The 57,671-nt window shown below is 65.9% G+C and carries 49 protein-coding genes (2 of these 49 only partly in view); 17 read left to right on the top strand and 32 right to left on the bottom strand.

The window, feature by feature from the left end:
• The 5 genes from AC1RQP_RS31580 to garD all read left to right on the top strand — a co-directional run.
• Positions 1–671, top strand: partial view of a LysR family transcriptional regulator gene (locus tag AC1RQP_RS31580; protein WP_239625159.1) — the 3' portion only. It extends 235 nt beyond the left edge of the window; only the last 671 of its 906 coding nucleotides appear in the window; its start codon lies off the left edge, out of view; the stop codon is at positions 669–671.
• 124 nt (positions 672–795) lie between these two features.
• Complete coding sequence (kdgD, locus tag AC1RQP_RS31575; RefSeq protein WP_492940774.1) at positions 796–1,740, top strand: 5-dehydro-4-deoxyglucarate dehydratase; 945 nt, start codon at positions 796–798, stop codon at positions 1,738–1,740.
• A 24-nt stretch (positions 1,741–1,764) separates the two neighbouring features.
• A complete protein-coding gene (gudD, locus tag AC1RQP_RS31570) occupies positions 1,765–3,108 on the top strand; it encodes a glucarate dehydratase (RefSeq protein WP_492940772.1) in 1,344 nt (447 codons plus the stop codon).
• A 77-nt stretch (positions 3,109–3,185) separates the two neighbouring features.
• Positions 3,186–4,634 (top strand): aldehyde dehydrogenase family protein, encoded by a 1,449-nt coding sequence (locus tag AC1RQP_RS31565; RefSeq protein WP_492940770.1) that lies wholly within the window; start codon positions 3,186–3,188, stop codon positions 4,632–4,634.
• A 158-nt stretch (positions 4,635–4,792) separates the two neighbouring features.
• On the top strand, positions 4,793–6,334 hold the full coding sequence (gene garD / locus AC1RQP_RS31560; protein WP_492940768.1) for a galactarate dehydratase: 1,542 nt from the start codon (positions 4,793–4,795) through the stop codon (positions 6,332–6,334).
• Positions 6,335–6,337: 3 nt separating this feature from the next.
• On the opposite strand, the gene AC1RQP_RS31555 is transcribed toward garD, so the two are convergent.
• Both AC1RQP_RS31555 and AC1RQP_RS31550 read right to left on the bottom strand, forming a co-directional pair.
• Entirely contained in the window at positions 6,338–7,078 is a 741-nt protein-coding gene (locus AC1RQP_RS31555; RefSeq protein WP_492940766.1) for a hypothetical protein, read from the bottom strand.
• 6 nt (positions 7,079–7,084) lie between these two features.
• Complete coding sequence (locus AC1RQP_RS31550) at positions 7,085–7,972, bottom strand: MipA/OmpV family protein (protein ID WP_492940764.1); 888 nt, start codon at positions 7,970–7,972, stop codon at positions 7,085–7,087.
• Positions 7,973–8,315: 343 nt separating this feature from the next.
• Here AC1RQP_RS31550 and AC1RQP_RS31545 point away from each other — a divergent pair, with 343 nt between their 5' ends.
• Complete coding sequence (locus tag AC1RQP_RS31545) at positions 8,316–8,996, top strand: response regulator transcription factor (RefSeq protein ID WP_492940762.1); 681 nt, start codon at positions 8,316–8,318, stop codon at positions 8,994–8,996.
• Positions 8,993–10,357: a sensor histidine kinase gene (locus AC1RQP_RS31540; protein ID WP_492940760.1), complete on the top strand. Its 1,365-nt coding sequence runs from the start codon at positions 8,993–8,995 to the stop codon at positions 10,355–10,357. Before AC1RQP_RS31545 ends, AC1RQP_RS31540 begins: the two co-directional genes overlap by 4 nt.
• Positions 10,358–10,498: 141 nt before the next feature.
• On the opposite strand, the gene AC1RQP_RS31535 is transcribed toward AC1RQP_RS31540, so the two are convergent.
• The 3 genes from AC1RQP_RS31535 to AC1RQP_RS31525 form a co-directional block, all read right to left on the bottom strand.
• On the bottom strand, positions 10,499–10,855 hold the full coding sequence (locus AC1RQP_RS31535; protein ID WP_028177426.1) for a hypothetical protein: 357 nt from the start codon (positions 10,853–10,855) through the stop codon (positions 10,499–10,501).
• 352 nt (positions 10,856–11,207) lie between these two features.
• Positions 11,208–11,798 (bottom strand): DUF2147 domain-containing protein, encoded by a 591-nt coding sequence (locus AC1RQP_RS31530; protein ID WP_239625173.1) that lies wholly within the window; start codon positions 11,796–11,798, stop codon positions 11,208–11,210.
• A gap of 105 nt (positions 11,799–11,903) precedes the next feature.
• Positions 11,904–12,932 (bottom strand): NAD(P)/FAD-dependent oxidoreductase, encoded by a 1,029-nt coding sequence (locus AC1RQP_RS31525; RefSeq protein WP_239625175.1) that lies wholly within the window; start codon positions 12,930–12,932, stop codon positions 11,904–11,906.
• 182 nt (positions 12,933–13,114) lie between these two features.
• Between AC1RQP_RS31525 and AC1RQP_RS31520 the strand changes: the two genes are divergently transcribed.
• Positions 13,115–13,582, top strand: a complete 468-nt coding sequence (locus AC1RQP_RS31520) for an acyl-CoA thioesterase (protein ID WP_492940757.1) — start codon at positions 13,115–13,117, stop codon at positions 13,580–13,582.
• A gap of 15 nt (positions 13,583–13,597) precedes the next feature.
• On the opposite strand, the gene AC1RQP_RS31515 is transcribed toward AC1RQP_RS31520, so the two are convergent.
• Together AC1RQP_RS31515 and AC1RQP_RS31510 are read right to left on the bottom strand one after the other, a co-directional pair.
• Positions 13,598–13,918: a 2Fe-2S iron-sulfur cluster-binding protein gene (locus tag AC1RQP_RS31515; RefSeq protein ID WP_018642875.1), complete on the bottom strand. Its 321-nt coding sequence runs from the start codon at positions 13,916–13,918 to the stop codon at positions 13,598–13,600.
• A 168-nt stretch (positions 13,919–14,086) separates the two neighbouring features.
• On the bottom strand, positions 14,087–14,461 hold the full coding sequence (locus AC1RQP_RS31510) for an Hpt domain-containing protein (RefSeq protein ID WP_492940755.1): 375 nt from the start codon (positions 14,459–14,461) through the stop codon (positions 14,087–14,089).
• A 395-nt stretch (positions 14,462–14,856) separates the two neighbouring features.
• Between AC1RQP_RS31510 and AC1RQP_RS31505 the strand changes: the two genes are divergently transcribed.
• Entirely contained in the window at positions 14,857–20,496 is a 5,640-nt protein-coding gene (locus AC1RQP_RS31505; RefSeq protein WP_492940753.1) for an apolipoprotein A-IV repeat region-like domain-containing protein, read from the top strand.
• Positions 20,497–20,744: 248 nt separating this feature from the next.
• On the opposite strand, the gene AC1RQP_RS31500 is transcribed toward AC1RQP_RS31505, so the two are convergent.
• The 3 genes from AC1RQP_RS31500 to AC1RQP_RS31490 are packed head-to-tail and all read right to left on the bottom strand — an operon-like array spanning position 20,745 to position 23,556.
• Positions 20,745–21,620 (bottom strand): MlaD family protein, encoded by an 876-nt coding sequence (locus AC1RQP_RS31500; protein ID WP_492940751.1) that lies wholly within the window; start codon positions 21,618–21,620, stop codon positions 20,745–20,747.
• 29 nt (positions 21,621–21,649) lie between these two features.
• Positions 21,650–22,420, bottom strand: a complete 771-nt coding sequence (locus AC1RQP_RS31495) for an ABC transporter ATP-binding protein (RefSeq protein WP_239625183.1) — start codon at positions 22,418–22,420, stop codon at positions 21,650–21,652.
• 2 nt (positions 22,421–22,422) lie between these two features.
• On the bottom strand, positions 22,423–23,556 hold the full coding sequence (locus AC1RQP_RS31490; protein ID WP_492940749.1) for an MlaE family ABC transporter permease: 1,134 nt from the start codon (positions 23,554–23,556) through the stop codon (positions 22,423–22,425).
• A gap of 134 nt (positions 23,557–23,690) precedes the next feature.
• Between AC1RQP_RS31490 and dgcA the strand changes: the two genes are divergently transcribed.
• On the top strand, positions 23,691–24,686 hold the full coding sequence (gene dgcA / locus AC1RQP_RS31485; RefSeq protein WP_492940747.1) for an N-acetyl-D-Glu racemase DgcA: 996 nt from the start codon (positions 23,691–23,693) through the stop codon (positions 24,684–24,686).
• On the opposite strand, the gene AC1RQP_RS31480 is transcribed toward dgcA, so the two are convergent.
• Complete coding sequence (locus tag AC1RQP_RS31480) at positions 24,656–25,852, bottom strand: MFS transporter (protein WP_492940745.1); 1,197 nt, start codon at positions 25,850–25,852, stop codon at positions 24,656–24,658. The two genes, dgcA and AC1RQP_RS31480, sit on opposite strands and share 31 nt — an antisense overlap.
• A gap of 75 nt (positions 25,853–25,927) precedes the next feature.
• Between AC1RQP_RS31480 and AC1RQP_RS31475 the strand changes: the two genes are divergently transcribed.
• Both AC1RQP_RS31475 and AC1RQP_RS31470 read left to right on the top strand, forming a co-directional pair.
• The gene (locus tag AC1RQP_RS31475; protein ID WP_492940743.1) at positions 25,928–27,259 is read left to right on the top strand and encodes a hypothetical protein; all 1,332 of its coding nucleotides are present in this window, start codon (positions 25,928–25,930) and stop codon (positions 27,257–27,259) included.
• Between the two features lie 455 nt (positions 27,260–27,714).
• Positions 27,715–28,068 carry an ADP-ribosylation/crystallin J1 gene (locus tag AC1RQP_RS31470; RefSeq protein WP_492940741.1) on the top strand — a complete coding sequence of 118 codons (354 nt, stop codon included), beginning with the start codon at positions 27,715–27,717 and terminating at the stop codon, positions 28,066–28,068.
• 21 nt (positions 28,069–28,089) lie between these two features.
• On the opposite strand, the gene AC1RQP_RS31465 is transcribed toward AC1RQP_RS31470, so the two are convergent.
• The gene (locus tag AC1RQP_RS31465) at positions 28,090–28,449 is read right to left on the bottom strand and encodes a hypothetical protein (RefSeq protein ID WP_492940739.1); all 360 of its coding nucleotides are present in this window, start codon (positions 28,447–28,449) and stop codon (positions 28,090–28,092) included.
• A 138-nt stretch (positions 28,450–28,587) separates the two neighbouring features.
• Positions 28,588–29,031: an RbsD/FucU family protein gene (locus AC1RQP_RS31460; RefSeq protein WP_492940737.1), complete on the bottom strand. Its 444-nt coding sequence runs from the start codon at positions 29,029–29,031 to the stop codon at positions 28,588–28,590.
• 165 nt (positions 29,032–29,196) lie between these two features.
• Here AC1RQP_RS31460 and AC1RQP_RS31455 point away from each other — a divergent pair, with 165 nt between their 5' ends.
• Positions 29,197–30,990, top strand: a complete 1,794-nt coding sequence (locus AC1RQP_RS31455) for a caspase family protein (protein ID WP_492940735.1) — start codon at positions 29,197–29,199, stop codon at positions 30,988–30,990.
• Between the two features lie 566 nt (positions 30,991–31,556).
• Here the strand turns inward: AC1RQP_RS31455 and AC1RQP_RS31450 are convergent.
• The 4 genes from AC1RQP_RS31450 to thiD form a co-directional block, all read right to left on the bottom strand.
• Entirely contained in the window at positions 31,557–32,540 is a 984-nt protein-coding gene (locus AC1RQP_RS31450; protein WP_239625195.1) for a threonine/serine dehydratase family protein, read from the bottom strand.
• Between the two features lie 87 nt (positions 32,541–32,627).
• Positions 32,628–33,671, bottom strand: a complete 1,044-nt coding sequence (locus AC1RQP_RS31445; protein ID WP_239625197.1) for a glycosyltransferase family 4 protein — start codon at positions 33,669–33,671, stop codon at positions 32,628–32,630.
• 13 nt (positions 33,672–33,684) lie between these two features.
• The gene (locus AC1RQP_RS31440; protein ID WP_028182133.1) at positions 33,685–34,497 is read right to left on the bottom strand and encodes a UDP-2,3-diacylglucosamine diphosphatase; all 813 of its coding nucleotides are present in this window, start codon (positions 34,495–34,497) and stop codon (positions 33,685–33,687) included.
• Positions 34,498–34,789: 292 nt separating this feature from the next.
• Positions 34,790–35,590, bottom strand: a complete 801-nt coding sequence (gene thiD, locus AC1RQP_RS31435) for a bifunctional hydroxymethylpyrimidine kinase/phosphomethylpyrimidine kinase (protein WP_492940732.1) — start codon at positions 35,588–35,590, stop codon at positions 34,790–34,792.
• A gap of 128 nt (positions 35,591–35,718) precedes the next feature.
• On the opposite strand from thiD, the gene AC1RQP_RS31430 reads away from it, so the two are divergent.
• Positions 35,719–35,964: an Lrp/AsnC ligand binding domain-containing protein gene (locus tag AC1RQP_RS31430; protein WP_008554991.1), complete on the top strand. Its 246-nt coding sequence runs from the start codon at positions 35,719–35,721 to the stop codon at positions 35,962–35,964.
• 111 nt (positions 35,965–36,075) lie between these two features.
• Here the strand turns inward: AC1RQP_RS31430 and AC1RQP_RS31425 are convergent, their stop codons facing one another.
• Complete coding sequence (locus AC1RQP_RS31425) at positions 36,076–37,002, bottom strand: c-type cytochrome (RefSeq protein ID WP_492940729.1); 927 nt, start codon at positions 37,000–37,002, stop codon at positions 36,076–36,078.
• A gap of 154 nt (positions 37,003–37,156) precedes the next feature.
• On the opposite strand from AC1RQP_RS31425, the gene AC1RQP_RS31420 reads away from it, so the two are divergent.
• Positions 37,157–37,573: a CHRD domain-containing protein gene (locus tag AC1RQP_RS31420; RefSeq protein WP_028182282.1), complete on the top strand. Its 417-nt coding sequence runs from the start codon at positions 37,157–37,159 to the stop codon at positions 37,571–37,573.
• 71 nt (positions 37,574–37,644) lie between these two features.
• Here AC1RQP_RS31420 and AC1RQP_RS31415 read toward each other — a convergent pair whose 3' ends face one another.
• The 9 genes from AC1RQP_RS31415 to AC1RQP_RS31375 all read right to left on the bottom strand — a co-directional run bounded on the left by AC1RQP_RS31415 (position 37,645) and on the right by AC1RQP_RS31375 (position 49,485).
• Complete coding sequence (locus AC1RQP_RS31415; protein ID WP_492940727.1) at positions 37,645–38,928, bottom strand: cystathionine gamma-synthase family protein; 1,284 nt, start codon at positions 38,926–38,928, stop codon at positions 37,645–37,647.
• Between the two features lie 343 nt (positions 38,929–39,271).
• The gene (locus tag AC1RQP_RS31410; protein WP_239625203.1) at positions 39,272–39,721 is read right to left on the bottom strand and encodes a cytochrome c; all 450 of its coding nucleotides are present in this window, start codon (positions 39,719–39,721) and stop codon (positions 39,272–39,274) included.
• Positions 39,722–39,820: 99 nt separating this feature from the next.
• Positions 39,821–42,130: a xanthine dehydrogenase family protein molybdopterin-binding subunit gene (locus tag AC1RQP_RS31405; protein ID WP_492940725.1), complete on the bottom strand. Its 2,310-nt coding sequence runs from the start codon at positions 42,128–42,130 to the stop codon at positions 39,821–39,823.
• Positions 42,131–42,304: 174 nt separating this feature from the next.
• Complete coding sequence (locus AC1RQP_RS31400) at positions 42,305–42,694, bottom strand: VOC family protein (protein WP_492940821.1); 390 nt, start codon at positions 42,692–42,694, stop codon at positions 42,305–42,307.
• Positions 42,695–42,772: 78 nt separating this feature from the next.
• Positions 42,773–44,299: a murein biosynthesis integral membrane protein MurJ gene (gene murJ, locus AC1RQP_RS31395; RefSeq protein ID WP_492940819.1), complete on the bottom strand. Its 1,527-nt coding sequence runs from the start codon at positions 44,297–44,299 to the stop codon at positions 42,773–42,775.
• A gap of 384 nt (positions 44,300–44,683) precedes the next feature.
• Complete coding sequence (locus AC1RQP_RS31390; protein WP_492940817.1) at positions 44,684–45,835, bottom strand: DegT/DnrJ/EryC1/StrS family aminotransferase; 1,152 nt, start codon at positions 45,833–45,835, stop codon at positions 44,684–44,686.
• A gap of 51 nt (positions 45,836–45,886) precedes the next feature.
• On the bottom strand, positions 45,887–46,891 hold the full coding sequence (locus tag AC1RQP_RS31385; protein ID WP_239625210.1) for a Gfo/Idh/MocA family protein: 1,005 nt from the start codon (positions 46,889–46,891) through the stop codon (positions 45,887–45,889).
• A gap of 184 nt (positions 46,892–47,075) precedes the next feature.
• Positions 47,076–48,488: a mannose-1-phosphate guanylyltransferase/mannose-6-phosphate isomerase gene (locus AC1RQP_RS31380; RefSeq protein ID WP_239625212.1), complete on the bottom strand. Its 1,413-nt coding sequence runs from the start codon at positions 48,486–48,488 to the stop codon at positions 47,076–47,078.
• A 7-nt stretch (positions 48,489–48,495) separates the two neighbouring features.
• Complete coding sequence (locus AC1RQP_RS31375) at positions 48,496–49,485, bottom strand: NAD-dependent epimerase (RefSeq protein WP_492940723.1); 990 nt, start codon at positions 49,483–49,485, stop codon at positions 48,496–48,498.
• Positions 49,486–49,683: 198 nt separating this feature from the next.
• On the opposite strand from AC1RQP_RS31375, the gene AC1RQP_RS31370 reads away from it, so the two are divergent.
• Positions 49,684–50,643 (top strand): lysylphosphatidylglycerol synthase transmembrane domain-containing protein, encoded by a 960-nt coding sequence (locus tag AC1RQP_RS31370; protein ID WP_492940721.1) that lies wholly within the window; start codon positions 49,684–49,686, stop codon positions 50,641–50,643.
• On the top strand, positions 50,640–51,659 hold the full coding sequence (locus tag AC1RQP_RS31365; protein ID WP_492940719.1) for an MraY family glycosyltransferase: 1,020 nt from the start codon (positions 50,640–50,642) through the stop codon (positions 51,657–51,659). Before AC1RQP_RS31370 ends, AC1RQP_RS31365 begins: the two co-directional genes overlap by 4 nt.
• On the opposite strand, the gene AC1RQP_RS31360 is transcribed toward AC1RQP_RS31365, so the two are convergent.
• The 5 genes from AC1RQP_RS31360 to rfaD all read right to left on the bottom strand — a co-directional run.
• Positions 51,647–52,594: an NAD-dependent epimerase/dehydratase family protein gene (locus tag AC1RQP_RS31360; protein WP_492940717.1), complete on the bottom strand. Its 948-nt coding sequence runs from the start codon at positions 52,592–52,594 to the stop codon at positions 51,647–51,649. The two genes, AC1RQP_RS31365 and AC1RQP_RS31360, sit on opposite strands and share 13 nt — an antisense overlap.
• A gap of 43 nt (positions 52,595–52,637) precedes the next feature.
• The gene (locus AC1RQP_RS31355; protein ID WP_492940715.1) at positions 52,638–54,551 is read right to left on the bottom strand and encodes an SDR family NAD(P)-dependent oxidoreductase; all 1,914 of its coding nucleotides are present in this window, start codon (positions 54,549–54,551) and stop codon (positions 52,638–52,640) included.
• Between the two features lie 84 nt (positions 54,552–54,635).
• Entirely contained in the window at positions 54,636–55,922 is a 1,287-nt protein-coding gene (locus AC1RQP_RS31350) for an O-antigen ligase family protein (RefSeq protein WP_492940713.1), read from the bottom strand.
• Positions 55,919–57,403: a D-glycero-beta-D-manno-heptose-7-phosphate kinase gene (gene rfaE1 / locus AC1RQP_RS31345; RefSeq protein WP_492940711.1), complete on the bottom strand. Its 1,485-nt coding sequence runs from the start codon at positions 57,401–57,403 to the stop codon at positions 55,919–55,921. The genes AC1RQP_RS31350 and rfaE1 overlap by 4 nt, the downstream gene beginning before the upstream one ends.
• 11 nt (positions 57,404–57,414) lie before the next feature.
• On the bottom strand, positions 57,415–57,671 hold the 3' end of the coding sequence (gene rfaD, locus AC1RQP_RS31340) for an ADP-glyceromanno-heptose 6-epimerase (protein WP_492940709.1). The gene runs 724 nt beyond the window's last position; only the last 257 of its 981 coding nucleotides appear in the window; the start codon falls outside the window, past its right edge — the gene reads right to left on this strand; the stop codon is at positions 57,415–57,417.

The following is a 57,671-nucleotide window of genomic DNA, read 5'->3' as shown; positions in this document are numbered from 1 at the left end:
CCTCGCAGGTCGCCCGCCGCATCGCGCTCGGCAAGATCGGCTCGCTGAAGATCGGATTTACGGCGGCCGCCGCCTACGGCTTCCTGCCCGAGCTCGTCGCCGCCTGCCGCGCCAAGCTTCCCGAGGTCGATTTCTCGCTGAAGGAGATGGTGTCCGGCGACCAGTTCGAGGCGCTGACCTCCGGCCAGATCGATGCCGGCCTGCTGAGGCCGCCGATCGCGCGTCCCGAGCTTGCCAGCCGCCGCGTCGTCGCCGAGCCTCTGCTCGCGGCGATCCCGAGGAAGCATCCGCTGGCGAACGCCGACACCATCGCCATCAAGGACTTCGACGACCAGCCCTTCGTGATGTACTCGCCCTATGAGAGCCGCTACTTCCACGACCTCCTGGTCGCGCTGTTCACCCGCGCCGACGTGCTGCCGCGCTACGTCCAGCATCTCAGCCAGATCCACTCGATCCTCGCGATGGTGCGCGCCGGCCTCGGCCTTGCCATCGTGCCGGCCGCAGCCGCGAACCTGAAGATCTCCGACGTGCGGCTGCGGCCGCTGAAGCTGCGCAACCGCGTGCCCGTCGAGCTGTTCATGGTCTGGCGGCGCGAGGACGAGAATCCGCTGTTGTCGGCGCTGATCAAAACCGCCGGCGAACTGTCCTCCGCGGAGCTGCCAGAGGATTGATGCTCAATCCGCATCGGTCGATATAGGCTTTGGCTTGGACGCGCATCGAACGGTCTCCTAAACCACGGCGCATGGACGCGCAGGCTTTGCGTCCTCCGCAACACGCACGAAGGGAGCAGCGCCCGTGAGCAAGATGACCCCGCAGGACATGGCCCGAAAGATCGGATCCGGCCTCCTGTCCTTCCCCGTCACGCCGTTCAGGGCTGACTACTCCTTCGACGAGGCGACCTACCGCGCCAACATGGACTGGCTGTGCGGCTACGACGTTGCCGGCCTGTTCGCCGCCGGCGGCACCGGCGAGTTCTTCTCGCTGACCCCGGCAGAGGTTCCGCAGATCGTCAGGGTCGCCGTCGAGGAGACCAAGGGCCGCGTGCCCGTGCTTGCCGGCACCGGCTACGGCACCGCAATCGCGCGCGAGATCGCCATCGGTGCCGAGAAGGCGGGTGCCGACGGCCTGCTGCTGCTGCCGCCCTATCTCACCCATTCCGAGCAGGACGGCCTCGCCGCCCATGTCGAGGCCGTCTGTGCCTCCGTGAAAATCGGCGTCATCGTCTACAACCGCGACAACGCCATCCTCCAGCCCGACACGCTCGCGCGCCTGGCCGAGCGCTGCCCGAACCTCGTCGGTTACAAGGACGGCATCGGCGACATCGAGCTGATGACCCGCGTCTACACCAAGCTCGGCGATCGCCTCACCTATATCGGCGGCCTGCCGACTGCGGAGACCTTCGCGCTGCCGTATCTCGACATGGGCGTTACGACCTATTCCTCGGCCGTGTTCAACTTCGTGCCGGAGTTCGCCACCAGCTTCTATGCCGCGGTGCGCAAGCGCGACCATGAGACCATCCATGCCGGCCTGAAGAACTTCATCCTGCCGCTGATCGCGATCCGCAACCGCAGAAAAGGCTATGCGGTCTCGATCATCAAGGCCGGCATGAAGGTGATCGGCCGCGACTCCGGCCCGGTCCGCCCGCCGCTGACCGATCTCACCGAGCAGGAGATGGCGGAGCTGACGGCGCTGGTGAAGAATCTGCCCGCCATCCGATCGACACAACAGGCGGCAGAATAATCAGACAACGGGGAGGAGCGCGCGATGGCCCGAATTGAGATCTCTGGCGCACCTGTTGTCACGGCGATGCAGGTGATCCCGGTCGCGGGCCGCGACAGCATGCTCCTCAACCTCAGCGGCGCGCATGCGCCGTTCTTCACCCGCAACATCGTCATCCTCACCGACAATTCCGGCCACACCGGCGTCGGCGAGGTGCCGGGCGGGCAGAGGATCTGGCAGACACTTCAGGATGCCCGCGATCTCGTCATCGGCAAGACCGTCGGCGCGATGAACAACATCCTGGCCGACGTCCGCACCGCCTTCGCCGACCGCGACGCCGGCGGCCGCGGCAAGCAGACCTTCGACCTGCGCGTGATGATCCACGCGGTCACGGCGATCGAATCCGCACTGCTTGATTTGCTGGGCCAGCATCTCGGCCTGCCCGTCGCAGCCCTGCTCGGCGAGGGCCAGCAGCGCAAGAGCGTCGAGACGCTCGGCTATCTCTTCTTCGTCGGCGATCGGCGCAAGTCGAAGCTCGACTATGTCGCGGGCGAGAGCGGCAAGGCGGAATGGTTCAACCTCCGCCATCAGGAAGCGATGACGCCCGAGACCGTGGTGCGGCTCGCGGAGGCGACCCACGACCATTACGGCTTCGCCGACTTCAAGCTCAAGGGCGGCGTGCTCCGCGGCGAACAGGAGATCGAGGCCGTCACGGCCATCGCAAGGCGCTTCCCGAACGCGCGCGTCACACTGGACCCGAACGGCGCCTGGTCGCTGGACGAGGCCGTCAGGCTCTGCAAGGGCATGCACGGCATCCTCGCCTATGCCGAGGATCCCTGCGGCGCCGAGGCCGGCTTCTCCGGCCGCGAGATCATGGCCGAGTTCCGCCGCGCAACGGGGCTGCCGACGGCGACCAACATGATCGCCACCGATTGGCGGCAGCTCTCCCACGCGCTGCGTTTGGGCTCCGTGGACATTCCCCTCGCCGATCCCCATTTCTGGACCATGCAAGGCTCCGTGCGCGTGGCCCAGACCTGCCGTGACAACGGCCTGACCTGGGGCTCGCACTCCAACAACCACTTTGACATCTCGCTCGCCATGTTCACCCATGTCGGCGCCGCCGCCCCCGGCAAGGTCACCGCGATCGATACCCACTGGATCTGGCAGGACGGCCAGGCGCTGACGAAGGAGCCGCTCCAGATCAGGGGCGGCAAGATCGCAGTGCCCGATCGCCCCGGCCTCGGCATCGAGATCGACCGCGCCGCCATCGAGGCCGCGCATCAGCTCTACAAGAAGCATGGACTCGGCGCCCGGGATGACGCTATGGCCATGCAGGACCTGATCCCCGGCTGGACCTTCGACGACAAGCGTCCGTGCCTCGTGCGATAAGAAAAGTCAGTCATGATCCCGGGAAAGTGGACACCGGTTTTCCGATAGGATCATGTCCCTTGAACAAGGAGGAAAAGATGACAGCGATCCTGAAGAACTTCATCGGCGGCGAATGGGTCGACGGCTCGGGCGTCACCAGGAACATCAACCCCTCCAACACCAACGACGTCGTCGGCGAATATGCCAAGGCCGACAAGGCGCAGACCGAGAAGGCGATCGCCGCCGCCAAGGCCGCCTTCCCCGCCTGGGCGCGCTCGACGCCGCAGGAGCGCTATGACGCACTGAACAAGATCTCCGCCGAGATCCTCGCCCGCAAGGAAGAGCTCGGCCGCCTGCTCGCCCGCGAGGAAGGCAAGACGCTCCCTGAGGGCATCGGCGAGGTCGCGCGCGCCGGCCAGATCTTCGCGTTCTTCGCCGGCGAAGCGCTGCGCCTGATCGGCGAGAAGGGCGCCTCGGTGCGTCCCGGCCTCGATGTCGAGCTCACGCGCGAGCCGGTCGGCATCGTCGGCATGATCACGCCCTGGAATTTCCCGATCGCGATTCCCGCCTGGAAGATCGCGCCCGCGCTCTGCTACGGCAACACCGTGGTGTTCAAGCCGGCCGAGCTGGTGCCGGGCTCGGCGCATGCGCTGTCCGAGATCATCACCCGCTCCGGGATTCCGGCCGGCGTATTCAACCTCGTGGTCGGCTCCGGCTCCGTGGTCGGCCAGACGCTGCTCGAGCATCCCGATGTCGCCGCGATCTCCTTCACCGGCTCGGTGCAGACCGGCCGCAAGATCGCGCAGGCCTGCGTGCTGTCGAACCCCATGAAGAAATTCCAGCTCGAGATGGGCGGCAAGAATCCGCTGGTCGTGCTCGACGACGCCGACCTCAAGACCGCCGTCGAGGTCGCCGTCAACGGCTCCTATTTCTCGACCGGCCAGCGCTGCACCGCCTCCTCCCGTCTCATCGTCACCGAAGGCATCCACGACCGCTTCGTCGCTGCGATGGCCGAGCGGCTGAAGGGCCTGTCGGTGGACGACGCGCTCAAGGCCGGCGTGCATATCGGCCCCGTGGTCGACCAGAGCCAGCTCGACCAGGACCTGCGCTACATCAAGATCGGCCAGGACGAGGGCGCCAAGCTCGCCTTCGGCGGCGAGCTGCTCAAGCGCGAGAACCCCGGTCACTATCTCCAGCCGGCGCTGTTCACCGAAGCCAGCAACAACATGCGCATCGCGCGTGAGGAGATTTTCGGCCCCGTCGCCGCCGTCATCCGCGCCAAGAACTACGAGGAGGCGCTCGCGATCTCCAACGATACCGAGTTCGGGCTTGCCTCCGGCATCTGCACCACCAGCCTGAAATACGCTTCGCACTACAAGCGCAACAGCGAGTCCGGCATGGTCATGGTCAACCTGCCGACCGCCGGCGTCGACTATCACGTGCCGTTCGGCGGCCGGAAGGGCTCGAGCTACGGCGCCCGCGAGCAGGGCTCCTATGCGCGCGAGTTCTACACGACGGTGAAAACGGCCTATACCTTCCCGGGCTAACCGCGGGGAATATCTCGTAGGGTGGGCAAAGCGACTTGTCCGCCGTAGCTCGAAGAGCGAAGGCGGAAGCGTGCCCACCGCTTACGTTTCGGTGTGAAGCATGGTGGGCGCGGCGCGTTGCGCCTTTGCCCACCCTACGGCTTCGGAGACAAGCGCAAATGGACCAGGACGTCGCAGCGAAAGAGCAGCCCCGCTACATCAAGCTCAACGAGCGCGACAATGTCGCGATCGTGGTCAATGATTTCGGGCTTCCCGCCGGCTCCCGCTTCGCCAGCGGACTGACGCTGCGCGCCTTCGTTCCACAGGGCCACAAGACCGCGCTGGTCGACATCGCGCAAGGCGCGCCCATCCTCCGCTATGGCGAGATCATCGGCTACGCGCTGTCGCCGATCCTCGCCGGCGAATGGGTGGACGAGGCCCGCATCCGCATGCCGGATGCCCCTGCCCTCGACAGACTGGAAATCTCGACCGCCGTCCCCGCGCCGCTGCCGCCGCTCGAAGGCTTCACCTTCGAGGGTTATCGCAATCCGGACGGCTCGGTCGGCACCAAGAACATCCTCGGCATCTCCTCCTCCGTGCAATGCGTCAAGGGCACGATGGAATATGCGGTCAAGCGCATCCGCGCCGAGCTGTTGCCGAAATATCCGAACGTCGACGACGTCGTGCCGCTGACCCATGCCTATGGCTGCGGCGTCGCCATCAATGCGCCCGACGCGGTGGTGCCGATCCGCACCCTGCAGAACCTCGCGCTCAATCCGAATTTCGGCGGCGAGATTCTGGTCATCAGCCTCGGCTGCGAAAAGCTGGCGCCCGAGCGGCTGGTGCCGGAAGGCATCAGCGATGCCATCGTGCGCATGCAGGACGAAGCCTTCGACGGCTTCGGCGCCATCGTCGATGCGATCATGACCCAGGCCGAGGCCCGGCTGAAGGTGCTCAACACCCGCAAGCGCGAGACCTGCCCGGCCTCCGATCTCGTCATCGGCCTGCAATGCGGCGGCAGCGATGCCTTCTCCGGCGTCACTGCGAACCCCGCCGTCGGCTTCGCCGCCGACCTCCTGGTGCGCGCCGGCGCCACCGTGATGTTCTCGGAAGTCACCGAGGTGCGTGACGCCATCCAGCTGCTCACCCGGCGCGCGATCAACGAGGATGTCGGCCGCGCGCTGGTGCGCGAGATGGCCTGGTACGATTCCTATCTTGCCCGCGGCGGCGCCGATCGCAGCGCCAACACCACGCCGGGCAACAAGAAGGGCGGGCTTGCCAACATCGTCGAGAAATCATTGGGCTCGATCGTGAAGTCCGGATCGAGCGCCATCACCGGCGTGCTCTCGCCCGGCGAGAAGGCGACGCAGAAGGGCATGCTGTTCGCGGCAACGCCCGCCTCGGACTTCATCTGCGGCACGCTCCAGCTCGCCTCCGGCATGACGCTGCAGGTGTTCACGACCGGCCGCGGCACGCCCTATGGCCTTGCCGCCGCGCCCGTAATCAAGGTCGCCACCCGCAGCGAGCTTGCGCGCCGCTGGAAGGACCTGATCGATTTCGACGCCGGCAGCATTGCCACCGGCGAGAAGACCATTGAGGAATGCGGCTGGGACCTGTTCCGCCTGATCCTCGACGTCGCCTCTGGTCGCACCAAGCCGTGGTCGGACCGCTGGGGCATTCACAACGATCTGACGCTGTTCAATCCGGCGCCGGTGACCTGAGGGTCACGGACCGTCGATCAGGTGCATGTCGCCCAGAGTTAGCGGCAGGCTGCGGATGATGAGGTCCGCTACCGCCGCGCGCAACCGTTCGCTCGAAGCCGAGCCCTCGAGCGGCTCATCGACTGATCCGCTCGGGCCGGCGATCCTCACCGTCCCGGTGTTGTCGAGTGGTGCAGCCGCCCGCTTCTCGATCACGTCGAACGTCTTGCCGTCGATGACGCGAACCTCGTACAGCGCGTGGATGAGGCCGTAGTCCGCGAGCAGCGTCCGGTATTCGGCGAGCCCGACGCCCTCGACGTTGCGGCCGTTTCCAAGCTTCGATCTCGCCCGGGTGATGACGATGTACGCATCCAGTCCCTGCGGCGTGACATCGCTGCGAACAAGTTCCTTGAATGGATCGCTGCGCAGCAGATTGACGGGCGCAACCGCCGAATCCCTGATCGCAGCGAAGGCTGCGCGCCTGTAGTTCACCGGCTGCACGCGAAAACGCCCACTGAGCAGCTTCGTCGCCTGCTGGACGATCAGCTCGTCCAGCCCCCATGCGCTGATCGAGACACTTTGCGCGGTGTTGCCGAGCGCGGTCAGGCCGGCTTGCGTCAGGCTCATCTCCTCGCCGATCGCCGAGACGATGCCGACGGTCTTGATCGCCTTGAGCTTCGTCGCACGCGTCTCGAACGCCGCAGCGGCGCCAAGGGCGATACACGCGGCCGCGAGGCCAACCCATAGAAAAGCAATGCGGCGCATGATGACCTATCGGATTCTGAAATCGAACGAATAAGACGCGCCGAGGCCAACGGTGGTCTGGTTCGACGATCCCCGCAGCTTCACCAGCGGGCTGTCTGCGGCGTCGCCAAGCAGCTTCTCGTATTCGACATAGGCGTGGACCTCCCACTGCGGATTGATGCGATAGGAGATCTGGCTGCCGAAGCCCACGGAGTGCGCGCCGCCCCTGGCATTATACGTCGGCAACCCCGATGCCAGGGCCTGCGTGGCGTCGACGCCGAAATAGGGCGCGGTCGCGTTGGTGCTCTTCCAGGTGAAGCGGGGACCGGCCGAGATCGTCAGCCGTTGGATGAGCGGGACGATGACGTCGGCCGAGACGTCGGCCACTGTGCCGGTATGGCCGCCAAAACCCTGACGCAACTCGCTGCGCAGGCGCAGCCAGTCGACCGGATAATATTCGACGAAACCGCCGAGCTCGTAGGCGGCGTCGACATTGCCGAGGCCGGTCAGCTCGGAATATTTGTCGCTCTTGCGCGAGGAGACGTATTTGAACGCAGGCCCGGCGCGAAAATTGCCGACGTCGAGCAATGCGATGCTGGCGCTGTCGCGCGGACCGCGAAACTGGTCGATCGATCCGGCGCGGCGAATGGAGAAGATCGGAATCGGACGAAACTTGCTGTTCTTCGACCCGACGAAGTCAGGCGTGTATTCGCCGCCGATGCCGACCATGACGGTCCAGTTTCCGGACGGTGAAGGCAGCATCGGCAATTCGAACGGTGGTGCTGGCAGCGTGAACACGCTCTGCCCCGATACAGATTGCGCACTCGTCAAGATCGCACCGAGCGCAGCGAGACAGGCAGTCGTCCGCCGCGCGGTCGCCGTGAGGCGGAGAGCGGCTTCTTCGAAAAACATCATTGCGGGGCCCCCGGACCGGCCTTGCGGGCCTGGTCGACTCGTGTGGTTCAGAGCCACAGCATGTGGTCCGGCAAAATTGCCCCAAGATTGCAGGGCGAGAGCCGTCGTCCGAGACGTCGCGCGCTAGGCGCCGTAGGATCAACATTGCCCGAACATTGCCGCGCCGCAGCCGCGCCCTCAAATCTTGACGGACAGTGCCCACGAACTCTCCCGTTCCTGCCTTTTATTCGCCAAGCTCGCTGCCCTAATGGGAACCCTAGCGCACGAGCCGAAACGCCAGGCGTCGGCCAGGGAGCGTCACGGTCAGGGTTTTGTTACCCCAGCAGAGTCAAGGACGACCCGCGTGCGCTCCCTCGTGATCGAAGACGAACCGCAGATCGGCGCCTATATCAGCCGGCTGCTCGGGCAACTGCACGGTATCGTTGACCTCGTCGGCTCGATTGCGGAGGCCAGCCAGGCGCTGGAGAACTTCAAATATGACCTCGCGATCGTCGACCGCATGCTGCCCGACGGCGATGCGCTCCAGGTCGTCACGGCGCTGAGCCAGTCGCCGGAGCGCCCGGCGATCATCATGCTGACGTCCAAGGACGCCAAGGAGGACGTCGTCGACGGCCTCAACGGCGGCGCCGACGACTATCTCGGCAAGCCGTTCGAGCCGCAGGAATTGATCGCGCGCGTGCGCGCCGTGTTGCGACGGCCCCGGCTGCTCGCGCCCTCCGTGCTCTCGCTCGGCAATGTCGAGCTGCATCTCGGCAGCAACGAAGTCGTGGTCGCCGACAGGAAGATCCTGCTGCGGCGACGCGAGGCACTGATCCTGGGGGCACTGCTGATGCGCCGCGACCGCGTCATCACCCGCGCCGCGCTGATCGAGGAGATCTACGGCTTCGACGACGAGATCGAGTCCAACACGCTGGAAGCGCAGGTTTCCCGCCTGAGGAAGAAGCTGACCGAGCTCGGCGGTGACGTCGAGATCCGCAGCATGCGCGGCATTGGCTACATCCTGCGGCTGGCGACACCGCGATGAGATCGATCGCCCGGACCTTCGCGCTGTCGCTCGGCATCGCCGCGACGACGATCTTCCTGATCATGCTCGGCGTCTTCGTCTGGCGCTATCCGGTGGACGAACGCGAGTTCAGGGCGTGTCGGGTCGTAGCCTCCATTCTCAAGAATGCCACCGTGATCGAAGGCAACACTCTGACGGTCCGCCCAACGCGGGTCCTCGAGGAGTTGAAGGCGAAGAGCCCGCAACTCTGGTACGTCGTGTCCATCGGCGATCTGATCAGTGAGTACGGCAGCGAACGCCGGCCTGCCCTTCCCTTCGCGTTGCCCCGTCACGGGCCGGTCGGCATTTCCGTCTTCAACACACTCGACCAGAAGAGCACCTTCTGCCTTGCCATGATGCAGCAGGGCGCGCTGCAATTCACGATGATGGCAGGAAAATCCCAGGTCCGGTTCCACTGGATCGCAGTGAGCTTCCTGTATCGCAACATTTTCTCGATCCTGATCGTGGCGCTGGCCTTCGCAGCGACGATCGCCGTCGGCGCGGCACTGGCCGCACGATTCGTCTCGCGCGGCATCGAACGGGTAGCGCTTCGCGCGCTTGCGATCGACCCTGCAGCACCGCAAGGTCTGATCCCCCTGTCGGAAGTCCCCTCCGAGTTGAAGCCCCTGGTCGAGGCGCTGAACCGCGCCTTCGGCGAGATCGACGCCTATATCCGGATGCAGCGCCGCTTCCTCGGCAATGCCGCGCACCAGCTGCGCACGCCCCTGACGCTGCTGCGCGCCAAGATCGAGGACGTGCCCGAGCCGGGCCTGAAGGCCGAGCTGGTACGCGATGTCCGCCGCCTCACCTCGCTGGTCTCCGCCATGCTCGACCTGGCGAGGCTGCAAAATCATGCGATCGAGACAAGACCGATCGACCTGGCCCAGATCACGCTGGAGGTACTCGCCGATTTCAGTCCCTCGGCGCTGGATGCCGGCATCGAGCTTGCGCTGGAGCGCGACGGGGATGGTCCGTTCCTGGTCCAGGGCGTGGACGCCGCGGTTCGCAGCGCCCTCGCCAATCTCGTCGGCAACGCCCTCATCCACGCCCGTGGCGCGCGCCGCATCGTCGCCATGCTCTGCCGCGATGGCGTTTCGATCCACGATGACGGTGCGGGCCTGCCCGATGGCGCCGGACACAAGCTGATCGAGCCGTTTCAGACCGGCAACACCGCCGGCGACGGCGCAGGCCTCGGCCTGTCGATCGTCCGCGAGATCATGGCCGCCCACGGCGGCGAGTTGCTCGCCTCTTCCACGCCCGGCCGCGGCACGACGATGAGCCTGCGCTTTCCCGCCGCCGCCGCCCCGGTCAGATCTTCGCAGCTCGATCTGCAAGAGCGTTGAGCTGGTTATCGTCATTCCGGGACGCATGACGTGCGAACTCAGGTGCGCCATTGCGCACCTGAGAATCTCGCGCAACAACCTCCGGATTCCGGGTTCGACGCTGCCGCGTCGTCCCGGAACGACATCGAAGTCTTATGGCGTCTAGGTCATGCTGCCCGGCATGAAGCAGCGCACGCGCGGATGACCGTCGATATAGTGCTTCCAGACCATGGTGCGGCCGAACTTGTTCGGCACGGTGATCACGGCACCGTCGGGCACCACGACCCATTCGTCGTCGATCCGCACGCGGTAGCGGCCGCGATCCGACTCCCAATCGACGTCGGCAATGACGTAGCCGTCGGCATCCGAGCAGCACTGCCCGAATTCGCTGTGCAGACTCTCGAACCAGGGTTTCAGGGGCGAGTTGGCGTAGCGGCCGTCGTCGCGCGCCAGCGCCGAAGCCGCGAGTAGCGTCGTCAACCCCAGCAGCGTGGCCGCGCCTGATATGGCAGGTCTCATGTCGTCTCCGCGGTCGAAGTGATCGCCGCGAGGCAAACGCTGCCGTCCGCCCTCCGCGTGGTGCGCGGCGGGCGTGGAGACGGCGACTCGCTCCCCCAGCAGCTTTGCCGACAGCTATGCAAATCCGGCGCCAGCGCGCATTCCGGGGAACTACTGGAGCGAAGCCGGCACACGTTCCCCTTTGGGCGAACGTGGCCGCACGGGCCGTTCAGGGATGCGGAGGGAGCGATACCGCACTGGCTACGCCACTGGAGCCTGTCACCGGGCTCGCCGAAGGCAAGAGCCGGTGGCGGGGAACGAGCTTGCGCCGAAGCTACGGCCGTCGAGGCGGCACAGTGCGCGCAGTACGCCTCTACTGCTTCGGCGGCGCCATCATCGCACCGCCCTTCTTCGCCGCTGGTGCCGTCGGCTTTGCGGCGGCGGCCTGCGCAGGGAGATATTTTGCCACGATGGCGGGATCGATCTGCGCGATGTTGGCATCCGGCAGGCGCGTCCAGGTCTCGTCCTTGCCGAGCAGCGCGATGCCGAGATAGCCGCGCAGCGTCAGGGTCTGGCCGTCGGGGCTGATCCGCATGTTGGCCTTCCAGATCTGACCGTCGCGCGGATTAAGCACGTTGCCGCCTTCGTACTTCAATCCTTCGCGCTTCATGTTGCGGACGAATGAAATGCCGAGCACCGGCGCGTTCTTGCGATCGTCGGTGCACTTGCTGCAAACCTCGTTCGGATTGTCGGTTGGCCGCGGGAAGGTCTTTGCGATCACACCTTCGAAGACGCCGTTGCGGTCGATGAAGAGGAACCATCCGACTGTCTTGCCGTCTTCGACCTTCTGCCAGAGGCCCGCCGCCGTGGGCTCGGTGGTCTGCGCCGCACACGGGCTCACCGTCGCGAGCGACAATGCGAGCGCGAGGAAGGAGAGCAGCCGAAAGCTGGAAAAATTCCGCATGAGATCACCTTGCTATTCCACGACCGGAATGGCCGCAGACTACGGCGATTTCGCGAACGGTTCCAGCACCAGAAACATGGGGCACCGCCTCCCCACTGCGTTCCCTCAGTTGACACCGAGCTTCTTTTGCAGGCTGGAGGACGAAGTTGTGTACTGGAACACGAGCCGCTTCTCCGGATAGACGTAGCGATGGGCTTTTTGCGACATCAGCGCGCCCTCGTGGAAGCCGCACAGGATCAACTTCAGCTTGCCCGGATAGGTGTTGATGTCGCCGATGGCGAAGATGCCTGATACGTTGGTCTCGAACGCGGATGTCTCGACCGGCACCAGATTGTTCTCCAGCGCAATGCCCCAGTTCGCGACCGGGCCGAGCTTCATCGTCAGCCCGAAGAACGGCAGCATGGTATCGCAGGCGATTTCGCTCACGCTGTTGTCATTGCCCTTGATGGTCGCGCCGGTGAGCCGGCCGTCAGCGCCGGAGAGCGCGGTGACCTGGCCGAGGCGCAGATCCATCTTGCCGCCGGCAACCAGCGCGCGCATCTGCTCGACGCTGTGGGGTGCGGCGCGAAACTCGTCCCGTCGGTGCAACAGCGTGATGCGCTTGGCCAAGGGATGCAGGTTGAGCGTCCAGTCGAGCGCGGAGTCGCCGCCGCCGACGACCAGCACGTTCTTGTCGCGGAACGTCTCCATCTTGCGCACGGCGTAATGAACCGAAGTGCCTTCATAGGCCTCGATGCCCGGCACCGGCGGACGCTTGGGCTGGAACGAGCCGCCGCCGGCCGCGATCACCACCACCTTGCATTCGAACACCTTGCCGGCATCCGTGGTGCAGCGGAAGGCGGGATCGCCGATCTTCTCCACGGTCTCGACCATCTCACCGAGATGGAAGGTCGGATGAAACGGCTTGATCTGCTCCATCAGCGCGTCGGTGAGTCCCTGCCCGGAGACATGCGGAATGCCGGGAATGTCGTAGATCGGTTTTTCCGGATAGAGCTCGGCACACTGGCCGCCGACCTTGTCGAGGATGTCGACAAAATGCGTCTTCATGTCGAGAAGGCCGAGCTCGAAGGCGGCGAACAGACCGCAAGGGCCGGCGCCAATAATCAGCACATCGGTTTTGATCACGTCGCTCATGTCGTCTCTTTGTTGGTCGTTATCGGTTGGACGGCGCCCGTCGGGCAGAGGTGACCCTGCCTGTCTAGCCAACGGGGATGGAACAGGGAAGGCATAAAAGCGGGAGCGCCCCGCAGCCGCGCCCACTTGCCGGGCCAAAATAACTGGGTTGTAACGAGGTTGGATATGACGGAGATCAATCGGTGAACGCACCCGCCCGCCTCGACATGACGCCGCGCCTTGAGGACTTTCCGTTTCGCCTCAGCGACAACGTCCGCTTCGGCGACCTTGACCCGAACCAGCACGTCAACAACGCGGTCTACGCCACCTATTTCGAAACCGGCCGTGTCACGCTGATGAAGCTTCCCGAATACGGGCTGACCCCGCCGGGCCTCGCCTGGATCATGGTGCGGCTCGACATGCATTTTCGCGCCGAGCTGCACTGGCCGAATACGATCGAGCTTGGCCTTGGGGTGGTGAAGCTTGGACGGACGTCCGTGACCTTCGAACAGGTCGTGTTCTCGAACGGGACGTGCATTGCGTCAGCGACGTCGGTCGGCGTCCTGCTCGACGAGGCCACGCGGCGACCCGCGCCGCTCACCGCAGAGGTGATCGAGAAGCTCAGACCCTGGCACAAGCGCGGAATCGAGGTCGCGGCACCGCGCAGTTGAATTGGCGAGGGACGATCAGGCCTGACGTTCCGGCGTCGCCACCACGAGACCGTCGAGGTCGTCGGAAACCTTGATCTGGCAAGACAGGCGCGAATTCGGGCGCACGTCGAAGCCGAAGTCGAGCATGTCCTCTTCCATCGGCGTCGGGCTGCCGACCTTCTCGCGCCAGGCTTCGTCGACATAGACATGGCAGGTCGCGCAGGCGCAGGCGCCGCCACATTCGGCTTCGATACCGGGAATGCTGTTGCGGATCGCGGCTTCCATCACGGTTGCGCCGTTCTCGATTTCTACCGTGCGGGTTTCGCCCTTGTGGTCGACAAAGTGAATCTTGGCCATGTGTGCTCGTACTGCCGCGGTGCTGGGAATGAAGGAGGGTCCGGGCTGTCCTATAACGGGTCGGTTAGCCCGGCGCCATAGCGTTTTGATGCGAAGAATGATTCCCGCTTTGCGGGAAGAAAACGCGTCAAAACAAAAGACTAGGGGCCCGTCTCCGACCGTATCGGCTTACGGCTTCAGGATCGCCTCGATGGCGGCGCGGGCCTCGGTCACCGCCTCTTTCAGAGCGGCGAAGGCATGGGGCCGGCCATGGCCGGTCCGGATCGCACACTCCAGGCTGGCTGCGGCATCGGCCACCGCAAAGGCGCCAATCCCGCGCGCCGAACCTTTGAGCTTGTGCGCGAGCGCGCCGGCGTCGGCCGGACTCGCAGCCATCGCCGCGAGCAGGCGGCCCGCCTGCTCGGCGAACATCGCCAGCACTTCTCGCTCCAGTTCAATGTCGCCGAGCGTCATCCGGGAGAGGTGATCGAGGTCGAGCGGACTGTCGATCGGTGCAAGCGGGGGCGAAGGCATCCAGTCCATCCGTTGCAGTTCAGGCGTCATGGCGCAGGCCCCGGCGTCGCGCGGCGGCCGCCGGTCCGGCGGTCAGGTTCCCTCAGCCAAGCACGAAAATGGTTAACGAAATGTTCCAGCCGTTTGACGCAGATCTGCCCGCTTGTTGACGGAAAGTTGCCGCAATCTGCCGAGTCCGGTGGAGAATTGCATTTATTGCTAAGGCGTTAGGGCGCGATCCTGTTAACGATGATTAAGATTGTCTTAATCGCAGGCATTTCATTCGCGACGCTCTGCCAATAGGATGTTGCGGAAATTGGCGGACAAGCCGTCCGGGTGGGGACGGCTCGGAGATCCGCGCAAGCGGCATGATCCGGTCTGTGGGCTTGCGCCGAGCGCAGGGCTCGCGGGGGGACGCGTACAAGTAACGAGGGCTCGGACTGAACATGGCGAACACTCCGAAAAAGGTCAAAGACCCCACAGAAGTTGCGCTTTCTGCGATCCAGGAAGCCCTGAACATCAGTGACACGGCTGCCGATACCAGCCGCAACGCCACCGCGCGCAACGAAGCGGCGCCCCCGGTGCCGCCGGCGCCCCCGATCTTCGACGAACCGAGCTTCGAGCCGCGACCGGCCGCCAATGAGCGCTCGACCGTGTTCGATACGGTCGAGGAGCCGCTCTCATCGCGCCGCGCCGCGAATGACGACCGCGAGACCATCGGCCAGTTGCTCCAGGCGCTTCAGAAGGGCCGCCCTGCCCGCAGCGTCTACACCTTCGCCACCATCTTCGCCGGCGTCTGGCTCGCCGCCTGCGCCGCGCTGACCGTCGGCTTCCTGCCCTCGATCCAGGCCGCCATGGGCCAGAGCGGCGGCGTCCTCGTCATCGCCGGCCTGATCGCGATGGTCTTCGCGCCGATCATGCTGTTCTACTTCCTCGCCAGCCTCGTCTGGCGCGGCCAGGAAATGCGCATGATCGCGCAGGCGATGGCGCAGGTCGCGATCCGCTTCTCCGAGCCCGAAGGCTCGGCCTCCGATTCCATGGTCACCGTCGGCCAGGCCATCCGCCGCGAGGTCGCGGCGATGGGCGACGGCATCGAGCGCGCGATTGCGCGCGCCGGCGAGCTCGAGACGCTGGTCGCCAACGAGGTCGCCGCGCTGGAGCGCGCCTATAGCGACAACGAGGTGCGCATCCGCGCCCTGCTCCAGGACATCGCGCATCAGCGCGACAATCTGGTCGGCCAGGCCGAGCAGGTCCGCAGCGCCATCTCCGGCGTGCAGATCGATCTGCGCCACGACATCGCGCTGATCTCCGATGCGATCGCGTCCCGCGTCGACGAGGTTGCGAAGTCCATCACCGGCGCGCTCGAAGAGCGCGGGGCCCACATCACCCAGGCGCTGAGCAATGCCGGCGACAACATGATCCTAGCGCTCGGCGAGCGCGGCGGCGACCTGCTCGACCGCCTCGAGGAAGCCAGCAACGAGACCACACGCGCGGTGCTCGACGCCAGCGAGCGGCTGACCACCAGCCTCAACTTCAAGACCGGCCACGTCCACGACGAGTTCGTCGACCTCGCCGACCGCGTCCACGAGATGCTGAACGAGCGCATCGACCGCATCACCGGCGAATTCGAGCAGCGCTCCGCCGCGATCGTCGACGGCATCTCCGAGCGTACCGAGCAGGTGCACGATTCCCTGAAGAATTCGTCGGACTCGCTGCTGCTCGAGCTCGAGCTGCGCTCCAACGACCTCTCTGCCAAGATCGACGACGCCGGCAACCGGCTCGCCAACCACATCATGACGAGCGGCGACAAGGCGAGCGAGGCGCTCGACGCCACCGTCAACACCCTGGTCGCCAAGGTCGTCAGCCAGACCGAGACCGCGCACGACTCGCTGTCGCTGCAGATGAGCGCCTTCGACGAGCTGGTGAGGAACCAGGGCACCGAGCTGGTCGAGAAGTTCGCCCGCGACTCCGGCACGCTGGGCGCGCTGATCACGCGCCACATCTCCGAGTTCGATCGCACCGTGAAGACCTTCGGCGGCGAGATCGTAGAGCGCATGGGCCAGCGCACGCAGGACATCGCCGAGACGCTGAAGACCTATGTCGACAATTTCGATACCCGCTTCACGGCGAACGGCGGCGAGATCACGGCGGTGCTCGACCAGCGCCTCGTGCAATTCGAGACCACGGTCGGCGAACGCGTCAGCAATCTCGACGCCTCGCTGAACGGCAAGATCGCCAGCCTCGACGGCACGATCGAAGGTCACATCAGGACCTTCGACGACCAGCTCGTCGGCCGGGTCGCCGCGCTCGAACAGTCGTTCGACAGCCGCGCGAAATCCATGACCGAAACCATCGACGGACGCATCAACACGCTGGCGACGTCGCTGACCGACGGTGCCGCGCAGGCGATCCAGTCGATCGACAGCCGCCTCACCTACCTCACGACCTCGCTGACCGACGGCGCATCCCAGACCATCCAGTCGATCGACACGCGGCTGACGCACCTCACGACGACGCTCACCGGCGGCGCGACGCAGGCACTCGAATCCATCGATTCCCGCCTCACCTACCTGACCACCGCCGTGACCAACGGCGCCTCGCAGGCGGTGCAGTCGATCGACACGCGCCTCACGCTGCTGAGCTCGACGCTCACGGACGGCACCGCGCAGGCGATCGAGGCGGTCGACCGCCGCATCACCGGCGTCACCGAGATCATCGACGGACGCAGCACGCACCTGACCGACACGGTCACGGCGCGCTTCCAGGAGATCCATCAGGCCATCGAGACCAAGGTCGGCTCGGTCGCCAGCGACATCGACGTGCGCGTGGCGCAGTTCGAGGACCTGCTCGGCTCGCGCGTCGAGGCCGTCGCCGGCCGCATCGAGAGCAGCGGACGCCAGGCCAGCGAGGACATGATGTCCCGCGCCGAGATGATCTCGACCGCGATCCGCTCGCATGTCGAGGACGCCGAGCGCTCGCTCACCAACCTCGTCGTCAACACCAGCGAGACGATCCAGACCGGCGCGCGCACCGCTCAGCAGTCGCTGCTGACGGTCTCCTCCGACGTCAACGCCCAGCTCAGGATGACCTCGGCCGAGGTCGAGCAGGCGCTGACCGCGGTCGGCACCGGTGCGGCGAACTCGATCCTGACCAGCGCCCGCGAAGCGCAGTCGACGCTGGTCGCGGCATCGGGCGATGCCTCCAACCAGATCAAGGGGCTCGCGGCCGACGTCGAACGCACGCTGTCGGCAGCCGGCGCTGCCACCGCAGCCTCGATCCTGGCCGGCGCCCGCGAGGTGCAGACCACCCTCGTTACCGCTTCCTCGGACGCGGCCAACCAGGTCAAGACTCTCACCGCCGACGTGCAGCGTTCGCTCACCATGGCCGGCACCACCACGGCGGAATCGATCACCGCCGGCGCCCGCGATGCGCAGAGCGCGCTGGTCGCGGCTTCGACCGAGACCGCCAACCAGATCAAGGCGCTGTCCTCGGACATGCAGCGCTCGCTCACGATGGCGGGCACCTCGACGGCCGAGACCATCATGAGCGGCGCCCGCGAGGCTCAGAGCACGCTGGTCACGGCGTCCTCGGATGCGGCGAGCCAGGTCAAGTCGCTCGCGGCCGAAGTGCATCGTTCGCTCTCGCAGGTCGGCCAGTCGACCGCCGAGACGATCACCACCAGCGCCCGCGACGCCCAGAGCACCCTGCTCGCGGTCTCGGCCGAACAGACCAGCCAGGTCCGTTCGCTCGCGGCCGAGATGCAGCGCGCGCTGGCGACCGCCGGCGGCGCCACCATCGAGGCGCTCACCAGCGGCGTTCGCGAGGCCCAGGGCTCGCTGATCTCCGCCTCGAGCGATGCTGCGAGCCAGATCAAGTCGCTGACGACGGACATCGAGCGCACGCTGACCGCGGTCGGCACCGACACCGCCTCGACCATCCTCAGCAGCGCGCGTGAGGCGCAGATCTCGCTGACCTCGACCTCGGCCGACGCAGCGAGCCAGATCCGCACGATCTCGACCGAGATCGAGCGGACGCTGAGCGCGGCGGCCGCCAACGCGACCAACGACATCCAGACCAGCGCGCTCAACGCCCAGAACGCGCTGATCTCGGCCTCCAACGAGGCGAGCTCGCGGGTCAAGTCGAGCTCGGCCGACGTCGAGCGCTCCGTGCTCGCCGCCAGCAGCAGCTTCGGCCAGGCCATGACCGGCAAGACCGACGAGATCGTCACCTATGTGCAGCAGCAGGCCGACCGCCTGTCGAACATGATCGACGCCAAGCGCGGCGCGCTGGTCGACGCGATCGGCTCCAAGACCAGCCAGCTCACGCTCGACATCGACCGCGTCACCTCCGATGCGCTGAAGTCGATCGAGACGCGCGGCCAGGCCTTCTCGCAGACCATGATGGGCAACGGCTCGGAAGTCGCCCGCACCATCAACGCGGCGAGCGAGATCGCCACCAGCGCGGTCGGCAAGTCGCTCAAGGACCTCGAGCAGGCCTCGCGTTCCGCGATCGACCAGTCGCGCCAGGTCTCGATCGCGGCGGTCACCGAGATGCAGGAGACCAGCAAGATCCTGCGCACCGACACGGTGGCGCTGTTCGAGCGTCTGCGCGAAGGCAACATCCTGCTCCAGGAGGTGCTGACCGGTGCGCACGACAACCTCAACTCGCTCGAGCGGGCGCTGGTGACGCGCGTCGCCGACTTCGTCTCGGCGATGAACGACGTCACCTCGCGCAACGGCGATGCGACGCAGAACCTGGAAGAGCAGCTCAACGTCTTCAACAGCAAGACCACCAAGGCGCTGCAGGATCTCGGCGAGCTGTCGATCCAGTTCGACAAGCACGGCCAGGCGCTGGTCGAGGCCGCGCAGGTCGTCGAGCAGAGCAACAAGAACACCACCGCCTCGCTCGCCGAACGCAAGCAGGCGCTGGAATCGCTCGTCACCACCATCGACCTGCGGACCGCCGATCTCGACCAGCGGCTGTCGCGCTTCACCGGACTGCTCGATGAATCCCTTGCGGCCGCCGAAGAGCGCGCCCGCGACATCGCCCGCGTGGTCGCCGAGACCGCCGGTGCAGGCTCGGCCGCGATCACCCGCCAGTTCGAGGCGGTGCGCGCGGCGTCCGAGGAGGAGCACCGCCAGACCATCGAGGCGATGCACGACATCTACCGCCAGACCACGGACGAGGCGGATACGATGTTCAAGCAGTCGACCGAGAAGTTCACCAACCTCGTCTCCAGCATGAAGCAGATGGCCTTCGAGATGCACAACGAGCTCGAAGCCACCCGCAACGAGCTGCGCCGCGGCGTGCTCGAGATGCCGCAGGAGGCTGCCGAGAGCACCGCGCAGATGCGCAAGGTGATCGTCGACCAGATCGAGGCCCTCGCCGAGCTCAACCGCATCGTGGCCCAGCATGGCCGCGGCCTCGACGTCACCACGGCGGGCCGCGCCAGCGTGCAGCGCCAGGAAGAGCCGGTGCTGGCGGCCGTCGGCGGCCGGGCTGCCGAGACGCGCATGCGCGACACCGGCAGCGCCTCGACGCTGCCGCCGCCGGACCTCGGCATGCCGGCTCCCTCGCGCCGCACCGAAGCGCCGCCGGTCGCACCCGCCGGCAACGACCAGGGCCGCGACGGCTGGCTGTCGGACCTGTTGAGCCGCACGGACGCCAACCAGGGCGCTCCGACCGGCCGTGAGGCCGCCCGCGGCCGCCCTGCCCCCGCGCCGCTGCCGCAGGCCCCGCAAGGTGGCGGCAATCCGCTGGAATCGCTGTCGCTCGACATCGGCCGGCTGATGGACCGCAACCTCGCCGCCGAGATGTGGGACCGCTACCAGCGCGGCGAGAACAAGGCCTTCACCAAGCGCCTCTACACGCCCGCCGGCCAGAAGGCGTTCGACGAGGTCGCCCGCAAGTACCGCGCCGACCGCAACTTCAAGGGCACGGTCGACCGCTACGTCGCCGAGTTCGAGCGCCTGCTCGACGAGGTCGCCCGCGACGGCCGCGGCCCGCAGGAGCTGCGCAGCCACCTCACCTCGGAGACGGGGCTGGTGTACACGCTGCTCGCGCACGCGGCGGGCCGGCTGGGGTAAGCGCAGCTCGCGAATAGCGAATGGCGAATGAAAAGCGGAGGCCTCGTGGCCTCCGTTTTTGTTTTGCGTTCATTCTCGCTCCGTGCCCCGGACGCAGCGCAGCGCGTCGCCCTTGCGACGTGGTGCGCTGCTGAGCCGGGGCCCATGGCGCGGCATCGCACGGTGCGGTCTTCTGGATCCCGGCTCTGCGCAGCAACGCAAGAGCGTTGCAGCGCGTCCGGGGCACGAGGCAGCGAACTTACTCGCTCCTACTGCCGCCGCGGCGGCGCCGCCGTCGGCTTCGGCGGCTCGGGCGGCGGCGGGGCGGGCTGCGATGAGTTGCTGGCGCCGAACAGCACGCGGGTCGGGTTGCGGTCGAAATTGTTCACGGCGCGGCTGATGTCGCCGAGGGTGCGGCGGCCGTCGGCCATCAGCGCGCCGGAGCGCTTGTCGAAGTCGTCGGCCAGCTCGCGGATCGACTTCACCGCCTGGAACAGCTCGCCGCCGTCCTTGCCGCCGGCGAGCGTGTTGAGGCCGAGCATGAGACTGTCGGCCTTGAGCATGACGCCGTCGACCTTGGCCATCACGGCGTCGATCTTCTCGGAATTGCGCGCCAGCGAGTTGGTGAAGGTCTCGAGGTTCTTGAGCGAGTTCTTCACCGATTCCTGATTGTCGGCGACGATCTTGTTGATGTTCTGCAGGGTGCCGCGGATCGCCTCGGTGACGTCCTGAAGCTTGTTGGGATCGGCGGTGAGCGTCGGGATGCCGTCCTGGTCGAGCGGCGGTGGGGCCGCGGCCTCGTCGCCGCCCTTGAGCGAGATCGCGGCGACCCCGGTGAGGCCCTGGAATTCGAGGCCGACCAGGGTGTCCTTGCGGATCGGGGCGTTGTTCTCGATCATGGCGAGTGCGACAACCCGCCGCGGGTTGTCCAGCTTCACCGAGACCACCTCGCCCACCCTGATACCGTTGAAGTTGACACTGCCGCCGTTGCGCAGCCCCGCTGCGGGCCCTTCGAACACGACGCGCAGAGGGCTGCGCTGCTTGGTGGTGTGCAGCGACTGGAACCACAGCACGAAGCCGATCGCCGCGGCGATCACCGCCAGCGTGAACGAGCCGATCAATACGTAATTCGCCCGCGTTTCCATCAGGTGCTCCGGCTACTCGACCCAGCTATTCAACCCATGACCGCGCGGGCGCGCTTGCCATGAAAATACTGCCTCAGCCAGGGATGCTGCGAGGCCTGCATGTCGGCGATCGACCCTGCCGCAATGATCTTACCGTTCCCTAAAACGGCGATGCGGTCGCATGCGGTGTAAAGGCTGTCGAGATCGTGGGTTACCATGAAAACCGTCAGCCCCAAAGTGCGCTGGAGGGTCCTGACCAGCTCGTCGAAATCGCCGGCGCCGATCGGGTCGAGACCCGAGGTCGGCTCGTCCAGGAAGACGAGGTCCGGATCGAGCGACAATGCGCGCGCCAGAGCCACGCGCTTGATCATTCCGCCGGAGAGCTCGGACGGGAAACGCTCGGCGACTTCGGGCTTGAGCCCGACCATCGTGAGCTTGGCCATGGTGATCTCGTCCATCAGCCGCTGCGAGACGCGCAAATATTCGCGCATCGGAAACTGGATGTTCTGCCCGACGGTGAGCGAGGAGAACAGCGCACCCTGCTGGAACAGCACGCCCCAGCGCCGCTCGACGTTGCGCCGCTGCGACGTGCTGGAGGAATCGAGGTCGACGCCGAACACCTCGATCGAGCCGGCAATTTTCGGCACCAGACCGATGATCGTGCGCGTCAACACGGATTTGCCCGCACCCGATGGGCCGACAAATCCCAAAATCTCGCCGCGCTTGACGTCGAGATTGAGCCCGTCGAGCACGCGCGTCGTGCCGAACTGCACGGTGATGTCGCGGACGCGGATGATGGGATCCTGAATCTCGCCTGCCATCGTCACATCCCGATCGAGGCGAAGAAGATGGCGAACACGCCGTCCATGACGATGACGAAGAAGATGCCCTTCACCACCGATGCGGTGGTGTGCTGACCCAGCGATTCCGCGCTGCCCTGCACGGCGAGCCCTTCGACGCAGGCGACGATGCCGATCACCGCGGCCATGACGGGCGCCTTCACCATGCCGACGATGAAATGATCGATCGAGATGGCGTCGCGCAGGCGCAGCAGGAAGGCCTCGGGCTCGACGCCGCCATAGAGCCAGGCAACCAGACCGCCGCCATAGAGCGCGGCCATCGCGCCGAGGAAAGCAAGGACCGGCAGCGCCAGCACCAGCGCCAGCATGCGCGGCAGCACCAAGACCTCGATCGGATCGAAGCCCATGGTGCGCAGCGCGTCGATCTCCTCGCGCATCTTCATCGAGCCGAGCTCGGCGGTGTAGGCGCTGCCGGAGCGGCCCGCCACCATGATCGCGACCAGCAGCACGCCGATCTCACGCAGCACCAGGACGCCCAGCATGTCGACGACGAAGATGTCGGCGCCGAAGCGGCGGAAATGGAAGATGCCTTGTTGCGCGATGATGCAGCCGATCAGGAAGGTGATGAGCACGATGATCGGCACCGCGCGCCAGCAGACCTGCTCCATGTGGTGCACGGTCGAGGTCAGGCGGAACGAGCGCGGGTGGATCAATACGCGAATCCCCGCCGCGAGCACCGCGCCGAGCATGTCGACGAGGCCTGTCACGGTCCCGGCCACACCGGCCACGGTCCGGCCGATCTGCTCCAGCATGCCGGAGATGGTGATCGTGCTGCTGTCGTCCACCTGGGTCGCCCGCACCCGCCGCACCTCGTCCACGAGGCTGGAATAATTGGCGGAGAGGCCCGCGATCTGCGCCTCGACAGCGCCCTGGGTCAGGCTGCGGCGCAGCCGCTCGATCAGCCAGGCGCCGAAGGTGTCGAGCTTGGCGACCTCGGAGACGTCGATGAAGATGCTTTGCGGGGTGCCTGCGAGCTTCTCGGCGTCAGCCACCATCCGCTCCAGGACCGGCGCGAAGCTCGCGGTCCAGGTCCCGGTAGCGCAAAGTGCCAGCGCGTTGCCCTTGGCAATCCGTTCGAGCTTCGGATCGCTGCTCAAGATATCCGCTCCCGTATCGGGGCGGAGAAAATCAGATTGTTGCGCACGCGCCCTTACCCAGAGAAGGTATCCCCAAGTGGTTAATGTTAGTTGATAGAGGTAACTAGCCGGTTCAGATTTCGCCAGAGTTCAAAATGACTTCCTTGAAATTTGCAGCCTTGGCGGCGCGAATCGAGCGCTTCCCGATCGCAGGCAGCTTCACCATCAGCCGAGGGGCCAAGACCGAGGCCGTGACCGTCGTGGCGGAGGTAAGCCGGGACGGCCTGACCGGCCGCGGCGAGTGCGTGCCCTATCCCCGCTACGGCGAGACGCCCGAGGCGACGCTGGCCGCCATTCAGGCCATGCAGCAGGCCCTCGCGGGCGGGCTCACCCGGCAGGCCCTCCAGGCCGCCATGCCCCCCGGTGCGGCCCGCAACGCCCTGGATTGCGCCCTGATTGACCTCGAGGCCAAGGCGGCGGGCCTGCGGGCCTGGAACCTGCTCGGCCGCCCGACGCCCGGAGAGCGCATCACCGCCTACACGATTTCGTTAGCGGCCCCCGAGGCCATGGCCGCGGCGACCGCCAAGGCGGCGCACCGGCCGCTGCTCAAGATCAAGCTCGGCGGCGACGGCGATCCGGAGCGGATCGCGGCGGTGCGCAAGGCCGCCCCCGAATCCGAGCTGATCGTCGACGCCAACGAGGCATGGACCGAGGCCGATCTGGAGCACAACCTCGCCGCCTGCGCCGCGGCCGGCGTCACGCTGGTGGAGCAGCCGCTGCCGGCAAGCAAGGACGAGGCGCTGGCGCGGATCAGGCGGCCGCTCGCGGTCTGCGCCGACGAGAGCGTGCATGACCGCTCCTCGCTCGCACCCCTGCGCGAGCGCTACGATGCCGTGAACATCAAGCTCGACAAGACCGGCGGCCTCACCGAGGCGCTTGCCATGGCCGATGCCGCACGGGCGCTCGGCTTCGAGATCATGATCGGCTGCATGGTCGCGACCTCACTGTCGATGGCGCCGGCGATGCTGATCACCCCGCAGGCGCGCTTCGTCGATCTCGACGGACCGCTGCTGCTGGCGCGCGACCGTGACCACGGCCTGCGTTACGACGGCAGTCTGGTTTATCCGCCGGATTCTTCGCTGTGGGGATGAGCCGTGAGGCGGTGCCGCGCTGACCAGATCACGAGCGCACCGGCGGCCGCCATCGCGGCCATCACGTAATACAGGCCGTCACCGATGCGGGCGTAGATCGCGCCCGACGCGATCGAGGTCGCAGCCCCCAGGAGGCCGTTGCACGCGGCGTAGTAGCCCTGCCCGCGCGCGATCTGGTGCTGCGGCACACGCCGCACCAGGAGACTCATGGTGCCGAGGATGGTCATGCCGAAGCTGAAGCCGTGGCCGAGCTGCACGACCGCGAGCAGTGCCAGCGGCGGCTCGCTCGCGGTGACGACCCAGCGCACGGCGGCGCTGAGCCCCCCGATCGCCATCATCGTGGACGGATGCAGCGAGAAGCGCGGCGACAGCGCGAACACGACGATCTCGGCGATCACGCCCAGCGTCCACAGGCCGGCGATGGTCAATCCACTGATGCCATGGAGCTGCCAGTTGATGGCCGAGAAGGTGTAATAGGCGACGTGGCTGCCCTGGATCAGCGCGGCCGCGGCGATGATCGCCCAGAAGCCGGCATCGCGCAGCAGCGCCGTGCCGGCATGCCGCTCCGTCGTCCTGTGCCTGACATCGTCGAGCGGCTGAAGCAGCAAGCTAGCGAGCACCGCAACGACCGCCCAGGCCACGATGACCCAGATCAGATCGCGCGCCGCGATGACGTCGACGAGATAGCCGCAGGCGAGCGAGCCCGCGGCAAAGGCCGCCGAGCCCCATAGCCGCAGGGGTCCGTAGTCGAGCCCGTAGCGGGCGACACCGCGCAGCGCATAGGCATCGGTGAGCGGCATCGTCGGTGTCCACATCATGCAGGTCAGCGCATAGATCAGGAACAATGCCAGCGGCTGCTGCTGTAGTCCGAGCGCCGTGAAGCCGACCGCGGTCGCCAGCACCGACACCATCATGGCAGCGCGAATGGCATGCCGCTTCTCGGCAAGCGCGGTGACCTGGGGCAGTGTTGTGAAGCGCGTGATCGCCGGCAGCGCGTTGATGAGCCCGATCCAGGCCGCGTCGATGCCGATCGCCTTCAGCCAGACCGGAAAGAACGGCAGATGCGTGCCCGAGACCGCGAAGATGGCCGAATAGAACAGGGCGATGCTCACGGCGAATCGCCGCTTGCTGGCTGCAGCGATGGGGATTTGTGAGTCGGGCGCCATCAAACCAATTGCGATTCGGTCGATATCGTGGTGATCGTTACAGTAACGCGCGGTGATTTGCGCGACGAGATTGTCATGGCCAACGAAGCATTCGCCCTCTCGCCCATGTCTGCCCGCGCGGCCGAGCCGAACGAGCAGGATTACGACGCGATCCGCGAAGCCTTCATGGAGACCGCGCGCGGCCGCTGGTTCCTCGGCGAATACGCCAAGCGCAACCGCAATGCCGACACAAGCATGGTCCTGGATGCGGTCGCCAGGATCGAAGAAACCCTTGCGGCGCAGCGGCAACCCGTCGTCGAGGACCGCCTGCCCGAAGCGCTGGTCGAGATCCGCCGCGCCATCCGCGAGGCCGAGACGATCGCGATCGCGGCGGTCGATCCCGCGGCGATCGAGGCCAGCCTCGCGCCGATCCCGCGCGGGGTGCGCATCATCAAGGAGATCTCCTGGCGCTGGCGCGAGATCGGCGCCGACGGGCGAATCTGCGACCTCATTGATTCGCAGCTCGCCTCGATCGAGGCCGCCTGCGGACAGATTTCGACCATCGCCCCCCGCGTCGAGCTCAAAGCCGCCTTCGATCTGCTGAGGGATCGGGTCGAGCAGCTTGACGGCGGCGCTACGCCGCAGGCCGCGCCCGCCGAGACGGCCAGCGAAGCCCCCGTGGCTTTGACGGACACGCCGCAGGACATCGCAGCAACTCCCGAGCCCGAAGCAGCCGCTGAGAAGGCCGGCACCACCGAAGCGCTCGCCATGGCCGAGCAGGCTGTCGACGCTGCCGCCGCGCCGGCGATGGTTGCCGAAAGCGACATCGCGTCCGACCAGGTCGCAGTCGAAGACGTCGCTCTCGAGGAGCCGATCGCCGAACCAGCCGCCTTCGCGGAGGCCGCCGATGCGTTCCCGCCCGATGCCGCCGCGGAAGCCGAGGACGAAGCCATACTCGAGGCCATCGCGCTGGAGATGGCCGCGCCCGATCCGGAGTTCGACGAGATCGTCGAGCCGGTCGAGCTGGCCGCGCCGATGCCGGAACCGATGGCCCCGGACGTCGCAGCGCCCGTTGCCGCCGAGCTTCCGGAGCCGATCGCATCCGAGCCGGTCCTCGCGGAAGAGCCCGCCGCGGACGCACCGATCGCAATGGACTCGCTCGCGCGCCTCACCGACGCCATTGCCGAAGCCGCCGCCGAGGTGATGGAGCAGCAGGCCCCGGCCATGGCAGCCACGGCAACGTTCGCCGCAGCGTCGACCGCGACGCTGCCTATGCCATCGCCCTTGTCCACGTCCTCACCCGAGCCCTCGCTCGGCGCCACCATCCTCGCCAGCGGCATCCTGCAAAAGCCGCGCGCGCCGGCCAACGACCCGCTCGCCCCGATCCGCCGCATGACCCAGGCCGAGAAGATCGCGTTCTTCTCGTAAGCGGGAAGGTCTTCCACGCCATTCACTCTCGTGTCCCGGACAAGCGAAGCGCAGATCCGGGACCCAGAAGCCATGCATTCAACTGCAACATGGGCCCCGGCTCTGCAGCGCACCGCTGAACCGGACGATGCCTTGCATCGCCGGGGAAGCGCTGCGCTGCGTCCGGGGCACGAGGCGAGCATTGAGGCGCGCGCTCTCTCCGCGCTGCGCTCGCAATGACGTGCTGAGGCAGCGAGCGTCGCTCTGTCGCCGTCATCCTGAGGTGCGAGGCGTACGATGCGCAGCATCGTGCGGCGAGCCTCGAAGGATAGACGGCCCCGATGCAACCGGGCCGTCGCCCTTCGAGGCTTGCTCAGCGGCGCGATGCGCCGCTGAGCGCGCACCTCAGGGTGACGGTGATGGAACGGAGAAACGCATCAGTGTATGTAAACCCATCAGACGCTGGTCCTCACACCATGCCCTCCACCGAAGACACCCTCACTCTCTGGCGGCCCGTCGGTCCAAAGGAGCTGGAGTTGATCCAGCAATCCGGCATGCGCGCGTTCCCGCCGCGCCTGCCGGACCAGCCGATCTTCTATCCGGTTCTGACCGAGGACTACGCCATCAAGATCGCGCGTGACTGGAACGTGCCGGCGAGCGGCGCAGGCTTCGTCACTCGCTTTGCGGTCAAGCGCAGCTTCATCGAGAAATACGACGTGCAGGAAGCCGGCGGACGGTCGCATCTGGAGTACTGGATTCCGGCCGAGGACCTCGACGCGTTCAATGCCGCAATCGTCGGCCTGATCGAGGTCGTCCGCAGCTTTCCCTAACGCCGCGCGATCAGCGGCCGCTCACCCGCAATTCCAGATCGGCCCGATCGGTGTTCGCGTCCAGCACGGGCCGAAGCTGCCGCCATTGTAGCGGCCGCCGTTGAAGCCTGGCCGGCCGAAATAGTGCCACTCGCCATCCCAGCGGTAATATTGCGGAACCGGGTCGATGTACCAATGGCGCCGGTCGTTGCGCGCAAGGCGCCGCATCGCGTCCTTCTGCTTGTAGAGCGGAATGCTGTTGCTCAGCGGCTGCCGATAGCCCGGCAGGAAGCCGTAACCCTTCCAGACCGGCTTGGGACGCTTCTGCACGGGCTCAGCGAGCGCAACAGCCGGCAGCAGCGACAGGATGACAGCAACGAATAGACACACGAGGCGGGACATGCATCGACCATAGACGCTCGCCTGCTGGAAGGCCATTCAAATTCGAGTGCTGGATGAATGGATCCATGCGCAGGATCATCGCACAAGATGATCGCATTCGGCTTACAGCAAGCGGTGCCTCGATCGAACGCGGCTCCGTTAGCCGATCACGCCCTTGCGGAGCAGGAAGCAGCCATAGCCTCTGCTGTCGCCGACCTGCACGACGCCAAAGCCTGCCGCCGCCGCACGATAGAAATCCGCCCGTGACAGCTTGCCGGGAGTGACGGGGCGGCCGGCGGCGCGCGCGATCTCCGCCAGCACCGCATGCTGCACCTCGGGCACGCGGTCGGGATCGTCGACCGGCATCATCACGCGCACCGGATCGGGATCGAAATCGTCGAGCGGATAGACCGACATGATGGCGCGGATGGCAGTCTCCATGCTCATGCCCGGCAGCTGGATCAGGCGCCGCGACGTCGTGCTCTGCGCGATGCGGGTGGCGGGGTGATTGGCATCGACGAAGACGAGGTCGTCGCCATGGCCCATGGAGGCGAGCAGCCAGAGAAGGTCGGGCGTCAGGATCGGATCGATCGATTTCAGCATGTGGCGAACTATCCTCCCAATCGATCGCTAACCATAGCAGGTTCCAAGCGTGATTCAGATCACGTACGCGGCCCTGATGATAGGAATCACGGACCACAGGCTCGAACGCGGCCAAGCTTGCTCGCAACCAATCTCGCATCGAGATGAGTGCCAAAGGAGCACGCCATGTTCCGCTTAAAGCCTTTCCTGATGACGGCGAGCCTGCTGGGAAGCCTGTTCGGCTTTGCCTGCGGGCCGGTTTCCGCGCAAGTCGCCCCGGTCGCACCCGCCCCCACCGCGCTGCAAGGCCCCGAGCAGCGGGTGGCGCTGGTGATCGGCAATGCGAACTACCAGAACGCGCCGCAGCTTGCGAACCCCGACGATGACGCGCAATCGATGGCGCAGTTCCTGAACTCCGCCGGCTTCGAGGTCGTCGCAGCGACCGATTTGACCCAGAACGACATGCTCCGTGTCGTCCAGGACTTTTCCGCCAAGGTCGCCTCGCGCGGTCCCAACACGGTGGCGATGGTCTATTACGCCGGTCACGGCGTGCAGCTCGCCGGCGAGAACTATCTCGTTCCCGTCGACGCCAAGGTCTCCAGCCCGACCGAGCTCGTCAACAATTCGGTGCGCCTCGTCGACGTGATGTCGACGCTGGAGACGATCCCGAGCCGCATGCGCATCGTCATTCTCGATGCCTGCCGCAACAACCCGTTCCCCGAGGTCAACGATGCCGGCCGCGGCCTTGCCATCGTCGATGCGCCGAACGGATCGATCGTCGGCTACTCGACTGCGCCGGGCGCCGAGGCGCTCGACGGCACGGGCGGTCACAGCCCCTATACCCAGGCGTTCCTGAACGTCGCGCGCGAGCCCAACGTGCCGATCGAGCAGCTGTTCAAGCGCGTGCGCCTGCAGGTCAACCAGACCACGAGCGGCGCGCAGATCCCGTGGGAGAGCTCCTCGCTGACGTCCGACTTCACCTTCTTCGGCGACACCGCGGTGGCCGCCAACCGCGCGCCGGTGAAGGCGCCTGTCGTGCAGCTGGCCTCCAACCTGCCGAGCCGTTCGACACGCCAGGCCTATGACTACGTCGTGTCCGAGGACCGTCCGGAATACTATCAGGAGTTCATCCAGATGTATCCGCACGATCCGCTGTGCGACCACGTCCGCTGGCTGCTCAAGAACCTCCTGATCTCGCAGGCCTGGCACAAGGCGGTGCTCGCGAACTCGCCGCTTGCCTACAAGAGCTTCTACGACAGCTACGGCAACAGCCCCTATGCACAGGTCGCGCTGAAGCTGCAGGCGCAGCCGAAGCAGATCCCCCTGATGCAGGCGACCAAGTTCCTGGCGCCGCAGACCATTGCGCCGATCCTCAAGATCGGCAATCTCGGCCAGCCCAAGTACTTGCCGCTGATGCAGCAGGGTCATGGTGGGTCGCAGACGGGCGGCAACCTGCCGGCCCTGCAGAAGCCGGTCGACGGCAACGTCCTCGGCAAGCTCGGCAATGGCGGCCACATCGTCAACCTGCCCTCGGGCAACAACCAGCCGAACGGCACGCCGTCGCAGACCCCGGGCAAGATCGTCACCCTGCCTGCGCCGAGCAACACGAGCAAGAGCAACGGCGGCATCGGCAAGATCGTGACGCTGCCTGCGACCAACCCCAAGCCGGGCGTCGGCAACGGCACCCCGGGCAAGGTCGTGAGCATGCCGGTGAATGTCGGCAAGGGCGGATCGAAGATCGATGCGAAGCCGATCAATGTTCAGACGCAGAACCGCCCGATCCGCATCACCAACGGCAACACCGGCATCGTGGAGCCCAACGGCAACCCGGTGAACAAGGTGCAGGTCCTAAACAATCGTCCGCAGTTCAATGCGATGCCGAACCGCATGGTCAACAGCAACGACAACTTCCGGCAGTCGATGAACCAGGCGCCGAACATGAACGGCGGCGGCAACCGTCGCGGCGGCTTCATGCGCTGATCGCACGAACGAAGAAGGTGCGCTCCCTCCCCCGCTTGCGGGCAGGGCAATCACATATGGTGCGCACGGTGCGGCGGCATCGGCACTAGGCTCCCTCCCCCGCTTGCGGGGGAGGGTTGGGGAGAGGGTCTCTCCACAACGGGACAATCCCCAAGAGGAAAAAGCCCTCACCCGGCACTACGTGCCGACCTCTCCCGCAAGCGGGAGAGGTTGTACCGAGCAAGCCGTGAATTCGAACCGCGAAATCGACAAGACGAAAGGGCAGAGCGGTGACGCTCTGCCCTTTCTTCATCTCAGCCCTTGAACGTCATCATTCCGGCATGCGCCGAAAGGCGCAGGTCCGGAATGACGGCTAGAGCGGAATGGGCTTAGGTTGAATCAGCCGGCCCGCGGGCTCGGTGCACCTCTCCCGCTTGCGGGAGAGGTCGGCGCAACGCGCCGGGTGAGGGCTCTCACCTCTTGGGGGCTCTCGATTGCGGAGCTACCCTCTCCCCAACGCTCCCCCGCAAACGGGGGAGGGAGCGCACCTCCGTCGTTGCGGCATCAGAACCTGATCTCATCGTACTCTAGGCCACCAGTTCGGCGAACAGATCGGCATCGACATTGCCGCCGGAGAGCACGATGACGACGTTCTTCCCAGCGACGTCGAGACGCCCCGCGAGCAGCGCGGCGAGGCCGACGGCGCCGCCGGGCTCCACCACCAGCTTGAGCTCGCGATAGGCGAACGCGACGGCCGCACCGACTTCCTTGTCCGAGGCAGTGACGCCGCGCGCGAGCAGCTTGCTGTTGATCGCGAACGTCATCTCGCCGGGCATCAAGGCCATCAGCGCATCGCAGATGGTGCGCCCCGCCGGTGCATGCGGCTCGCGGTGGCCGGCGGTCAGCGAAATGCCGTGATCGTCGAATGCCTCCGGCTCGGCCACCACGATCTCGGCCAGCGGATAGCGCGCCTTCACCGCCGTCGCGACGCCCGCGATCAGGCCGCCGCCTGAGGCCGGCGCCACCACGATGTCAGGGGCGAGACCGAGGCTCGCCATGTCCTCGGCGATCTCGCGGCCGGCGGTGCCCTGCCCCGCGATCACGAAGGGATCGTCATAGGGCTTGACCAGCGTCGCGCCGCGCTTCTCGGCGATGCCCCGCGAGATCGCCTCGCGGTCGTCCTTGTCGCGATCGTACAGCACGACCTCCGCCCCGTAGGATTTGGTGCGCTCGCGCTTCGACAGCGGCGCATCCGCCGGCATCACGATGGTGGCCTGCATGTCGAGGATCTTTGCCGCGGCTGCCACGCCCTGGGCATGGTTGCCCGAGGAGAACGCAACCACGCCACCGGCGCGCTTGTCCTGCGGGATCGAGAACACCTTGTTGAAGGCGCCGCGGAACTTGAACGAGCCGGTGCGCTGGAGCATCTCCGGCTTCAAGAACACTTTCGCGCCGACGCGCTCGTTGAGCACAGGGAAGGACAACAGCGGGGTGCGGATGGCATAAGGCGCGATCACGCGCGCTGCGGCATCGATGTCGGCAGGGCCGACCGGGAGGAGCTGTTCGGTCATGGCGGAATGGTATCGCGGCCGACGAGGCCCCGGCAAGACACCTCCGCGCGAGGATTCCCAAAACGTTCTCGCGCGATCGAGATGGCTCTAGGCGACGAAGCGCGGCTGTTCCGTCCCGTTCCCGCCGGGCAGCACCGCACCAACCGCCCTGATGCTGTCGATAAAGACCCGCGCCGAGGCTTCCCAGGTGTAGTTGGCGGCGAACGCAACGCAGTCCTGCCGACAGACGTCCAGCGCGGCGAAGCAGGCACTGCCCAGATCGTGATCGAGCGCGCCCACCGGCGCATCGCCGATCACGTCGCGGGGGCCTTTCACCGGAAAGGCCGCCACCGGCAGCCCGCTGGCGAGCGCTTCCAGCAGGACCAGGCCGAACGTGTCGGTCTTGCTGGGGAACACGAACACGTCGGCGGCTGCGTAGATGTCCGCCAGTGCCTCGCCCTGCTTCTCGCCGAGGAAGATCGCATCGGGATAGGCCTCCTCCAGCGAGGCCCGCGCCGGGCCGTCACCGACGATGACCTTGGTGCCGGGCAGGTCGAGGTCGAGGAAAGCCTCGAGATTCTTTTCCACCGCGACCCGGCCTACCGACAGGAACACCGGTGCCGGCAGGCAAAGATCGATGGCACGGGGATGGAACAGGCCGGTATCGACCCCGCGCGGCCACAGCACGACATTGTCGAAACCGCGGTCGGTCAGTTCGCGGGCCAGCGCCGGGGTTGCTGCCATCACGGCACGGCTGGGCGCATGGAAACGGCGCAGCGCGTGCCAGATCAGCGAGCCCGGCACCGGCACGCGGGCGCGGACATATTCCGGGAATCGGGTGTGGAAGCTGGTCGTGAACGGCAGCTTGCGCTGGCGGCAATAGCGGCGGACCATCAGTCCGATCGGCCCTTCCGTCGCGATGTGGATGCTGTCCGGACGCGCTTCCTGGATCAGCCTCGCGATCCGGGCCGGGCGCGGCATGGCCAGCCGCACGTCGCGATAGCTCGGCATCGCGAAGGTGCGGAACGATTGCGGCGTCAGGAACGCGAATTCGACGTCGAGATCCTTGGCCGCGTCAGCAAGCTTGGTCAGCGTCCGAACCACACCGTTGACTTGCGGGTGCCAGGCGTCGGTCGCGACCAGGATGCGCATCAGGCGGCCCTTGTCATGCAGCTCTTGCCGCGACCTGCGGGACCGCCGCCGGCTTCTGCAGATGATCCGCCCAGGTGATGATCTCGAAATGGCCGTCGTCATGCTCGACCAGGGCGGTGCAGCTCTCGACCCAGTCGCCGCAATTCATGTAGCGGATGCCGGCCTCGTCGCGGATCACGGCGTAGTGGATGTGGCCGCAGATCACGCCGTCCGCTTCGTGGCGCCGCGCCTCGGCGGCGAGCGCCTGCTCGAACGCGCCGATATAGTTGACGGCGTTCTTGACCTTCTGCTTGGCCCATTGCGACAGCGACCAATAGGGTACACCGAACAGGCGGCGGAAGAAGTTGACGAGGCGATTCATCTGGATCGCGAAGTCGTAGGCCTTGTCGCCGAGATGGGCGAGCCAGCGCGCGTTCTGCACCACGAGATCGAAGATGTCGCCGTGGATGACCAGATAGCGCTTGCCGTCGGCGCCGGCGTGAACCGTGTTCTCGACGACGTCGATGCCGCCGAAATGCGTGCCGTAATAGTTGCGCAGGAACTCGTCGTGATTGCCGGGGATGTAGATGATCTTGGCGCCCTTGCGCGCCTTGCGCAACAGCTTCTGGACGAGGTCGTTATGCGATTGCGGCCAGTGCCAGCTCGATTTCAGCGCCCAGCCATCGACGATGTCGCCGACGAGATAGATCGTGTCGGCATCGTGGTAGCGCAGGAAGTCGAGCAGTAGATCGGCTTGAGAACCGCGGGCTCCGAGATGGACGTCGGAGATGAACAAGGTGCGAAAGCGCCGCTCCGGGCTCTCGTCACTCACAGCGTAACTTCCCATGCGCCAGCCTGTAACAATGTCCCGTGACAGGGGGATGACCGATTGAACCTTGAGGCACCTCAGCTACGAATCAAACTTCGCCTCGCCCTCCCCGCGAATATCAGTCGCATGCGACAATCAGGCGACATGGCGCCGCAGAAGGTGATCGTCATGCCCGGGCTTGTCCCGGGCATCCACGTTCTTCGTGCTGCGTGGCAAGGCGTGGATGGCCGGGACAGGCCCGGCCATGACGATGTGGGGGCTAGCGTGCCCCCAAAGCGCACCGCGGCCGCGCTGCCGCGGGCGGCCCGCGTCAGTAGAACCTGTGGAAATGATGGATCGGCCCATGGCCGTGGCCGACGCTGAAGCGGTCGGCGGCGCCGATCGCGGCGCTGATCCAGGCCTTGGCATTGCGCACGGCGTTTTCCAGATCCTCGCCTCTGGCCAGCCCCGCCGCGATCGCCGAGGACAGCGAGCAGCCGGTGCCATGGGTGTTGCGGGTGGCGATGCGCGGCGCGGCGAGCGCGATCGTGCTGTCCGCACCGACCAGATAGTCGATGCTCTCCGCGCCCTCGCCATGCCCGCCCTTGACCAGGACAGCGCGGCAGCCGAGCGCCAGCAGGCGGCGCCCCTGGCTCTCGATCTCGGCCTCGCTTGCCGCGACCGGCTCATCGAGCAGAGCCGCGGCCTCCGGCAGGTTGGGCGTGATCACGGCGGCCAGCGGTATCAGCCTGGTGCGCAGGGCGTCGACGGCTTCCGCGGCCAGCAGGCGGTCGCCGGAGGTCGCGACCATGACGGGATCGAGCACGACGTGCCGGGGCGCCCAGCGCGACAGCGCGGCGGCGATGGCATCGATGCTGGCGACCTGGGCGACCATGCCGATCTTCACCGCGCCGATTTCGAGATCGGAGAACACCGCGTCGATCTGTCCGGTGACGAACTCGGCCGGCACCGCGTGGATGCCCGTGACGCCGCGCGTGTTCTGCGCCGTCAGCGCCGTGATCACGGAGGCGCCGTAGACGCCGAGCGCGGCAAAGGTCTTCAGGTCCGCCTGGATGCCGGCGCCGCCGCTCGAATCGGAGCCGGCGATGGTGAGTGCGACCGGGGTCGTCATGACGATTTTCCGCGTTTTCGAGCCATGAGCCGTCTTAGCAAGCTCGCGCCGAACCCAGCAAGTTCGCTTGCTAAATCCGGCCGGTTTTGGCCTATTAGCCGGAAGAATACGCTCCCGGAGTGCCCGCGATGGTTCCCTTTTTCGTCCAGATCAAATGCAAACTCGGCCAGTCCTATGTGGTCGCCAACGCGCTCGCCGAAGCCGAGATCGCCTCCGAGATCTACTCCACGGCCGGCCAATACGACCTGCTGGTGAAGTTCTACGTCGACAAGGACACCGACATCGGTCACTTCGTCAACGAGAAGGTGCAGGTGCTGCCGGGCATCCAGGACACCCTCACCATCATCACCTTCAAGGCGTTCGGCGCGGGCTAGAGCATGATCCGGAAAAGTGCGAAGCGGTTTTCCGGAAAGATCATGCGCAAACAACAACCCGAAGCGCGATGACGATGCATCCAGATCCCATCGCGCTTTAGCGCTGCTGCGCTAGCTGCCCTGCTTGCGTTTCGGCGGCGTCGGCCCGTCCACCGGCGGCAGCGATTTGAGGTACTCCGCCATCGCCGCGAGATCCTGGTCCGGCAATTGCGAGGTGTTCTTGATCACGCGCGTCATCGCGCCGCCGGCGCTGTCGCCATCCGGCAATTCACCGGTCTTGAGGAAATAGGCGAGATCCTTCGCGCTCCACTCGCCGAGGCGCTTCTGGGTGATGTTCGGAACCCATCCCTCGCCTTCCGGATTCGGACCGCCGGCAAAGCGCTGGCCGGCGATGATGCCGCCCAGCGCATTGCGCGGGCTGTGGCACTCGGCGCAATGGCCGAAGCTGTTGACGAGATAGGCGCCGCGATTCCACTGCGGCGACTTGCTGGCGTCGGCGACGAAGGGCTTGCCGTCCATGAACAGGAACTTCCAGATGCCGATGTTGCGCCGGATGTCGAAGGGAAAGCTCACCTCGTGATCACGCACCTTGCCTGCAACCGCCGGCAGCGTTTTCAGATAGGCAAAGAGATCGAGCACATCCTGCCGCCTCGCGTGCTGGTAGGAGGTGTAGGGAAAGGCCGGAAAATAGTGCTGGCCCGATGGCGAGACCCCGTGCATCACCGCGTTGACGAAATCGGCGTCCGTCCATTTGCCGATGCCGTCGTTCGGATCGGGCGAGATGTTCGGTGCGTAGAACGTTCCGAACGGCGATTTGATCGCGACGCCGCCACCAAGCCTGAGACGATCAGGCTGATTGGGAACGGCATGGCAGGACGCGCAGCCGCCGGCGTTGAACATCACCTCGCCGTTGGCCAAATCGGGCGCGCGAGCCGGGATGGCGCTCGCAGCCGCCACCACCGGCGCACTGAGCCACCAGTAAAGGCCGGCAGCGGCGACCGCGACGAGCAGCGCCGCGACAATTGTTCGTTGCAACATGCGGACCCATTCACTCGTTGCGGCGAACTTACGACCGATGCGTCGCGGCTCCAGCCACGAAGAATTTAGCCCGCCCTGGCCGGAGACCGGAATAAACTGAAATGCCGGCTGTTGGAAGTTTGGCAGCCCCTTCGGGTTCAACAGGGAGAACGTCATGAACAAGTCCGTCATTGCCGTGTTCGCGCTCGGTGCCGTTGCCTTTGCAGGGTCCGCGAACGCCGAAAAGCTGAAAGCAACGCTCGACGGCAAGGCCGAGGTGCCGGCGACGACCAGCAGCGCCACGGGAACGGCCGATCTCAACTATGATGCCGCCAGCAAGAAACTGTCCTGGACCGTCACCTATTCCGGCCTGTCCGGGCCCGCCACTGCGGCGCATTTCCACGGCCCTGCCGAGGCCGGCAAGAACGCAGGCGTTGCCGTCCCGATCCCGAACGCGGCCTCGAGCCCGGTCAAGGGCGAAGCGACCCTGACCGACGCGCAGGCCGCCGATCTGCTCGGCGGCAAGTACTACATCAACATCCACACTGCAGCCAATCCGGGCGGCGAGATCCGCGGCCAGGTGACGAAGTAAGCCTCGAGGCTGCTTTGTCGGCGAAGGCCGGGCGCTGGAGGGGGCGTCCGGCCGTTTCGATTCCGGGGCGCTCAAGCTGCGTTCAGCGCCTGCGCGAGGTCGGCGATCAGGTCCGACGGGTTCTCGATGCCGATCGACAGCCGGATCGTGGAATCGAGGACGCCGATCTTGCGGCGGATGTCGGCGGGGACGCCGGAATGGGTCATGGTTGCGGGCAGGCTCGCAAGCGATTCCGTTCCGCCGAGGCTCACCGCCAGCTTGAGGATCTGCAGCGCATTGAGGAACTTGACCGCCGCCTCCTTGCCGCCTTCGATGTCGAAGGAGAAGGTGGATCCGGCGCCGAGACACTGCCTCGCGAACGCGCGCCCGGCCGGCGAGTCCTCCTCGTGATGACCGAGGTAATGAACCTTGGCGACTTTCGGATGATCGCGCAGGAAGTCCGCCACGAGGCGCGCATTGTCGTTGGCCTTCTCCATCCGCAGGCTCAGCGTCTCCAGCGAGCGGTTGATCATCCAGCAGGAATGCGGATCGAGCTGGGTCCCGATGGCGCCGCGCAAGGCCTTGATGCCTTTCATGATCGCCTTCGAGCCGAGCGCGGCGCCCGCGATCAGGTCGGAATGACCGCCGACATATTTGGTCAGCGAGTACAGCGACAGGTCCGCGCCATGCTCGATCGGCCGCTGAAACACCGGTCCGAGCAGCGTATTGTCGCAGGCGATGACCGGTGTGTGCCCCTGCGCCTTTCCGATCGCGTCGGCAATACGGCGGATCATCGCGATGTCGACCAGGCCGTTGGTCGGATTGGCCGGCGTCTCGATCAGGATCATCGACACCCGCCCCTTGCCCATGGCCTCCTCCGCGGCCTGCCTGACCGCCGTCTCGTCGATGCCGTCGGCAAAGCCGACGGCGCCGATCGACAGGCGCGCAAGCGTGTTCGTCAGCAAGGTTTCCGTCCCGCCATAGAGCGGCTGCGAGTGCAGGATGACGTCGCCGGGGCGAACGAAGGCCAGGATCGTGGTTGAGATGGCCGCCATGCCGGATGAGAACAGCGCACAACTCTCCGTGCGCTCGTAGATCGCGAGCCTGTCCTCGACGATTTCGCTGTTGGGATGATTGAAGCGCGAATAGACGAGGCCCGCGCCCATGCCTTCCGGTGGCTCGCGCCGGCCGGCGACGTAATCGAAGAAATCCTGCCCGTCCTCGGCCGTCTTGAACACGAAGGTGGACGTCAGGAACACCGGCGGCTTGATGGCGCCTTCGGACAGTTGCGGATCATAGCCATAGGTCAGCATCAAGGTTTCCGGATGCAGCATATGGTTGCCGATATGGGTCTTGGACGGAAACGGTTTTGCCATGGCCTGTCTCGCTGTTGCTTCAATTCCGCGCCGGGCGTTGGAACCTCCGGATGCCGTGAGACATCGATGCCGCATCGGCATCACCATAGATAACCTCTTTGACAGCGATCCGTCAGGCCATGCGAACGGAATTCGTGGCCGGCTCGTGGCCAGTCGCGATCAGAGGGAGCGCCAAGCGCGCGGATGGAGCGCAGGCAATCCGGGACGGCCCCATCGGCATCGACCGGCTGGCGCGGCGATCGCAGAAACCGTAGGTCGGATGAGCTCAGCGAGATATGCTTCCACCGTCCCGGGTGTCGTTGCGCTCGTCCGGGCTACGAAATTCGGGCCACGACCCGCGTCGTCACTTCAGCTTCACACGATACGTCTCGTGGCAATCGTTGCAACGGTCGTTGATCGCAGTGTAGGCGGACTTCAGGCTCGCCACGTCGGTGATCTTGCCCTTGGCGTCGGCGATCGCCTTCTGCACCGGCGGGATCTTCGAATCGAAATCGGCCTTGTTCTGCCAGATCTTTTGCGACGAGCCATAGGTCGCGTCGACCACATCCTGCTTGGGATTGACCGCGAAGGTCTTGGCGATCTTGGCAACATCGGCCTCGATGTTGGCAATGGCCTGATCGGCAGCCTTCTTGTCGAAGGGGATATCGCCTTTCGTCATCTTCTGGATGACGCCATACTGGTTCTTGGCGATCGAGCGCATCAGATTGTCCTGTTGGACGGCAATCTCCTGCTGCGCCATCACGGCGCCCGCACCCAGAAGCAGGGTGCCTGCGACAATCATCGTTCGTTTCATCGGGTATTCTTCTCCGGCTCGCAGAGTTCTTGGGAGATGGGTCACATGAATAGAACCCCGCGGCGGGCGTTTATTCCCGCCCGCGGGGAAGATCACCGTTCACAGGCTGTGGCGGCGATGGTGCTCGTTGATTGCGATCCACACCCGCTCCGGCGTTGCCGGCATGTCGATGTGGTCGATCTTGTATTCGCGCCAGAGCGCGTCGACGATGGCGTTGACGATCGCCGGGCAGGAGCCGATCGCGCCGGCCTCGCCCGCCCCCTTCACCCCCATCGGATTGGTCTTGCAGGGGATGTTGTTGGTCTCGAACACGAAGGCCGGCCCGTCCGCCGCGCGCGGCAACGCGTAGTCCATGAAGGTCGCGGTGATGAGCTGGCCGTCGGTGGCGCCATACACCACCTGCTCCATCAGCGCCTGGCCGATGCCCTGCATGGCGCCGCCATGCACCTGTCCCGCCAGCAGCAGCGGATTGAGCGTCTTGCCGAAATCGTCGACGATCACGTAGTTGACGATCTTGATGATGCCGGTGGCCGGATCGATCTCGACCTCCGCGACATGGGTGCCGTTCGGATAGGTGCCGTCGGCGCTGGCAAAGGTCGCGCTGCCGTTCAGCTTCGATGGATCGACGCCCGGCCGCTTGGCGAGATCGGCGAACGAGATCGAGCGGTCGGTGCCGGCGATGCGCACCACGCCCTCGGAGATCTCGAGGTCGCCCGCGCTGGCTTCCAGCGCCTGCGCCGCGATCTCCTTCAGCTTCTGGCCGAGCTCGCGCGTGGCGCGCTCGACGCTGACGCCGCCCGAGGGGATCGAGGCCGAGCCGCCGGTGCCGAGGCCCGTTGCGATCTCGTCGGTGTCGCCCTGGTGGATGTGGACGCGCTCGGGCGCGACGCCGAACTGCTCGGCGACGATCTGCGCATAAGCGGTCTGGTGTCCCTGCCCGCTCGATTGCGTGCCGATCAGGACGGTGACGTCGCCATTGGGATCGAGCCGCACATTGGCGGTCTCCTCGCCCATGGTGCCGCACACCTCGACATAGCTCGCAAGGCCGATGCCGCGGATCAGGCCATGCTTCTTGGCGAGCTTCGCGCGCTTGGGAAACTCCTTCCACTCGGCGATCTCCATCGCACGCTTCAGATGCGCGGCGAAGTCGCCGGAATCGTAGACCTTGCCGGTGGCAGTCTTGTAGGGCAGCGACTTCGGCTGGATGAAGTTCTTGCGACGGACCGCGTCCGGCGTCATGTCGAGTTTTCGCGCGCAGGCATCGACCAGACGCTCGATGACATAGGCCGCCTCAGGCCGTCCCGCGCCGCGATAGGCGTCGACCGGCACGCTGTTGGTGAAGATGGTGCGCACCCGGCAGTGGAACGCCTGGATGTCGTAGAGGCCCGGCAGCATGCCGGCGCCGCCATGGGGAATGTAGGGCCCGAAGGTCGACAGATACGCGCCCATGTCGCCCATCAGGTCGCAATCCATCGCCAGGAACTTGCCGTCCTCGGCCAGCGCCATCTTGGCGGTGGTGACGTTGTCGCGGCCCTGCGCGTCGCCCATGAAATGCTCGGTGCGGTCGGCCGCCCATTTCACCGTCTTCTTCAGTTTCTTGGCCGCGACCGCCATCAGGGCGTATTCGCGGTACGGGAACAGCTTCGTGCCGAAGCCGCCGCCGACGTCGGGACAAATCACCCGCATCTTCTCGGTCGGGATCTTGAGCACGTTCTGGCACAGGATGTCGCGTAGCCGGTGGCTGCCCTGGCTGCCGATGGTGAGCGTCAGGTGATCGCGCTTGGCATCGTATTCGCAGACCGCCGCGCGCGTCTCCATGAAGCTCGCGACCACGCGCGGATTGACGATCGAGATTTCGGCCACCGCATGCGCCTTGGCGAAGGCGGCTTCCGTCGCAGCCTTGTCGCCGATCGAGACGTCGAACAGCACGTTGCCGGGCTTGTCCTGCCAGACCTGGGCTGCGCCCTTCTTCACGGCGTTGACGACGCCGGTCACCGCCGGCAGCGGGCTCCATTTGACCTCGATCGCCTCGATCGCGTCGCGGGCCTGGTCGATGGTCTCGGCGACGACGAAGGCGATGGCATCGCCGACATGCCGCACCTCGTCCTTGGCGAGGATCGGGTAAGGCGGGCCGGTGAACGGATCGGTCTCGAGATTGAACAGGCACGGCAGATTGCCGAGATCCGCAACGTCCTCGGCGGTCAGGATCAGCGCGACGCCGGGCAGCCCGCGAGCCGGGCTCACGTCGATGGTGTATTTGGCATGCGCATGCGGCGAACGCAGCATCAGGCAGCGAAGCGCAGCCTGCGGCGCGTAATCGTCGGTATAGCGGCCCTTGCCGCGGATGAGCGCGTCATCCTCCTTGCGCAGCACGCTTTGGCCAACGCCGAACTTGATGGGAGCCGCCATTTTATCTTCCCGTTCTCATGGTTGTTTTGCCGGCATATTGCCGTGGAAAAAGTGGCAAGGCAAACGGGTTTCGCCATGCGCATGGGTCGCAGGCCGGGAAAAAAGCACCGCTTGCGCGTCATAGCGGAATTGAGTGAAGGCCCCCCGGGGTCAAGTCTATGTGACTTTCTAGCCCTACCTCCGTTCAATCAGGTCCCAGCGATTGCCATAGAGGTCTTCAAACACCGCGACAGTGCCGTATGACTCTCGCCGCGGTTCTTCGACAAACTTAATCCCTCGCTTACGAAATGCGTCGTAGTCGCGCTCGAAATCATCAGTCGCCAGGAACAGAAAGACGCGACCGCCGCTCTGGTTGCCGATGGCCTGCGCTTGGCCCGGGTTCGCAGCCTTTGCCAGTAGAATGCCGCTCTCGGTACTACCGGGCGGCGCTACAACAACCCAGCGCTTCTCCTCGTCGAGACGTGTGTCTTCCCGAAGCTCAAATCCCAGCCTGTCAACAAAGAAGACGATCGCCTCGTCATAGTCTCGAACGACCACCGCGGTTAGACTCAGATGCTGTCGCATGTAGGGCCGCCAAATCGTTTTCACCGACGAACTGGTCGGCGTCATCATAGTTGATCCACCCCCCGTTGAGGACGGGCCCTAGCCGCGCACCAGCGAGACCAGCCAGCTGCGGCCGAATAGGACGAGGATCGCAAGCGCGTAGACGACGGTGCCGCCGACGGCCAGCAGGACCAGCGTCACTTCGTCCCGGAAGTGCATCGGGCCCAACAAAGGACCGCTGAAGCGCGCGATCAGCCAGAACGCGGCGGCGAGGATCAGTCCGGTGACGAGGAATTTGGCGAGCGACATCAGCCAGGCGCGGTCCAGCACGAGGAAGCCTCGCCGCACGGCGAAGAACAGCACGAGCAGAAGGTTGGTCCAGACGCCGACGGCGGTTGCGAGCGCGAGGCCGATCTGGGCCAGCGATCCCATCAAGGCGACCTTCAGCGCGACGTTGACTGCGATGCCAGTCAGCGACGCGCGAACCGGCGTCGCCGTATCCTTGCGCGCATAGAAGGTCGCGACCGCACTGCGGATCAGCACGAAAGGAATGAGGCCGATGGCATAGGCCGCGAGTGTGCCGCCGGCGGCGACGGCATCGGCCTTCGAGAATGCGCCGCGGGCGAACAGCGCACGCATGATCTCGTCGGGCACGGTGAGGAAGGCCGCCACGAACGGGATCGAGAACAGCAGCGTGAAATCGAAGGCGCGACGCTGCGCCTTCATCGCGCCGTCATGGTCGTTGGCCGTGATCCGCCGCGACATCTCCGGCAACAGCACCGTGCCGATGGCGATGCCGATGACGCCGATCGGCAGCTGGTTGAGACGGTCGGCATAATAGAGCGCCGACAGCGCGCCCGCGGGCAGGAAGGTCGCGATGATGGTGTCGGCGAACAGCGCGACCTGCGTGCCCATCGAGCCCAGCGTCGCAGGTCCAAGCGCCTTGAAGAAGCCGCGCACGTCTTCGTCGAGCTTCAGCGGTGCAAAGCGCGGCAGGCCGCCATGGCGGGCGAGATCGCCCGCCAGCAGGAAATATTGCAGGAAGCCGGAGATGAGCACGCCCCAGGCTGCGGCATGGCCCGCGGTCGGAAACCACGCGGCGAGCGCCAGCGTCATCATCATCGCGACGTTGAGGAAGATCGAGGCGGCAGCGGCGCTGGCGAAGCGCTGCATCACGTTGAGCATGCCGCCGTAGAGCGTCACCAGCGTGATCAGCAGCAGATAGGGAAAGGTGATCCGGGTCAGCTCGATCGCGAGCTTGCGCTGCTCGGCGTCGTCGCTGAAGCCCGGTGCGAGGATGCTCATGGCCTGCGGCATGAACAGCCAGGCGACGATCAGCAGCACCACCTGCGAGGCCAGCAGCAACGTGAAGATGCGGTCGGCGAACAGGCTTGCCGCCGCCTCCCCCTTCTCGCCATGGACATGGGCATAGGCCGGCACCCAGGCCGCGTTGAAGGCGCCCTCGGCGAAGATCGCGCGGAAATGATTGGGCAGCCGCAGCGCCACGAAAAAGGCGTCGGCGACGGGACCGGCGCCGAGGATCGCCGCAAGCATGATGTCGCGGGCAAATCCCGTCACCCGCGAGAGCAGCGTGTATCCGCCAACCGTGAAGATGCGTCCGAGCATGCCTCTGTTGTAGAGCATGGCGCGATTAGGTCTAGGTGCAAGCAGCGGGGAAGGTGTGCTCCCTCCCCCGCTTGCGGGGGAGGGTTGGGGAGAGGGTGTCTCCGCGCTGGGATTATTGAGATTAACTGAGGACGTCCCTGTGTGGCGAGAGCCCTCACCCGCCGCGCTCTGCGAGCGCGTCGGCCTCTCCCGCAAGCGGGAGAGGCGGAGCAAGCCAGCGGACAATCCCCGTGAAATCCATATGCGATTGCCCTGCGCTTGCGGGGGAGGGCTGGGGAGAGGGTGTCTCGACGACGAAGACTCCCCCAGAGGAGAGAACCCTCACCCGCGCCTTCGGCGCGACCTCTCCCGCAAGCGGGAGAGGTGAAGGAAGCCGCGAAGAATTCAGCCCGCGAGCGCGCCGCGGACGGCGGCGATGATTCGCTCCTGGTCGGCTTCGGTCACATAGGCATGCATCGGCAGGCTGATCACGTCCTGCGACAGGCTCTCGCAACCCGGCAGCCCGCCTTCCGCGACCGGATATTGCTTGTAGGCGGTCTGCTGATGCATCGACTTGCCGTAGTAGATCGCGGTCGGCACGCCCTGGGCCTTCAGCGCGGCGGCAAAGCCGTCGCGGTCGGTACCCTCGGGCAGACGGATGGTGTACTGCGCCCAGACCGAGGTATTGCCAGGGCTGAGGCGCGGCACGGTGACCACATTGGACAGACCGCGCTCATAGCGCTCCGCGACCTTGTTGCGGGCGGCGATCTCGTCGTCAAAGATCTTCAGCTTCTCGATCAGGACCGCGGCCTGCATGGTGTCGATCCGGCCGGTCAGGCCGAGACGGACATTGTCGTATTTGTCCACGCCCTGCCCGTGCACGCGAATGCTGCGCAGCGTGGCCGCGAGCTCGTCGTCATCGGTGAAGATCGCGCCGCCGTCGCCGAAGCAGCCGAGCGGCTTTGCCGGGAAGAAGCTGGTCGCCGTGGCATGCGCGAGCGTGCCGAGCTTGCGGCCCTTGTAGCTCGCGCCAAACGCTTGCGCGGCGTCGTCGAGCACGAACAGGCCCTCGGCCTTGGCGATCTCCGCAATGGCGTCGTGATCGGCCGGCTGGCCGAACAGGTCGACTGGAATCACCGCGGCGGGCTTGAGGCCGGCCTTGCGGGCGGTCGCGATGCCGCGCTTCAGCGACTCCGGGCTCATGTTGAAGGTCGCCTCGTCCACGTCGACATAGACAGGCGTCGCGCCGGTCCGCGCCACCGGCGAGGCGGTCGCGATGAAGGTGAAGGACGGGCACAGCACGGCATCGCCGGGCCCGACATTCTTGGCCATCATCACCATCAGGATCGCGTCGGTGCCGCTGGCGCAGCCGATCACGTGCTTGGCGCCGCAATAGGCCGCGAGCTGCTTCTCGAGCTCGAAGACCTCGGGTCCGTTCACGAACTGGCAATGGTCGAGCACGCGCTTGACGGCCGCATCGAGCGAGGCCCCGAGCCGGCGCCGCTGCGCGCCGACGTCGATGAAGGGAATGGGATCGGAACGCAGATGCTGGTTCATAGTCTGGTTCTTGGCGCCTTGTGACGTTTGAGCGGTCGACATGGAAAAGGATCAGCCGGCGACGCGGCGCGGAGCCTTGCGGACGGGCGACGTCGCCGCAGGCCGCGACGGCGTTTCGAGACATTGCGTGGCGATCTCGAGGCTGGCGACGCCTTCATCGCCCGTTACTGCCGGCGTATCGCCATGGCGCACCGCCTTGAGGAACGCGATCAGCTCGGCGCGCAGCGGCTCATCGTGGCCGACCGGCAGATGCCGCATCGAGTAGCTGCCGTCGGGCTTGAAGCCGAAGCACTCGGTGACCTGACGCGTGAGCAGATCGCCCATCACGTATTTGCCGCGCGTGGCGACCGTGACGCTGCGCGCCTTGAACGGCGTCAGCCAGTTGGTGTTGATGTGGGCGAGCACGCCGTTGGCGGTGCGGAACTGCAGGAGCGCGATGTCCTCGCGCTCGGCGACGGCGCTCGACAATTGCGGCTGCACCTCGACGATGTCGGATTCGGTGAACCAGCGGATCAGATCGATGTCGTGCACGGCAAGATCGATGACGACGCCGACATTGGACATGCGCGGCGGGAACGGGCCGACGCGCGTGATGGCGATGGAGAGAATGTCCTCGCCCGCGATGGCCTGCTTGACCGCGGCGACCGCCGGATTGAAGCGCTCGACATGGCCGACCATCAGCGTCACGCCGGCCTTCTGCGCCGCGGCGACGATCTCGCGGCCCTCTTCCACGGTGGAGGCGATCGGCTTCTCGACCAGCACGTGGATGTTCTTGGCGATGCAGGCGAGCGCAACCTCGTGATGCAGATGGGTGGGCGCGGCGATGGTCACGGCGTCGACGCCTTCGGCGAAGAGCTGGTCGAGCGTCTCGAAGCTTTCGCAACCGGCAAGCTCCGTTGCCCGCTCACGATGTGCCGCCGAGGGATCGACGACGCCGACGAGGCTGACGCCGGGTAGACCCGCAAGCACGCGCGCGTGGTTGCTGCCCATCACGCCGGCGCCAATGACGCCGACGCGCAAGCCGGCCTTCGCCGGTGCAGATCCTTTGGAACTCATCTGAGCAATCCCCGATTCAACCCAAATCCCCGGCGCCTCTCCTAGCACGGCCGCCACATTTGTGGCGAATGCGGACTTGGGACCCCGGACACGATTTGATTCAAAAAGTTACACGTTCCCCGGGCCTTAAGCCGCAAAAGATACCGTCTTCCCGGCCCGGGTTGCGTGATTCGGAGCTTGCTGGTTACGACCTTTGATAGTCGTCTTCAATCCGGATGATGTCGTCTTCCCCGAGATAAGAGCCGGTCTGGACCTCGATCAGCTCCAGCTGGATCTTGCCGGGGTTCTCCATCCGGTGGACGGCGCCCATCGGGATGTAGATCGACTCGTTCTCATGCACCGTCTTCACGGTCTCGTTGACGGTGACCTGGGCCGTGCCCCGCACCACGATCCAGTGCTCGGCGCGATGATGGTGCTTCTGCAGCGACAGCCGCCCGCCCGGCTTCACCACGATGCGCTTGACCTGGTGGCGCTCGCCATTGTCGACGGACTGATAGCTGCCCCAGGGCCGGTGCACCTTGAGATGCTCCTCGGTGACCTTGGGCGCGACCGCCTTCAGCTTGGTCACCAGGCGCTTCAGGCCGTTGGCATCCTTCTGGCGCGAGACCAGGATCGCGTCCGCGGTGGCGACCACGACGAGATCGTCGACGCCTTCGAGCGCAACCAGCGCGGAATCGGTGGTGACGTTGCAGTTGCGGGAGTCCTCGAACACGGCGGTGCCATGCGCCGCGTTGCCTTGCGCGTCCTTCTCCGACAGCTCCCACACAGCGAGCCAGGAGCCGACGTCGGACCAGCCGCACGACACCGGCACGACGGCGGCGCGCGAGGTCTTCTCCATCACCGCATAGTCGATCGAGATCGCCTTCGCCGCGCCGAACGCCTCGGGCTCCAGCGTGACGAAGCCGAGATCTCGGCCGGCATTGTTGACGGCGCTGGTGACGGCCTCGACGCTTCCCGCATCGACCCTGCGATATTCGTCGAGCAGCACGCTGGCCGGGAACATGAAGTTGCCGCTGTTCCAGAGATAGCCCGAATTGACGTAGTCGGACGCCTTCACCGCGTCCGGCTTCTCGACGAAGCGCGCAACCGCATGCACTTCGCCGGAAATCACCTCACCCGGATTGATGTAGCCATATTCGGTCGCCGGCCGCTCCGGCTTGACGCCGAAGGTGACGATGCGCCCGGCGCGCGCGGCGGTGAGGCCCTCGCGGCAGGCCGCGACGAAGGCGGCATTGTCCTGCACCACGTGGTCGGCGGCGAGCGCGAGCACGATCGCTTCACTGTCGCGGTTCTGCGCGAACACCGCGCCCGCCGCGATCGCGGGGCCGGAATCGCGCCGCATCGGCTCGAGGATCACGTCCGCCTCGATGCCGATCTCGGCGAGCTGCTCCAGCACCATGAAGCGATAGGCCGCATTGGTGATGACGATCGGGCGATCGAACAGCGAGGGATCGGACACGCGCAGCAGCGTGTCCTGGAATGTCGAGCGCGTGCCGAACAGCGGCAGGAACTGCTTGGGGCGAACCTCGCGCGAAGCGGGCCACAGCCGCGTGCCGGCACCGCCGCACATGATCAGGGGGATTATGCGTTTGTCCATCGTGATCTCAAACCTTGAAGTAGTCGCGATACCAGGTGACGAAATTATGGACCCCATGCTCGATCGGCGTTGACGGTGCAAAGCCGGTGTCGCGCATCAGATCCTCGACATCCGCGAACGTTTCCCGCACATCTCCCGGCTGCATCGGCAGCAATTCTTTGATCGCCGTCCGGCCCAGCTCCCGCTCCAGAAGACCGACGACGTGCATCAGTTCCTCCGGATGGTGGTTGCCGACATTGTAGAGCTTAAACGGCGCATTTGCGGCAGACGGATCGTCCGCAGGCACAAGATCGATCAGCTTCGATACGACGCGGGTCACATCATCGATATAGGTGAAGTCGCGGCGCATCTCGCCATGGTTGAACAGCCGGATCGGCTTGCCCGCCATGATGGCGTTCGCGAACAGAAACACGGCCATGTCGGGCCGGCCCCACGGGCCGTAAATGGTGAAGAAGCGCAGCCCCGTGACCGGCAGGCGGTAGAGATGGCTGTAGGACTGCGCCATCACCTCGTTCGCCTTCTTGGTCGCGGCATAGAAGCTCACGGGATGATCGGTGCGGTCCGCAACCGCAAATGGCAATTTTGTGTTGGCGCCGTAAACGGAGGATGACGAGGCGTAGACGAGATGACGACAGCCGTTGTTGCGGCAGCCCTCCAGCACGTTGAGAAAGCCCAGGAGATTGGAATCGGCATAGGCGTGCGGCTGCTCGATCGAGTAGCGCACGCCGGCTTGCGCCGCCAGATGCACGACTTTGGCAAAACGATGTTGGGCAAACAGCGCCGCCATCGCCTCGCGGTCGGCGAGGTCGGTCTCGACGAAGGAGAAGCGGGAATCGTCCCTGAGCAGCGCCAGGCGCGCTTTCTTCAGCGCCGGATCGTAATAGCTGTTGAGATTGTCGAGCCCGACGACGGGACGTCCTTCGCCCAGGAGCTGCCGGGCGACGTGAAAGCCGATGAATCCGGCGGCACCCGTGACCAAAATCGCCTGATCCGTCATCCTGTTCCCTGGGGATCCCCTAGCCCGGTCCTGTTTAGCCGCCAGCTCGATCGGGTCGCAATAGGCTCGCCGCTGCCCTCACAACACCCCAACGACGGCTATTGCAAGATCGGCGCCAAGACCATACCAAAGCGGCCGAATTCGGCGCCTCGCGTCGGGTTGCCTCAAATCTTCGCAAACCCTGTCCATGCGGGCGAGATGCGCCGAATCCTGTTGTCGACGGCCAAGATCATGATTTCCGCGGCGCTGCTCTATCTGGCGCTGCGCAAGGTCGACCTGTCCGAGTTGTTTTCGCGCTTCACCGTCACCAGCCTGTTCTGGATCGGCGTCGCGATCGCGGTCGCGTTCCTGCAGATCTTCGTCGGCGTGCTGCGCTGGCGTCAGATCAGCGCCGTCTGCGGCGCGCCGCTCGAGCTCAGCCGCGCCATGCGCTACAACGTGATCGGCTCGTTCTTCAACCAGACCCTGCCGTCGGCGATCGGCGGCGATGCGGTCCGGCTGTGGCTGGTCGCGCGCGCCGGCGCCGGCTGGCGTGCGGCGACCTACTCGATCTTCGTCGACCGCGCGATCGGTTTGATCGCGCTCGCGGTTCTCATCGTCGCCAGCCTGCCCTGGAGCTACACCCTCATCACCGATCCGCACGGGCGCTCGGCGCTGCTGCTCGTCGACCTCCTGGCGCTCGCCGGCGGCGTCGGCTTTCTGATTTTCGGCGCACTGAAATGGCCCTGGCTGAAGACGTGGTGGGCCACGCATCACATTCACGCCTGCGCGGTGATCGCCAATCGCGTGATCTTCAGCCGCCCCCGCGGGCCGATCGTCGCCATCCTGTCGGTCCTCGTTCACGTGCTGGCCGTCGTCATCGCCTGGTGCGTCGTGCAGTCGATTGCGGCCCCGGTTCGCTTCAGCGACGTCTTTCTGCTGGTGCCGCCGGTGATGCTGATCACGATGATGCCGATCTCGATCGCCGGCTGGGGCGTGCGCGAAGCCACGATGAGCCTTGCGTTCGGCTTCGCGGGACTTGCCGCCAACGAGGGTGTCAACGTCTCGCTGCTGTTCGGCGCCGTGTACTTCATCGTCGGCGCCGTCGGCGGCCTGGTCTGGATCCTCAGCGCGGAGAAGGCCGCGCAAGGGTCGGCCCCGATCGGAGTGCCGGAGTGAGCTCGACCACCGAAGCGCTCGCCGGCGCGCCCGTGCTGCTTGCCGTTGCGATCGCCGCGCTGATCTCGGCGCTCGTCACCTGGACCAGCCGTCCCCTGCTCCAGCGCTACGCACTGGCGCGACCGAACGCGCGGTCCTCACATCGCATCCCGACCCCGCAGGGCGCGGGCATCGCGGTGATCGCCGCGACCCTGATCGTCGCCTCGCTCTGGGGAGCCTCGGCCAATGTCGCGATCCCGCCGGCGCTGGTCGCTGCGACGGTCGTGATCGCGCTGGTCGGCTTCGCCGACGACATCGTGTCGCTGCCCGTGCTCGTGCGGCTGGTGCTGCAGGCGGCCTGCGTCGGCGCAGTGGTGTTCACCGCGCCGGAGACCGCGCGCATCGTGCCGGCGCTGCCGCTTCCTCTGGAGCGCGGCCTCATCGTCCTTGCCGGAGTCTGGTTCGTGAACCTCGTCAACTTCATGGACGGGCTCGACCTGATGACCGTGGCGGAAGTCGTGCCGGTCACCGCGGCGCTGCTGCTGCTCGGATGGGTCGGGGATCTCTCGTGGCCGGCCGTGCTGATCGCCGCCGCGCTGTGCGGCGCCATGCTCGGCTTTGCGCCGTTCAACCGTCCGGTCGCAAGGGTCTTCCTGGGCGATGTCGGCAGCCTGCCGATCGGCCTCTTGCTCGGCTGGTGCCTGCTGGAGCTCGCCTTCCGGGGGCAGACGGTCGCAGCCCTGCTGTTGCCCGCCTATTATCTTGCGGATTCCACCATCACGCTGTTCCGGCGCATCATCAGGCGCGAACCGTTCTGGTCGGCACACCGCACGCACTTTTATCAGCGTGCAACCGACAACGGGTTCACGGTGAAGCGGGTGGTCGGCGAGGTATTCGCGCTCAATCTCGTGCTGGCATTGCTCGCCATCGTCACCATTCGCGCCGGTTCGACGACGATCACGATCGTCTCCCTGTTGGCTGGCGCGGGCGCGGTCGGGTTCGTGCTGCGCCGTTTCTCCCGGCCTCAGGGCTCCTGATCCGAGACCGCCAGGCGCAAGCCCTCCTCGAGGGTCACCTGCGGCTGCCAGCCCGTTGCGATCGCCTTCGAAATGTCGAGCTCGAGCGAGCCGATCAGGCCGTCATGCATATCCTGCCGGCCCATCATGCGGAGGACCGCGCCGAGCAGTTCTGGCGGCATGCGGAACAGCCGGCTGCTCTTGCCGGAGGCTCGCGCCAGACATGCGATGAATTCAGGCGTCGAGACCCGCTCCCGGTCGGCCACCAGGAAGATCTCGAAATTGCCCCCCGGGTCGGGATGGCCGAGCCGGTGCAGGATGAACGACGACAGGTTCTGCACGGAGAGAAAGTTGCGGCGATTGCGGATTGCCGCAAACGGCAGCGGCAGCCCCAGCCTGACCGCGCGCGCCAGCAGCGGGAAATTGCCCCTGGCGTGCGCGCCGTAGATCAGCGGCGGCCTGATCACCGAGATCTTCATGTCGACGTCGCGGGCCAGCGTGCTCAAGCCCGCCTCGGCCGCGGCCTTGGATGTGCCGTAGAGGCCACGCGGCGTCGGCAAATCGCTCTCGCTGAACGGCGCGCGGCCGTCATTGCTGCGGCCGTGCACCAGAACGGTGCTGATGAAGATGAAATGACGCACGCCGGCCGTTGCTGCGTAGCGTGCCAGGCGCAGCGTGCCCTCGACATTGACCTTGCGGTAGAGTTCGGCCGCGTGCTCGTCGTTCTTGTAATGCACGCGTGCGGCGAGATGGATGACGGCGTCGACGCCTTCAAGCGCCGCCTGCCAATCGGTTTCGGGGCCGATCGAGTCGATCACGACCTCGTCGTCCGCCCCTCCCGAGCTGCGCACCGCGCGGCGGACCGACCAGCCCTCGCGTGTCAATGCGCGCACGATGTGACGACCGACGAAGCCACTCGCTCCCGTTACCAGCGCGACCGGCTTTGTCTCGCTCATCGTTGCTCCGACAGAACAGCGCGCAACCCATCGACCGGCATGGTCAGGCCGCCGTCGACCCGAATTCGGGCACCGCGTCCTTCAGGATGGTCCTGATGGTGGCGCGATCGTCGCGGGCGATCGCCTGCTCCAGCGCTGCAATCCACTTGCGCAGCGTCTGCATCGGCGGCTCGTTCGGCTGCGCCGCCATGATGCCGGGAACACCGATCTCGCGGGTCGGCTCCTCGGAGGCGAACAGGATCTCGTGCAGCCGCTCGCCCGGCCGCATGCCGGTGAACACGATCTCGATGTCGTAGCCCGGCTGCAGTCCGGAAAGGCGGATCATGCGCTCGGCGAGATCGACGATCTTTACCGGCTGGCCCATGTTGAGCACGTAGACCGAGACGTCAGGGCGCTGCGTTCCGAGCGCGTGCGTGGCCGCGGTGATGACGAGATCGCAGGCCTCGCGGATGGTCATGAAGTAGCGGACCATGTCGGGATGCGTCACCGTCACCGGGCCGCCGGCCTCGATCTGCGCCTTGAACTTCGGAACCACCGAGCCGTTCGAGGCCAGCACGTTGCCGAACCGGACCGAGATCAGCCGCATCGGCGGCTTGGCGCCGCCGCGGCCTGCGGCGAGCTCGTGATCGAGCGCCTGGCAGTACATCTCCGCAAAGCGCTTGGTCAGGCCGAGCATCGACACCGGCTCGATCGCCTTGTCGGTCGAGATCATCACCATCGCCCCGGCGCCGGCCGCCACGGCGGCATCCGCAACGTTGATCGAGCCGAAGATGTTGGTCTTGACGCCTTCGCTCCAGTCGCGTTCGAGGATCGGAACGTGCTTGAGCGCCGCGGCGTGGAACACGATGTCCGGCCTGAACTCCGCCATCAGGCGCATGATGCGCTCGCGGTCGCGAATGTCGGCGATCCGCCCTTCGATCTGGGCTGCCGCCCCCCGCGCGGCGAGCGCTTCCGTGATCGCGTAGAGCGCCGGCTCGGAGTTTTCCGCGATCAGGAGCCGCGCGGCGCCGAAGGCGACGACGCGCTCGCAGATTTCTGCGCCAATCGAGCCGCCGCCGCCGGTCACGATGACGGCCTTGCCCCTGATCAGCGCTTCCAGGCGCCCATAGTCGATCGTCTCGCTCGGCCGCAGCAGGAGGTCCTCGACCGCGACCGCGGTGAGCCGCGGCGTGTCGCCGCTCTCCAGCGAGGGCATGCGGTTGACGATCACTCCCAGCTTGCGCGCCCGCATCAGGATCGATTCGGGGTGTGCTTCCGGCTCGAATGCCGACGGTGTCATGATGAGGCGCGCGATCGCCTTGTTGCGCTTGGCGAAGTCCGCGATGACGTCCTCGACGTCGTCGATGCCGCCCAGCACCGGCAGGTTGCGGATGAACTGGCCGCGATCCGCCATCGAGGGCGACAATACGCCGACGGGCCAGATGTGCTTGATGGCCCCGCTCTCGATGCCGCGCAGCAGCACCTCCGCGTCCGCGGCGCGCCCGATCAGCAGCGTCGGGGCGGCATCGTTGCCCTTCGCGTGACGCCGCACCCGCGTATAGCGGAAGTAGCGATAGGCCATGCGCAGCGCGCTGAGGAAGGCGATCTCCAGGAACCAGTAGAGAACGATCGTCACCTTGCCGAGGAAAAAGGCGCCGCGGACGTTGGGAGCGACGAAGATGTAGTCGAGCACGAGCAGGGCGACGGTGAGCACGGTCGCCGCGCGGATGATGTTCAGCGCATCCGGCAGCGAGATGAAGCGCCACTTCGTCGTGGTCAGGTTCAAGACGAAGAACACGACCACGCTGAAGGCGAGAAAATAGGGCAGGATCTGGAACAGCAGCGGCAAGCGCTCGAAGAAGTCTTCGCCACCCTCGAATCGCAGATAGAAGGCGGCAAAAAGCGCGGCCGTGGTCGCCAGCAGGTCGTGGAGCGCGATCAGGAAATTGCGCGAGGTAAGATGCGAAAGACGCGTCATCCGCCGACCGATAAAAACCCAGTTAGATGCAACCTGATCGCGCTGATACCCCATCTGGACAAGACTTGCCAGCCGCGCGACCGCTCAGGAACCGGCTTCCCTCATCTTCGCCTCGGCCTGTTGTGCCCGGATCACCATGCCGCCGGCAACGCCGACGCCGATGACGTACATCCAGCCCTCGTGGAAGTCGAACAGATGCGAGTTGAACAGCGAGGTGAAGACGTTCTGCACCACGACCAGGAGCCCGATCCAATTGGCAAGCCCGTCGCCGCGAAACAGCAGCAGATGCAGGATCCAGATCGTGTAGAGAACGGCGACGCCGATCAAACCCCATTGCACGGCAACATTCAACGTCTGATTGTGGGGGTTGCCGATCACTTCGGCTGACGCCTTGTGCTGACTGCCGGGCGTCGCGACGCGCTCGAACAATCCGCGCGTCGAGCCCGTGCCGTGTCCTGCGATCGGCGCCTCCGCGAAGAAGCCGAGCGACTTTCGCCAGAATTCGAGCCGCAGGCCCAGCGAGGTCGGCTCGCCCCTCTCCATATAGCGCGTGTAGTCGTCCGTAAACCTCTCGGCAGTATGGCGCAAATGCGGCGAGACCTGCCAGGCGAGAAAGGCGACGGCGAGCAGCGCGGCGGCGACGATCGCAATGCTGCGCCACCTGAGGTGAAGGAGCGCGAACACGCCGAACATGATCGGAATGGTGACGAGCGCGGTGCGCGACACCACCACGAAGGCCATGTTGACGAAAAAGCTGAGCGCAAGCGCCGTGAGCAGGGCGGCGAACCAATATCGCTTCTCCCGCAGCAGCATCACGATGGGATAGGCGAGCGCGACCGCGCAGAGCGTGAATTCCTGGCTCTGGTCGATGTAGTTCTTGACGAAGATGCCGCGCTCGGGCGGATCGGTCTTGAGCGCAAGATCGGGATAGAATGCGACCAGCCACGACATCACCGACAACAGGGCGCAGGACACCAGGAAGGCGACGAAGACCCACCGGGCGCGCGGCGAGCGCTCGAAATGATAGAGCAGGACCGGCAGCACGAGCAGCTTGACGGTCGGATTGACCGCATACAAGCGTGCGCCCCAGGCCGCATCCGACCACAGCGTCCCGACCAGCGCGAGCAGCACCAGCGCGATCGGCGCCACACAGATCGGACGCTTCAGCGATTGCAGAAAGGCGCGGACGTCGAGGAACGGCACCATGCAGAGCAGCATCAGCGCGTTGAATATCCCCGCAAGCGACGTCGACCAGGGCAGCGAGGCGGCGGTCAGGATCGCAAACAGGTCGACCGTCTCGCGCCAGGCCGCCGGACTGCGCAGGCGCCGCCGCAACATCTGGCCGGGAGTCTCTCCGGCAAGCGCCGTCACTTGCCGCCTCCCCGGGCGCGATGAACCAGCGCCGTCGTGCTGAAGCCCTGGAGGATGTCGACCAGCACGACCGTTCCGCCCGCAGCCTCGACCACCTCGTGGCCGACGACCTGCTCGCGGGTGTAGTCGCCGCCCTTCACCAGCACGCCGGGCTTGATCCTGGTGATCAGGTCGATCGGCGTGTCCTCCGCGAAGATGACGACGAGATCGACGGCCTCCAATGCTGCGAGCACCTCGGCGCGCGCGCGCTCGTCCTGCACCGGGCGATCGGCGCCCTTCAGCCGCCGCACCGAGGCGTCGCTGTTGAGCCCCACGATCAGGCGATCACAGGCGGCGCGCGCCGCGGTCAGCACCTTGACGTGACCGGGATGAAGGATGTCGAAACAGCCATTGGTGAAGCCGACGCGCTGGCCCTGCCTCTTCCATTCGACGAGCTGGGCATCGAGCGCAGCCGGATCGAGCACGATCTTCTCCTCGGCCGCGAGAGTGGCATGCGGCAGGATCTTTCGGCGCAGCTCGGCCGCGCTCACGCTGGCGGTGCCCTGCTTGCCGACGGCGACGGCGGCGGCGGCATTGGCCACGCGTAGCGCCGTATCCCAGTCCGCGCCGGCCGCAAGCGATACTGCGAGCGCGGCGGCGACGGTGTCACCGGCGCCGGAGACGTCGCGTACCTTCACCGGGAAGGCCGGAACGTGCACGGCCCCGCCATTGCGCGGCACCAGCGTCATGCCGTGCTCACCCTGCGTGACCAGGATCGCCTCGCAATCGGCGAGCCGCATCACGTCCTCGCTGGCCTCGACGATGCTCTGCACCGTCTCGGCACGGCTGCGGGTCGCCTCCGAGAATTCCTTGCGATTGGGCGTGAGCAGCGTGGCACCGCGATAGATCGCCCAGTTCAGGCTCTTGGGATCGACCACCACGGGCTTGCCGAGCTTTCGCGCGGCGTCGATGGTGTGGCGGATCACGCGCGCGGTCAGCACGCCCTTGGCGTAGTCGGACAACAGCACGATGTCGGCGCGCGCGATCTGCGGCAGGATCGCGTCGATCAGTTTCGTTTCGATGTCATCGGAAGCAGGCTCCGCCTGCTCCCAATCCGCGCGCAGCATGTGCGTGGAAAAATGCTCGGAGACGAAGCGGGCTTTTCGCGTGGTCGGCCGGGAGGGATCGCATACCAGCACGCTTTCGATACCGGCTTGCTCACCCAGCGCCGATGCCAGCCGCCTGCCCGCATCGTCCTCGCCGACGAGGCCGACGAAGATGCAGCGCGCGCCGAGCGAAGCGACATTGCGCGCGACGTTGCCGGCGCCGCCGATGTGAATCTCGCTGCGCTGGGCGGTGATGACCGGCGTCGGCGCTTCCGGCGAGATCCGCGACACCTCGCCATAGACGAACTCGTCCAGCATGATGTCGCCGATGCACAGCACCGTGCGGCCTGAGATCGTTTGCGCGAGGGCGTCGAAATCGAGAATGGGGGTCGCCATGATCAAAGGCCTCAGCGGAAGCGGTCGGGCCGGTCGAGATAATCCCCGACATAGGCCTTGACCGCGTCCTCGAGCGTCGTGAAGCCGCCGTTATAGCCGGCGCGGCAGAGGCGATCGACCTCGCTCTGGGTGAAGTATTGATAGCTGTTGCGGATGCTCTCGGGCATATCGATGTATTCGATGTTGGGCCTGGTGCCGAGCGCGGCGTAGGCAGCCAGCATCAGATCCTTGAAGCTGCGCGCCTTGCCGGTGCCGACGTTGAACAGGC

The organism is Bradyrhizobium sp. GW821-FHT13H06 (genome assembly GCF_058803975.1).
Note: the sequence above shows the minus strand (reverse complement) of the source record. Positions and strands in the feature narration are given on the sequence as shown.

Coding starts and splice junctions, on each gene's coding strand:
- gudD (WP_492940772.1), top strand. CDS start 1,765: ATGGCCCGAATTGAGATCTCTGGCGCACCTGTTGTCACGGCGATGCAG.
- AC1RQP_RS31565 (WP_492940770.1), top strand. CDS start 3,186: ATGACAGCGATCCTGAAGAACTTCATCGGCGGCGAATGGGTCGACGGC.
- garD (WP_492940768.1), top strand. CDS start 4,793: ATGGACCAGGACGTCGCAGCGAAAGAGCAGCCCCGCTACATCAAGCTC.
- AC1RQP_RS31555 (WP_492940766.1), bottom strand. CDS start 7,078: ATGCGCCGCATTGCTTTTCTATGGGTTGGCCTCGCGGCCGCGTGTATC.
- AC1RQP_RS31550 (WP_492940764.1), bottom strand. CDS start 7,972: ATGATGTTTTTCGAAGAAGCCGCTCTCCGCCTCACGGCGACCGCGCGG.
- AC1RQP_RS31540 (WP_492940760.1), top strand. CDS start 8,993: ATGAGATCGATCGCCCGGACCTTCGCGCTGTCGCTCGGCATCGCCGCG.
- AC1RQP_RS31535 (WP_028177426.1), bottom strand. CDS start 10,855: ATGAGACCTGCCATATCAGGCGCGGCCACGCTGCTGGGGTTGACGACG.
- AC1RQP_RS31530 (WP_239625173.1), bottom strand. CDS start 11,798: ATGCGGAATTTTTCCAGCTTTCGGCTGCTCTCCTTCCTCGCGCTCGCA.
- AC1RQP_RS31525 (WP_239625175.1), bottom strand. CDS start 12,932: ATGAGCGACGTGATCAAAACCGATGTGCTGATTATTGGCGCCGGCCCT.
- AC1RQP_RS31515 (WP_018642875.1), bottom strand. CDS start 13,918: ATGGCCAAGATTCACTTTGTCGACCACAAGGGCGAAACCCGCACGGTA.
- AC1RQP_RS31510 (WP_492940755.1), bottom strand. CDS start 14,461: ATGACGCCTGAACTGCAACGGATGGACTGGATGCCTTCGCCCCCGCTT.
- AC1RQP_RS31505 (WP_492940753.1), top strand. CDS start 14,857: ATGGCGAACACTCCGAAAAAGGTCAAAGACCCCACAGAAGTTGCGCTT.
- AC1RQP_RS31500 (WP_492940751.1), bottom strand. CDS start 21,620: ATGGAAACGCGGGCGAATTACGTATTGATCGGCTCGTTCACGCTGGCG.
- AC1RQP_RS31495 (WP_239625183.1), bottom strand. CDS start 22,420: ATGGCAGGCGAGATTCAGGATCCCATCATCCGCGTCCGCGACATCACC.
- dgcA (WP_492940747.1), top strand. CDS start 23,691: ATGACTTCCTTGAAATTTGCAGCCTTGGCGGCGCGAATCGAGCGCTTC.
- AC1RQP_RS31480 (WP_492940745.1), bottom strand. CDS start 25,852: ATGGCGCCCGACTCACAAATCCCCATCGCTGCAGCCAGCAAGCGGCGA.
- AC1RQP_RS31475 (WP_492940743.1), top strand. CDS start 25,928: ATGGCCAACGAAGCATTCGCCCTCTCGCCCATGTCTGCCCGCGCGGCC.
- AC1RQP_RS31470 (WP_492940741.1), top strand. CDS start 27,715: ATGCCCTCCACCGAAGACACCCTCACTCTCTGGCGGCCCGTCGGTCCA.
- AC1RQP_RS31465 (WP_492940739.1), bottom strand. CDS start 28,449: ATGTCCCGCCTCGTGTGTCTATTCGTTGCTGTCATCCTGTCGCTGCTG.
- AC1RQP_RS31460 (WP_492940737.1), bottom strand. CDS start 29,031: ATGCTGAAATCGATCGATCCGATCCTGACGCCCGACCTTCTCTGGCTG.
- AC1RQP_RS31455 (WP_492940735.1), top strand. CDS start 29,197: ATGTTCCGCTTAAAGCCTTTCCTGATGACGGCGAGCCTGCTGGGAAGC.
- AC1RQP_RS31450 (WP_239625195.1), bottom strand. CDS start 32,540: ATGACCGAACAGCTCCTCCCGGTCGGCCCTGCCGACATCGATGCCGCA.
- AC1RQP_RS31445 (WP_239625197.1), bottom strand. CDS start 33,671: ATGCGCATCCTGGTCGCGACCGACGCCTGGCACCCGCAAGTCAACGGT.
- AC1RQP_RS31440 (WP_028182133.1), bottom strand. CDS start 34,497: ATGGGAAGTTACGCTGTGAGTGACGAGAGCCCGGAGCGGCGCTTTCGC.
- thiD (WP_492940732.1), bottom strand. CDS start 35,590: ATGACGACCCCGGTCGCACTCACCATCGCCGGCTCCGATTCGAGCGGC.
- AC1RQP_RS31430 (WP_008554991.1), top strand. CDS start 35,719: ATGGTTCCCTTTTTCGTCCAGATCAAATGCAAACTCGGCCAGTCCTAT.
- AC1RQP_RS31425 (WP_492940729.1), bottom strand. CDS start 37,002: ATGTTGCAACGAACAATTGTCGCGGCGCTGCTCGTCGCGGTCGCCGCT.
- AC1RQP_RS31420 (WP_028182282.1), top strand. CDS start 37,157: ATGAACAAGTCCGTCATTGCCGTGTTCGCGCTCGGTGCCGTTGCCTTT.
- AC1RQP_RS31415 (WP_492940727.1), bottom strand. CDS start 38,928: ATGGCAAAACCGTTTCCGTCCAAGACCCATATCGGCAACCATATGCTG.
- AC1RQP_RS31410 (WP_239625203.1), bottom strand. CDS start 39,721: ATGAAACGAACGATGATTGTCGCAGGCACCCTGCTTCTGGGTGCGGGC.
- AC1RQP_RS31405 (WP_492940725.1), bottom strand. CDS start 42,130: ATGGCGGCTCCCATCAAGTTCGGCGTTGGCCAAAGCGTGCTGCGCAAG.
- AC1RQP_RS31400 (WP_492940821.1), bottom strand. CDS start 42,694: ATGCGACAGCATCTGAGTCTAACCGCGGTGGTCGTTCGAGACTATGAC.
- murJ (WP_492940819.1), bottom strand. CDS start 44,299: ATGCTCGGACGCATCTTCACGGTTGGCGGATACACGCTGCTCTCGCGG.
- AC1RQP_RS31390 (WP_492940817.1), bottom strand. CDS start 45,835: ATGAACCAGCATCTGCGTTCCGATCCCATTCCCTTCATCGACGTCGGC.
- AC1RQP_RS31385 (WP_239625210.1), bottom strand. CDS start 46,891: ATGAGTTCCAAAGGATCTGCACCGGCGAAGGCCGGCTTGCGCGTCGGC.
- AC1RQP_RS31380 (WP_239625212.1), bottom strand. CDS start 48,488: ATGGACAAACGCATAATCCCCCTGATCATGTGCGGCGGTGCCGGCACG.
- AC1RQP_RS31375 (WP_492940723.1), bottom strand. CDS start 49,485: ATGACGGATCAGGCGATTTTGGTCACGGGTGCCGCCGGATTCATCGGC.
- AC1RQP_RS31370 (WP_492940721.1), top strand. CDS start 49,684: ATGCGCCGAATCCTGTTGTCGACGGCCAAGATCATGATTTCCGCGGCG.
- AC1RQP_RS31360 (WP_492940717.1), bottom strand. CDS start 52,594: ATGAGCGAGACAAAGCCGGTCGCGCTGGTAACGGGAGCGAGTGGCTTC.
- AC1RQP_RS31355 (WP_492940715.1), bottom strand. CDS start 54,551: ATGACGCGTCTTTCGCATCTTACCTCGCGCAATTTCCTGATCGCGCTC.
- rfaE1 (WP_492940711.1), bottom strand. CDS start 57,403: ATGGCGACCCCCATTCTCGATTTCGACGCCCTCGCGCAAACGATCTCA.